The 57,671-nt window shown below is 72.7% G+C and carries 42 protein-coding genes (1 of these 42 running past the window's edge); 11 read left to right on the plus strand and 31 right to left on the minus strand.

Features of this window, described 5'->3' with window-relative positions; genetic code table 11:
* Positions 1-207: carboxyl transferase domain-containing protein (locus tag QC282_RS19465; protein WP_279550770.1), on the minus strand; the 207-nt coding region annotated here is incomplete at its 3' end.
* 386 nt (positions 208-593) lie between these two features.
* Here QC282_RS19465 and QC282_RS19470 point away from each other — a divergent pair.
* The gene (locus QC282_RS19470; protein ID WP_279550771.1) at positions 594-1,205 is read left to right on the plus strand and encodes a YceI family protein; all 612 of its coding nucleotides are present in this window, start codon (positions 594-596) and stop codon (positions 1,203-1,205) included.
* A 130-nt stretch (positions 1,206-1,335) separates the two neighbouring features.
* On the opposite strand, the gene QC282_RS19475 is transcribed toward QC282_RS19470, so the two are convergent.
* Together QC282_RS19475 and QC282_RS19480 are read right to left on the minus strand one after the other, a co-directional pair.
* Positions 1,336-2,685 carry a hypothetical protein gene (locus tag QC282_RS19475; protein WP_279550772.1) on the minus strand — a complete coding sequence of 450 codons (1,350 nt, stop codon included), beginning with the start codon at positions 2,683-2,685 and terminating at the stop codon, positions 1,336-1,338.
* A gap of 93 nt (positions 2,686-2,778) precedes the next feature.
* Positions 2,779-5,802 (minus strand): glycoside hydrolase family 3 N-terminal domain-containing protein, encoded by a 3,024-nt coding sequence (locus QC282_RS19480; protein ID WP_279550773.1) that lies wholly within the window; start codon positions 5,800-5,802, stop codon positions 2,779-2,781.
* Between the two features lie 248 nt (positions 5,803-6,050).
* Here QC282_RS19480 and QC282_RS19485 point away from each other — a divergent pair, with 248 nt between their 5' ends.
* Positions 6,051-7,940 (plus strand): lectin, encoded by a 1,890-nt coding sequence (locus tag QC282_RS19485; RefSeq protein ID WP_279550774.1) that lies wholly within the window; start codon positions 6,051-6,053, stop codon positions 7,938-7,940.
* 21 nt (positions 7,941-7,961) lie between these two features.
* Here QC282_RS19485 and cimA read toward each other — a convergent pair whose 3' ends face one another.
* The 5 genes from cimA to ureA all read right to left on the minus strand — a co-directional run bounded on the left by cimA (position 7,962) and on the right by ureA (position 13,877).
* Complete coding sequence (cimA, locus tag QC282_RS19490; RefSeq protein WP_279550775.1) at positions 7,962-9,566, minus strand: citramalate synthase; 1,605 nt, start codon at positions 9,564-9,566, stop codon at positions 7,962-7,964.
* Between the two features lie 303 nt (positions 9,567-9,869).
* On the minus strand, positions 9,870-10,469 hold the full coding sequence (locus QC282_RS19495; protein ID WP_279550776.1) for a TetR/AcrR family transcriptional regulator: 600 nt from the start codon (positions 10,467-10,469) through the stop codon (positions 9,870-9,872).
* A gap of 10 nt (positions 10,470-10,479) precedes the next feature.
* Positions 10,480-11,517 (minus strand): agmatine deiminase family protein, encoded by a 1,038-nt coding sequence (locus QC282_RS19500; protein ID WP_279550777.1) that lies wholly within the window; start codon positions 11,515-11,517, stop codon positions 10,480-10,482.
* A 9-nt stretch (positions 11,518-11,526) separates the two neighbouring features.
* Positions 11,527-13,200 (minus strand): urease subunit alpha, encoded by a 1,674-nt coding sequence (locus QC282_RS19505; protein ID WP_279550778.1) that lies wholly within the window; start codon positions 13,198-13,200, stop codon positions 11,527-11,529.
* On the minus strand, positions 13,197-13,877 hold the full coding sequence (ureA, locus tag QC282_RS19510; RefSeq protein WP_279550779.1) for an urease subunit gamma: 681 nt from the start codon (positions 13,875-13,877) through the stop codon (positions 13,197-13,199). Before ureA ends, QC282_RS19505 begins: the two co-directional genes overlap by 4 nt.
* Before the next feature lie 145 nt (positions 13,878-14,022).
* Between ureA and QC282_RS19515 the strand changes: the two genes are divergently transcribed.
* Entirely contained in the window at positions 14,023-15,459 is a 1,437-nt protein-coding gene (locus QC282_RS19515; protein ID WP_279550780.1) for a cytosine permease, read from the plus strand.
* Between the two features lie 104 nt (positions 15,460-15,563).
* On the opposite strand, the gene QC282_RS19520 is transcribed toward QC282_RS19515, so the two are convergent.
* Both QC282_RS19520 and QC282_RS19525 read right to left on the minus strand, forming a co-directional pair.
* Entirely contained in the window at positions 15,564-16,652 is a 1,089-nt protein-coding gene (locus QC282_RS19520) for a branched-chain amino acid aminotransferase (protein WP_279550781.1), read from the minus strand.
* Positions 16,653-16,900: 248 nt separating this feature from the next.
* Entirely contained in the window at positions 16,901-17,953 is a 1,053-nt protein-coding gene (locus tag QC282_RS19525; protein WP_279550782.1) for a 3-isopropylmalate dehydrogenase, read from the minus strand.
* A 143-nt stretch (positions 17,954-18,096) separates the two neighbouring features.
* Here QC282_RS19525 and QC282_RS19530 point away from each other — a divergent pair, with 143 nt between their 5' ends.
* Complete coding sequence (locus QC282_RS19530) at positions 18,097-19,671, plus strand: metallophosphoesterase family protein (RefSeq protein ID WP_279550783.1); 1,575 nt, start codon at positions 18,097-18,099, stop codon at positions 19,669-19,671.
* A 45-nt stretch (positions 19,672-19,716) separates the two neighbouring features.
* On the opposite strand, the gene QC282_RS19535 is transcribed toward QC282_RS19530, so the two are convergent.
* The 3 genes from QC282_RS19535 to QC282_RS19545 form a co-directional block, all read right to left on the minus strand.
* Entirely contained in the window at positions 19,717-19,848 is a 132-nt protein-coding gene (locus QC282_RS19535; protein WP_095534071.1) for a hypothetical protein, read from the minus strand.
* A gap of 323 nt (positions 19,849-20,171) precedes the next feature.
* Complete coding sequence (gene pruA / locus QC282_RS19540) at positions 20,172-21,803, minus strand: L-glutamate gamma-semialdehyde dehydrogenase (RefSeq protein WP_279550785.1); 1,632 nt, start codon at positions 21,801-21,803, stop codon at positions 20,172-20,174.
* 38 nt (positions 21,804-21,841) lie between these two features.
* Positions 21,842-22,768 (minus strand): proline dehydrogenase family protein, encoded by a 927-nt coding sequence (locus tag QC282_RS19545; RefSeq protein WP_279550786.1) that lies wholly within the window; start codon positions 22,766-22,768, stop codon positions 21,842-21,844.
* A gap of 183 nt (positions 22,769-22,951) precedes the next feature.
* Here QC282_RS19545 and QC282_RS19550 point away from each other — a divergent pair, with 183 nt between their 5' ends.
* From QC282_RS19550 to QC282_RS19570, 5 genes are all read left to right on the plus strand, one after another.
* Positions 22,952-24,184, plus strand: a complete 1,233-nt coding sequence (locus QC282_RS19550; RefSeq protein WP_279550788.1) for a helix-turn-helix domain-containing protein — start codon at positions 22,952-22,954, stop codon at positions 24,182-24,184.
* Positions 24,185-24,280: 96 nt separating this feature from the next.
* Positions 24,281-25,771: an ABC transporter substrate-binding protein gene (locus QC282_RS19555; protein ID WP_279550789.1), complete on the plus strand. Its 1,491-nt coding sequence runs from the start codon at positions 24,281-24,283 to the stop codon at positions 25,769-25,771.
* Positions 25,768-27,561 carry an ABC transporter permease subunit gene (locus tag QC282_RS19560; protein WP_279550790.1) on the plus strand — a complete coding sequence of 598 codons (1,794 nt, stop codon included), beginning with the start codon at positions 25,768-25,770 and terminating at the stop codon, positions 27,559-27,561. The genes QC282_RS19555 and QC282_RS19560 overlap by 4 nt, the downstream gene beginning before the upstream one ends.
* Positions 27,548-28,528: an ABC transporter ATP-binding protein gene (locus QC282_RS19565; RefSeq protein ID WP_279550791.1), complete on the plus strand. Its 981-nt coding sequence runs from the start codon at positions 27,548-27,550 to the stop codon at positions 28,526-28,528. Before QC282_RS19560 ends, QC282_RS19565 begins: the two co-directional genes overlap by 14 nt.
* A complete protein-coding gene (locus QC282_RS19570) occupies positions 28,525-29,199 on the plus strand; it encodes a dipeptide/oligopeptide/nickel ABC transporter ATP-binding protein (RefSeq protein WP_279550792.1) in 675 nt (224 codons plus the stop codon). Before QC282_RS19565 ends, QC282_RS19570 begins: the two co-directional genes overlap by 4 nt.
* A 70-nt stretch (positions 29,200-29,269) precedes the next feature.
* Here QC282_RS19570 and serA read toward each other — a convergent pair whose 3' ends face one another.
* The 6 genes from serA to QC282_RS19600 all read right to left on the minus strand — a co-directional run bounded on the left by serA (position 29,270) and on the right by QC282_RS19600 (position 39,282).
* Positions 29,270-30,871, minus strand: coding sequence for a phosphoglycerate dehydrogenase (serA, locus tag QC282_RS19575; RefSeq protein WP_279550793.1), 1,602 nt, complete (start codon positions 30,869-30,871; stop codon positions 29,270-29,272).
* Between the two features lie 266 nt (positions 30,872-31,137).
* A complete protein-coding gene (gene ilvC, locus QC282_RS19580) occupies positions 31,138-32,136 on the minus strand; it encodes a ketol-acid reductoisomerase (protein ID WP_279550794.1) in 999 nt (332 codons plus the stop codon).
* Between the two features lie 118 nt (positions 32,137-32,254).
* Positions 32,255-32,779 carry an acetolactate synthase small subunit gene (gene ilvN, locus QC282_RS19585; RefSeq protein WP_279550796.1) on the minus strand — a complete coding sequence of 175 codons (525 nt, stop codon included), beginning with the start codon at positions 32,777-32,779 and terminating at the stop codon, positions 32,255-32,257.
* Positions 32,780-32,799: 20 nt separating this feature from the next.
* Positions 32,800-34,647 carry an acetolactate synthase large subunit gene (locus tag QC282_RS19590; RefSeq protein ID WP_279550797.1) on the minus strand — a complete coding sequence of 616 codons (1,848 nt, stop codon included), beginning with the start codon at positions 34,645-34,647 and terminating at the stop codon, positions 32,800-32,802.
* Between the two features lie 243 nt (positions 34,648-34,890).
* Entirely contained in the window at positions 34,891-37,923 is a 3,033-nt protein-coding gene (locus tag QC282_RS19595; RefSeq protein ID WP_279550798.1) for a bifunctional diguanylate cyclase/phosphodiesterase, read from the minus strand.
* Positions 37,924-38,331: 408 nt separating this feature from the next.
* Positions 38,332-39,282 (minus strand): 2-hydroxyacid dehydrogenase, encoded by a 951-nt coding sequence (locus QC282_RS19600; protein WP_279550799.1) that lies wholly within the window; start codon positions 39,280-39,282, stop codon positions 38,332-38,334.
* A 76-nt stretch (positions 39,283-39,358) separates the two neighbouring features.
* Here QC282_RS19600 and QC282_RS19605 point away from each other — a divergent pair, with 76 nt between their 5' ends.
* Both QC282_RS19605 and QC282_RS19610 read left to right on the plus strand, forming a co-directional pair.
* Positions 39,359-40,357 (plus strand): aldo/keto reductase, encoded by a 999-nt coding sequence (locus QC282_RS19605; protein ID WP_279550800.1) that lies wholly within the window; start codon positions 39,359-39,361, stop codon positions 40,355-40,357.
* 73 nt (positions 40,358-40,430) lie between these two features.
* Positions 40,431-41,594 (plus strand): sorbosone dehydrogenase family protein, encoded by a 1,164-nt coding sequence (locus QC282_RS19610; RefSeq protein WP_279550801.1) that lies wholly within the window; start codon positions 40,431-40,433, stop codon positions 41,592-41,594.
* 43 nt (positions 41,595-41,637) lie between these two features.
* Here the strand turns inward: QC282_RS19610 and QC282_RS19615 are convergent, their stop codons facing one another.
* The 12 genes from QC282_RS19615 to ligA form a co-directional block, all read right to left on the minus strand.
* The gene (locus tag QC282_RS19615; protein ID WP_279550802.1) at positions 41,638-44,712 is read right to left on the minus strand and encodes a helix-turn-helix transcriptional regulator; all 3,075 of its coding nucleotides are present in this window, start codon (positions 44,710-44,712) and stop codon (positions 41,638-41,640) included.
* Between the two features lie 173 nt (positions 44,713-44,885).
* Positions 44,886-45,071 (minus strand): hypothetical protein, encoded by a 186-nt coding sequence (locus QC282_RS19620; protein ID WP_279550803.1) that lies wholly within the window; start codon positions 45,069-45,071, stop codon positions 44,886-44,888.
* 196 nt (positions 45,072-45,267) lie between these two features.
* Positions 45,268-45,849 (minus strand): hypothetical protein, encoded by a 582-nt coding sequence (locus tag QC282_RS19625; RefSeq protein WP_279550804.1) that lies wholly within the window; start codon positions 45,847-45,849, stop codon positions 45,268-45,270.
* Between the two features lie 35 nt (positions 45,850-45,884).
* A complete protein-coding gene (locus QC282_RS19630) occupies positions 45,885-46,460 on the minus strand; it encodes a GNAT family protein (RefSeq protein WP_279550805.1) in 576 nt (191 codons plus the stop codon).
* Positions 46,438-48,684, minus strand: coding sequence for an MMPL family transporter (locus QC282_RS19635; RefSeq protein ID WP_279550806.1), 2,247 nt, complete (start codon positions 48,682-48,684; stop codon positions 46,438-46,440). Before QC282_RS19635 ends, QC282_RS19630 begins: the two co-directional genes overlap by 23 nt.
* A gap of 181 nt (positions 48,685-48,865) precedes the next feature.
* Positions 48,866-49,228: a hypothetical protein gene (locus tag QC282_RS19640; RefSeq protein ID WP_279550807.1), complete on the minus strand. Its 363-nt coding sequence runs from the start codon at positions 49,226-49,228 to the stop codon at positions 48,866-48,868.
* Between the two features lie 151 nt (positions 49,229-49,379).
* Positions 49,380-50,891: an Asp-tRNA(Asn)/Glu-tRNA(Gln) amidotransferase subunit GatB gene (gene gatB / locus QC282_RS19645; RefSeq protein ID WP_279550808.1), complete on the minus strand. Its 1,512-nt coding sequence runs from the start codon at positions 50,889-50,891 to the stop codon at positions 49,380-49,382.
* 16 nt (positions 50,892-50,907) lie between these two features.
* The gene (locus QC282_RS19650; RefSeq protein ID WP_190097992.1) at positions 50,908-51,147 is read right to left on the minus strand and encodes a hypothetical protein; all 240 of its coding nucleotides are present in this window, start codon (positions 51,145-51,147) and stop codon (positions 50,908-50,910) included.
* Positions 51,144-52,637: an Asp-tRNA(Asn)/Glu-tRNA(Gln) amidotransferase subunit GatA gene (gene gatA / locus QC282_RS19655; RefSeq protein ID WP_279550809.1), complete on the minus strand. Its 1,494-nt coding sequence runs from the start codon at positions 52,635-52,637 to the stop codon at positions 51,144-51,146. Before gatA ends, QC282_RS19650 begins: the two co-directional genes overlap by 4 nt.
* Before the next feature lie 5 nt (positions 52,638-52,642).
* Positions 52,643-52,939 carry an Asp-tRNA(Asn)/Glu-tRNA(Gln) amidotransferase subunit GatC gene (gene gatC, locus QC282_RS19660; RefSeq protein WP_031117542.1) on the minus strand — a complete coding sequence of 99 codons (297 nt, stop codon included), beginning with the start codon at positions 52,937-52,939 and terminating at the stop codon, positions 52,643-52,645.
* Between the two features lie 280 nt (positions 52,940-53,219).
* Positions 53,220-55,484, minus strand: a complete 2,265-nt coding sequence (locus tag QC282_RS19665) for a bifunctional diguanylate cyclase/phosphodiesterase (protein WP_279550810.1) — start codon at positions 55,482-55,484, stop codon at positions 53,220-53,222.
* A 259-nt stretch (positions 55,485-55,743) separates the two neighbouring features.
* On the minus strand, positions 55,744-57,671 hold the 3' portion of the coding sequence (gene ligA / locus QC282_RS19670) for an NAD-dependent DNA ligase LigA (RefSeq protein WP_279550811.1). 268 nt of this gene lie beyond the right edge of the window; the window shows 1,928 of its 2,196 coding nt (coding positions 269-2,196); its start codon lies off the right edge, out of view; its stop codon occupies positions 55,744-55,746.

Here is a 57,671-nt window from a genome sequence, read left to right on the forward strand (position 1 = left end):
CCGCCGCAACTGCTCGACCTCACGGAAAGACCCCGGATCGACAAGAAGCTCAATCCGCTCCCGAGCCGTCAGCTTCCCCTTGGCATGCTGCGCCTCGGTCGCCTTCTCACTCGGCCCGGCCAGTGCCGCCGCACGGATGTCGTGCAGTTCGGCCACCCGCCCGCGCGCGTCCGTCGGCTCACCCGGCGCCTCTTCCAAAACGGTCATGTAGTGACCTTACGAAGCCCGGCAAGAAAAGCGGGCCGTCGACTCCGTACAGTCTCCGGACCGTTTTCCTGGTAGCCCTGAACAGAACCGAAGCGCCATGCAGCCGTTCCGACTGCTCAGGGGGTCTGCCGGTTGTAGGGCTCGCACAAACACGTCGGCCTGAGAGTCGTCTCACATCGTGAGCGCCGAATGGCCTTCCCGGGTGACGCGGGGGCGTCCGGCCGTCGGCCGCACCAGCGTATCGGCATGCTCCGGGGGCGCACCGGCCAAAGATGTTGAACTTTGAACGGAATAGGTCTACCGTCGGAGTCGTTGACATCGTTGAATGTTCAACAGAATCGGCCGCGACACCGCCTGTACCGCGGCCCGTCCCCCAAGGAGCAGTCATGGGCATCTTCGGCCGCAAGACCACCGACACCGAGACCGTCGCCGCCGCCCCGGCGGCCGTGAACCCGGAGCTCGCCGCCCTCACCGGCGAGTACACGATCGACCCGTCGCACACCACCATCGGCTTCACCGCCCGCCACGCGATGGTCACCAACGTCAAGGGCAAGTTTCTCGACTTCAGTGGCGCGCTGCACCTGGACGGCACCGATCCGGCCCGCTCGACGGCCTCCCTCGACGTGAAGATGGACAGCATCGACACCGGTTCCGCGGACCGCGACGGCCACCTCAGGAGCGCGGACTTCTTCAGGACGGACGAGTTCCCGACGATGACCTTCCGCTCCACCGGGGCGCAGGCGCTCGGCGGCGACGACTACCGCATCACCGGTGACCTGACGATCCTCGGCACCACCCGGCCGATCACCATCGACCTGGAGTTCAACGGCGCCGCGAGGGACCCGTTCGGCAACGAGCGCGTCGGCTTCGAGGGCAAGGCCGAGATCCTGCGCTCCGAGTGGGGCCTGACCTGGAACGCGGCCCTGGAGACCGGCGGTGTCCTCGTCTCCGACAAGATCAGGCTGAACTTCGACGTCTCGGCGATCCGGAACGCCTGACGCTCCCCCGGCGGCCCACCGTCCGCCACCCGAGCGCGCCCGCCCCCTGCTCCGCCGCAGGAGGGCGGGCGTTCGTCGTGTGCGGGCCGGCGCTCGCGCACTCGCCGCTCGCGCTCACGCCGAGGCGTTGTCAGAAGCCTCCGCCGAAGTCCCCGCCACCGCCGCCGAAGTCGCCGCCCCCGAAGCCACTGCCGAAGTCGCCGCCGAAATCGCCCGAGTCGAAGTCGGCACCGGAGACGTCGCCGCCGCCGTAGCCGCCGAAGTCGCCGTAACCGGCGCCGTAGTCGGCCCCGTAGGCCGGGCCGGCCATCATGCTGCCGAGCATCGTGCCGACGAGCAGGCCGGGCAGGATGCCGCCGCCGAAGTAGCCGCCCGCCCAGGGGCCGTACGCGGGGCCCGCCTCCCAGTAGGGGCGGCGGCCGTCGACGGTGTCGACCTCGCGGACCATCGGGTCGCGGCCGTCGGCCAGCCGGGTGCGGTCCGCCGCGCAGACCGGCACCTCGCGGGTCGCGCCGCCCGGCGGTGTCCAGGTCGCGTCGGCGACCGACGGGCCGTGCCGCGGGTCGAAGAAGCACGGCGGCCGGCGTTCCGGCAGGGGCCTGCCCTCGCGGCGGGCCGTCAGCCGGGCCAGCGAGAAGCGGCCGTCCTCCAGCGCCTGGGTGACGCCGCGCACCTCCTCCGGGTGCCGTGCGGCGGCCATCAGGGACTTGGCCTGGTCGTAGGCGTCCAGGGAGTGTTCGTAGTCGGCCCGCATCGCGTCGTCGGCGCCGGGCTCGGAGGGGTGGAAGTCCAGCCGGTCGAGTTCCTCGCCGAAGGCCGTGATGTCCTCGTCCACGACCACGCGCAGCTTCTCCAGCGCCGCCCGCTGCTCCTCCTCGTGCCGGCGGCGGTTGCGCCGGACCAGGGCGTACGCGCCGGCGCCGCCGGCCGCCAGCACCGCGCCCGTGGTGATCAGCGCGCCCGTCGGCACACCGTCGCCGCCCTCGCTCCACGAGCTCGGCGCGGAGCCGCCCACGTTGCGCAGCGCGTCGTCGACGAAGTCGTTCAGCTGGGCCTTGGTGTCGCCCGCGTCCTGCACGGCCGTGACCAGGTTGCGCACGCCGTCGCGGCTCAGGACGGCGCTGTCGGCGCGCGCGTCGAAGCGGTCGCCGAGACGGATGCCGTAGAGGCCTGTCACGCCGGTCTCGGTGCGCAGGTTCTGGAAGAGGTTCGCCGTCGGGTAGCCGTCCGGCAGGACCGCGACGAACACGGGCTTGTCCGCGTCCTGGATCTTGTCGGCCAGCGCCTCGGCGTCCGACTCGGACAGCAGGTCGGACGCGGCGGGGTCCACGTAGACGGGACTCTCCCGCAGCGACGCGGCGATCCGGGAGAGGTCGGTGGCCGCGTGCGCACCCGGCGCACCCGCCATCAGCACCGCCAGGGCGGCGACGACCGGCACGATCAGCAGGCGTACGAGGGTACGCGCCATTGCGCCCTTCATATGTTCGAAAGTACCCGAATCGGGCGGGAAACGGGCGTCGGGCCCGGTGGGGATTTCCCCCCACCGGGCCCCTGGGGCTTCGGTGCCGCCCGGTCACGCGGCCCGGTAGGCCTCCGTCAGTTTCTCCACGGCCGCTCCGTACCGGCCGGTGAGCAGCAGGTGGTCCGCCTCGGCGAAGGGTTTCGCCACCGCCGCCGACAGGTGCCCGTCGGCCTTCCGCTGGACGATCAGCCGGGCCTTGGTGACCAGCGCGCGCCCGGCGGACTCGGCGCCCGTCCTCTCCACCGCCGTGGCCGCGACGCGCAGCGCCTTCAGCGTCGCCGCCCCGCCGTGCGGGACCTCCGTGCCCGTGGTCAGGCCCCAGCCGTACGGGAACTGCGGGTCGTAGGAGGTGTCGCCGACGTTGATCGGGAGCTGCGCCTGGGACTTGGGCCAGGTGACGGGGAGCTGTCCGGTGAAGGGCCGCCTGCCGTAGAGGACGTCGGCGACGCCGTCGCCCTCGGTGCCGGGCAGCCAGGACGCGACCAGGGCGTCGATGCCGCCGAGCCGGTCCCCGATGAGCTGGGGGCGGCCGGAGACGATCAGCACCACGCACTTCATGGCGCCGCACACCGTGTCGACCGCGGCCTTGTCGGCGTCGGACAGCTCCAGGTCGTGGCCGTTGCCGACGTCGCCGACGCCCTCGGCGTACGGGGTCTCGCCCACGACGACCACACCGACGTCGTGACCGGCGGGCGGCGCGGAGGCGTCCTTGGACCAGGTCAGGTCCGGGGAGTTCTTCCGCAGGGCCTCCAGGACGGTCGTCCCGGGGGTGATGTCGCCGGACGAGCCCTGCCAGGTGATGGTCCAGCCGCCGGCCTGGTTGCCGATGTCGTCGGCGTTGGAGCCGGCGACGTACACCTTCTGGTCCCTCTTCAGCGGCAGCAGGCCGCCGGCGTTCTTCAGCAGCACCTGGGACTCGGCGACCGCCTCGCGGGCCACCGCCCGGTGTGCGGCGGAGCCGATGCGGTCGGCGCCGCTCGTGTCGGCGTACGGCTTCTCGAAGAGGCCGAGGCGGAACTTCTGCGTGAGGATGCGTGCCACGGCGTCGTCGATCCGCTTCTCGCCGACGCGGCCGGCCTTCACCTCGTCCACGAGCGTGGTGCGGAAGTCCTGGTAGGCGTACGGGACCATGATCATGTCGAGGCCGGCGTTGACCGAGGTGCGCACGTCGGAGGCGTAGTCGCCGGGGATCTGGTCGATGGCCTGCCAGTCGCTGATGACGAAGCCCTCGAAGCCCATGCGGTCCTTGAGGACGCCGTTCAGCATGTCGGCGCGGGCGTGCATCTTGACCGGGCCCCTGCCGTCGCCGACCAGGTCGAGGGAGGAGTACGACGGCATGACCGTGCCGACGCCCCGCTGCACGGCGTCGCCGTAGGGCGCGAGGTGGACGGCCTCCAGCTCCTGCCGGGTGACCTTGGTGACGCCCTGGTCAATGGTGTAGGTGCCGGTGGTGGACGAGCCGTACTCGGTGCCGCCGTCGCCCACGAAGTGCTTGGCGGTGGCGAGCACCTTGTCGGAGCGGTCCAGGTCGCGTCCGTCGGCGCGGCCCTGGAGGCCCCGGACGACGGTCCCCATCGCCTCCACGAGCGCCGGGTCCTCGCCGAACGCCTCGTAGGAGCGGCCCCAGCGTTCGTCGCGGGTCACGCACAGGCAGGGCGCGAAGTCCCACGGGACGCCGGTGGCGCGGACCTCGGCGGCGGTCACCGCGCCGGTCCGCTCGGCGAGCCCGGGGTCTCGGGTGGCGCCGATGCCGATGTTGTGCGGCATGATCGTCGCGCCGACCAGGTTGTTGTGGCCGTGCACCGCGTCCACGCCGTAGATCAGCGGGATCTGGAAGCGGGTGGCCCGCGACCGCAGCTGGTAGCCGTCGATCATCTTCGCCCAGGCCTCGGGCGTGTTGGGCGAGGGCGTGGAGCCGCCGCCGGACAGCAGTGAGCCGAGGTCGTACGCCGCGATGTCGCCGGGGGCGGTGAGCGCGCCGCGCTCGGCCTGGGTCATCTGCCCGGCCTTCTCCGCGAGGGACATGCGAGCGACGAGGTCCGCCACGCGCTTCTTCACCGGCAACCGGCTGTCCAGGTACGGCAGTCCGTGCGCGTCCACGACGACCTGCGGCGTCTCGGCCGGGGCCCTGGCGCCCGTCACCGTCAGCTTCAGCGGGATCGTCTCGGCGGACTCGGCCGAGCGGTCCTTCAGCGTGGGCACCTCGACGGTGCGGGTGGTGCCGGAGGCGGTGCCCGCCGGGAAGGTGAGCGTGCCGGTGACCGGCGAGTAGTCCCTGCCGGGATCGGCGGTGCCCGTCGCGGCGGTCTCGTAGGTGACGGTGACCGGCTCGTCGAGCGGGGCCGCGCCGGTCGTGGCCAGTCCGATCTCCACGTCGGCGGCGGCGCCCTCGGCGACCGGGTAGACGGCGGCGCCCGTGGTGACGGTGGCGCGCCGCGTCTGGTCGGCGGTGCCGTACAGCTCGACGGCGTCCATCGCGAAGTCGCTCTTGACGCCGGTCGGAAGGGTGACGGCGTAGCCCCACATCTCGGTGAGGCCGAGGACCTGGTCGATGCCGCCGACCGGTTGGTGGTCCGTGCGATAGGTGAAGTCGGAGAAGGGGATCTCGATCTGTTTCCAGCCGGTGAAGTCGTCCGTGAAGGAGGTCGTCCACAGCTCGGAGGCCTCGCCGTGGGCGCCGCCGTCCTTGAGCTCGAAGGCGATCTTCTTGCCGGTGTCGCGGCCCTCCCACCAGAAGCGGACGCCGCGGTGGGCGGACCAGTCGTGGGCGGGTTCGGCGGCGGCGAAGTCGTGGGTGAAGCCGCCGTAGCCGCTGATGTCGTAGCTGCCGGTGAGCACCTTGTCGCCCTCGGGGGCGTCGTCGCGGGCGGTCAGTTCCAGGGCGGGCGGGTCGTCGGCGTCGCCGCCCCAGGTGAACAGGCCCTCCGCGGGCTGGTTCGCGAAGGGCACCTCGCCCTCGAAGCGGTCCACCGGGACGGGGGCCGGGTCGGTGGCGCCGACGGCCGGGGCCGCCGCGGTGAGCGGAAGCAGCGTGGTGAGCAACGCGGCGGAGGCGAGCAGGGCGGTTCTTCGCATGGACCTTCCCTCGGCTCTCGGGGTCATCCCCCAGTCATCTCATGACTTAGATCAGGGCGTGAGTTAACTGGCGCGGCGTGTTGCCGTCAAGACTTCACACCGGAACCGGTACATCCCCAAGTCCCGGCCCGATCGCACGGATTGCCCCTTCAGAAGGTGAACACGCGCCCTCTTGACGCCTGTTCGAAGCCGTCATTTACTCACGGCTCGCACGCCTCCCACTCCCCCACCCAGAAGGGCGGCGCTCCATGAGGAGATCCACCAGACCACCCGCGCGGACGCTCGGACTGCTCCTCGCCGGGCTGCTCACCACGGCCGGTGTCACCGCGGCCGGCGTCACGAACGCAACGCCCGCGCGGGCCGCGGGCGAGCAGGTCACCGCCTGGCTCACCACCACGGACGACAGCGGCGGGCGGCACGTGGTGCGGGGCCTCCAGGCGCAGGCCCCGTTCGCCTTCCAGGCCGGTTCCGGCGGCGGCGGCGAGAACATCACCGTCGACGAGAACACCCGCTACCAGAGCTTCACCGGCGGCGGCGCGTCCTTCACGGACACCGCGGCCTGGCTGATGGACGGCAGCGGGGCGCTGTCGCAGGCCACGCGGGACGACACGATGCGCAAGCTGTTCTCGCCGACGGACGGCATCGGCCTGTCGTTCCTGCGCAACCCGATGGGCGGCTCGGACCTGGCGCGGTTCGGCTACACGTACGACGACATGCCGGCCGGGCAGACCGACGCGGACCTGTCGGAGTTCTCGATCGCACACGATCTGCAGGACGTCGTGCCGCTGACGAAGCAGGCACGGCAGCTGAACCCGGGCCTGACCGTGATGGCGTCGCCGTGGACCGCCCCGGCCTGGATGAAGGACAGCGGGCAGCTCAACGGCGGCTGGCTGAAGGCGGAGCACTACGGGACGTACGCGCAGTACTTCGTGAAGTACGTCCAGGCCTACCAGGCCCAGGGCATCCCGATCTCCTACGTCACCGCGCAGAACGAGCCCACCTGCTGCTCGGGCTATCCGTCGATGAGCTGGAACGCCTCGGGGCTCGCGTACTTCACGAAGAACGAGCTGCTGCCGAAGCTCCAGGCGGCCGGCCTGTCGACGAAGGTGCTGGCGCACGACTGGAACTGGGACACCTACGACGCGTACGCGGCGCAGACGGTGGACGACGCGGCAATCCGCTCGCACCCGAACTTCGGCGGGATCGCCTGGCACGGCTACGGCGGCGACGTCGCCAAGCAGACGGCCGTGCACAACCAGTACCCGCAGCTGGACGCGTTCGGCACCGAGCACTCGGGCGGCACGTGGATCGCGAACCAGCAGCGCGAGGACATGATGAACATCATCGACTACACCCGGAACTGGGCGAAGTCGGTGACCAAGTGGTCCCTCGCGGTGGACCAGAACCGGGGCCCGCACAACGGCGGCTGCGGCACCTGCGACGGGCTGATCACCGTCCACAACGGCGACAGCCGGCACGGGCAGGTCGACTTCACGATCGAGTACTACACGATGGGCCACCTGACGAAGTTCGTGAAGCCGGGCGCGCAGCGCATCGCGTCCACGGCCTCGTCGTCGGTGCCGAACGTGGCGTGGCGCAACCAGGACGGCTCCAAGGCGCTGATCGCGTACAACGACGCGTCGAGCGCGAAGACCGTCACGATCAACTGGGGCGGGCAGCACGCCACGTACTCGCTGCCGGGCAGGACGTCGGCGACCTTCACCTGGTCGGGCACGCAGTCCGGGGACGCCGCCCGCTCGGGTGCCTTCGTCGGCCTGGCGGGCAAGTGCCTGGACGTGGCCGGGGGTTCGGCCGCCAACGGGACGCCCGTGCAGCTCTACGACTGCAACGGCTCGACGGCGCAGCGCTGGACGGTGCAGGCGGACGGCTCGGTCCGGGCGCTCGGCAAGTGCCTGGACGTGACGTCCGGTTCGACGGCGGACGGCGCGAAGGTGCAGCTGTACGACTGCAACGGCTCGGGCGCCCAGCAGTGGTCGTACAACGCGTCGAGCGGTGACGTGGTGAACCTGGCCGCGAACAAGTGCCTGGACGTCACGGACAACTCGTCGGCGAACGGCGCCCGCGCGCAGATCTGGAGCTGCACGGGCGCCGCCAACCAGAAGTGGCGCCTCCAGTAGGACGACCGTGGGCCGGTCGCGTTACGCGGCCGGCTCCACGCCCGCCCGGAGCAGACCGTAGGTGTACGCGTCCTCCAGGGCCTGCCAGCTGGCGGCGATGACGTTCTCCGCGACGCCGACCGTGGACCACTCGCCCGTCCCGTCGGACGTGGAGATCAGCACCCGGGTGGTGGACTGGGTGCCGTGCTTGCCCTCCAGGATGCGGACCTTGTAGTCGACCAGCTCCAGCTTGGCGAGCTGCGGGTAGATCTTCTCCAGGGCGACGCGCAGCGCCCGGTCCAGGGCGTTGACCGGGCCGTTGCCCTCGGCGGTGGCGACGATGCGCTCGCTCTTGGCCCACAGCTTGACGGTGGCCTCGTTGGCGTGGGTGCCGTCGGGGCGGTCCTCCACGATCGCGCGCCAGGACTCGACCTGGAAGTACGTCAGCGGCTTGCCCTCGGCCTCGGCGCGCAGCAGCAGCTCGAAGCTCGCGTCGGCGGCCTCGTAGGTGTAGCCCTGGAGCTCGCGCTCCTTGACGCGCTCGACCACCCGGCCGACCAGTTCGCGGTCGTCGCCGAGGTCGATGCCGAGTTCCTTGCCCTTGAGCTCGATGGAGGCGCGGCCCGCCATGTCGGAGACCAGCATCCGCATGGTGTTGCCGACCTGTTCCGGGTCGATGTGCTGGTACAGGTCCGGGTCGACCTTGATCGCGGAGGCGTGCAGTCCGGCCTTGTGCGCGAAGGCGGAGACGCCGACGTAGGGCTGGTGGGTGGAGGGCGTGAGGTTGACGACCTCGGCGATGGCGTGCGAGATGCGGGTCATCTCGCGCAGCCGGCCTTCGGGCAGGACCTGCTTGCCGTACTTGAGCTCCAGGGCGGCGACGACCGGGAAGAGGTTGGCGTTGCCGACGCGCTCGCCGTAGCCGTTGGCCGTGCACTGGACGTGGGTGGCGCCCGCGTCGACGGCGGCGAGGGTGTTCGCGACGGCGCAGCCGGTGTCGTCCTGGGCGTGGATGCCGAGCCGGGCGCCGGTGTCGGCGAGCACGGTGGAGACGACGGCCTGGACCTGCGCGGGGAGCATGCCGCCGTTGGTGTCGCACAGGATGACGACGTCGGCGCCGGCCTCGGAGGCGGCGCGGACCACGGCCTTGGCGTACTCGGGGTTGGCGCGGTAGCCGTCGAAGAAGTGCTCGCAGTCGACGAACACGCGGCGGCCCTGCTCGCGCAGGTGGGCCACGGTGTCGCGGACCATGGCGAGGTTCTCGTCCAGGGTGGTGCGCAGGGCGAGCTCGACGTGCCGGTCGTGCGACTTGGCGACCAGGGTGATCACCTCGGCGCCCGACTCCAGGAGCGCCCTGACCTGCGGGTCCTCGCTCGCCTTGGCACCGGCGCGGCGGGTGGCGCCGAACGCGACGAGCTTGGCGTGCCGGAACTCGATCTCCTGCCGGGCGCGGGCGAAGAACTCGGTGTCACGCGGGTTCGCGCCGGGCCAGCCGCCCTCGATGAAGCCCACGCCGAATTCGTCCAGGTGCCGGGCGATGGCCAGCTTGTCCGCGACGGTGAGGTTGATGCCCTCGCGCTGCGCGCCGTCGCGCAGGGTGGTGTCGAAGACGTGGAAGGAATCGTCGAGCTCGCTGGTTGCGGTCATGATCTGAAGGCTCCTGATATGGGATCTCGGTCTACCGGAATGACCGGTTCCACCGCCCCTATGATCCCTCGCGCTCCGCTCCCGGCTTGGGGTGGGCCAGGAAACAGAAAAACCTCTCGCGGGTGCGAGAGGTCTGCGCGCGGGTCGAGGACGACGGTGTCCGCCCGTACCTGGTCGTACGTGGCGGTCACTGCGGACCGGCGCGCCTGCTGCCAATAATCATGGCGAACGAGAGCACGGGGGCAGTCTGGCACAGAACGGACCGTTGCCCACCACGCGTCTCAGGATGCGGGCGGGGCCCGTTCAGCGGTCCGTGCCGAGGTTCTCGGCCAGGAAGTCCCGGACGTGCCCGAGGATCTGCTCCCGGTCGGTCCCGCGGAGCCCGATGGCCACGTGGATGGAGAAGCCGTCGAGGAGGGCGCGCAGCCGGGCCGCGAACCGGTCGGGGTCGACGGCCCGGAACTCGCCGTGCGAGATGCCCTCGGCGAGCAGCGCGACGAGATCGCGGTGCCAGGCGCCCTCGATGGCGGCCTGCCGGTCGCGGGCGTCGTCGTCGGCGTTCTGCGAGCGGTTCCACACCTCCAGCCACAGCGTCCAGTGCGGGTCGCGGTGACCGTCGGGGACGTACAGGTCGACGTAGGCGTCGAGGCGCTCGCGAGCGGTGCCCGCTCGGGTCAGCAGCCGGCCGCGCTCCGCGCCGAGGCGGCCCTCGCTCCACTCCAGGGTCTGCAGCAGCAGCTCGTCCTTGGAGCGGAAGTAGTAGAGGAGGTGGCCGCTGCTCATGCCGACCTCGTGACCGAGCGCGGCCATGGTGAGCTTCTCCAGGCCGCGCTCGGCGATCATCTCCATGGCGGCGGCGAGAACCCGCTCGCGCGGCGGGGCGTTCTTGCGCGCACCGGCCATCCGACGGCTCCTAGATCTTGGGCTGTTGCTGGGTGATGCAGTGGATGCCTCCTCCACCGGCGAAGATCGTACGCGCGTCCACGAGGGTCACCGTCCGGCGCGGGTACAGGCGGCGGAAGATCCCGGCCGCGATCTCGTCGCGCGGGTCGTCGAAGGCGCACAGGACGACGCCGCCGTTGCAGACGTAGTGGTTGATGTAGGAGTAGTCGGCCCAGTGGCCGTCGGCCTCCAGGACGGTCGGGGCGGGCACCTCCACGACCTCCAGACGCCGGCCCCGGGCGTCGGTCTGCGCCCTGAGCAGGCCGATGGCCTCCTTCGTCACCTCGTGGTCGGGGTGCGCCGGGTCGGGCTGGTGGTGGGCGACGACGACGCCGGGACCGGCGAAGGCGGCGACGATGTCGACGTGCCCGAGGGTGCCGAAGCCGTACGGGGGATAGTCGCCGGTCAGGCCGCGCGGCAGCCAGATCGCCTTGCGGGTGCCGAGCTGGGCGTGGATCTCGGCCTCGATCTGCGCCTTCGTCCAGCCGGGGTTGCGCTCGGGGCCGAGCTGCACGGTCTCGGTGAGCAGCACGGTGCCCTCGCCGTCGACGTGGATGCCACCGCCCTCGTTGACCAGCCGCGAGGGGTACGTCCGGGCCCCCGCGAGGTCCGAGACGTACGCGGCGATCTTCGCGTCGTGCTCCCATCGGGCCCAGTCCTGCGCGCCCCAGCCGTTGAACACCCAGTCGACGGCGGCGAGTTGTCCCTCGCCGTTGGTCAGGAACGTCGGCCCGATGTCGCGCATCCAGGCGTCGTCCAGGTCGCGCTCGACGGTGTCGACGTCCGCGCCGAGCAGGGCCCGCGCCCCGGCGGACTGGCCGGGCCCGCACACCACGGTGACCGGTTCGAAGCGGCGGACGGCGCGGGCGACCGAGGCCCAGGCCTCGCGGGCGGCGGCGAGCTCCTCGGGGCCGTCGAAGGTGGGGTTGGCGCCGGGCCAGGCCATCCAGGTGCGTTCGTGCGGCGCCCACTCGGCGGGCATGCGGAAGCCGTCGGCGGCTGCGGACATGGCGGGTCCTTAGAGGAAGTAGAGGCGGTTGAGGGTGACGGAGTCGGCCGGTTCGGAGCGGACCGGTTCGCCGTCGAGGGTGACCAGGCCGGTGCGCTGGTCGACGTCGACCTGTCCGGTGCGGGAGTTGAGCCGCAGGTCGGCCGGGCCGATGCCGCGTGTGCCGCGCACGGCGACCCGGCGGCGGCGGGTCGGCATCCGGTCGCCACCCTGGTCGAGGGCGGCCCGCGCGACGAACGCGACGGAGATGTCGGCGGGCGTGGCGCCGTGCGCGCCGAACTGCGGCCCGAGGACGAGGGGTTCGCAGGTGTCGGTGGCCGCGTTGGGGTCGCCGGTCACGCCGTACGCGGGGAAGCCGGACTTGAGGACGAGCTGCGGCTTGGCGCCGAAGTACTCCGGGCGCCACAGCACGATGTCGGCGAGCTTGCCGACTTCGATGGAGCCGACCTCGTGCGCGAGGCCGTGCGCGATGGCGGGGTTGATGGTCAGCTTGGCCATGTAGCGCAGGACGCGCTCGTTGTCGTGGTCCTCGTCCGGGGCGCCGAACTCGGCCTTCATCTTCCCGGCCATCGCGAACGTGCGGCGGACGGTCTCGCCCGCGCGGCCCATGCCCTGCGCGTCGGACGAGGTGATGCCGATGGCGCCCAGGTCGTGCAGCACGTCCTCGGCGCCCATGGTCCCCGCGCGGATGCGGTCGCGGGCCATGGCGGCGTCGCCCGGCAGGTCGGTCTTCAGGTCGTGGACGGACACGATCATGCCGTAGTGCTCGGCGACGGCGTCCCGGCCGAAGGGCAGGGTGGGGTTGGTGGAGGAGCCGATGACGTTCGGCACGCCGGCCATCTTCAGCACGTTCGGGACGTGTCCGCCGCCGCAGCCCTCGATGTGGAAGGCGTGGATCGTGCGGCCCTCCAGCACCCGGAGGGTGTCCTCCACCGACAGGCACTCGTTCAACCCGTCGCTGTGCAGGGCCACTTGGACGTCGTGCTCCTCGGCGACGCGCAGCGCGGTGTCCAGGGCGCGGGTGTGGGCGCCCATGTCCTCGTGCACCTTGAAGCCGCTCGCGCCGCCCTCGGCCAGCGCCTCGACCAGCGGCGCCGGGTCGGAGGACGAACCCCGGCCCAGGAAGCCGATGTTGACCGGCCAGGCGTCGAAGGCGTTGAACGCGTGCCGCAGCGCCCAGGGCGAGTTGACGCCCACGCCCCAGACGGGCCCGAACTCCTGGCCGACGATGGTGGTGACGCCGGAGGCCAGCGACGCCTCCATGACGCGCGGCGACAGCAGGTGGACGTGCGTGTCCACGGCCCCGGCGGTGGCGATGAGACCCTCGCCGGACACGATGGACGTGCCGGTGCCGACCACGACGTCCACGCCGTCGAGGGTGTCGGGGTTGCCGGCCCGCCCGATCGAGCAGATCCGGCCCTCCCGGATGCCGATGGACACCTTGCGGATGCCCTGGGCCGCGTCGATCACGACGACGTTGCTGATGACGACGTCGCAGGTGTCGCGGACGGCGGCGGCCTTCAGGTGCAGTCCGTCACGGGCGGTCTTGCCGAATCCGGCGAGGAACTCGTCGCCGTAGTGCTGCGCGTCGGACTCGACGCGGATCACCAGACCCGAGTCGCCGAGCCGGACGCGGTCGCCGGCGCGCGGGCCGTGGGTGGCGGCGTACTCGTACGGGTTCACTGCGCGGCTCCCAGATATCCGCAGGCGGCGGCCCTGTGCAGGGCCTCTTCCTTCGCTCCCGGCGCGTCCAGCGGCCCGTCGACGAGGCCGGCGAAGCCGATGGCGACGCGCTCGCCCCCGATCGGCACCAGCCCGACCTCGACGCTCTCGCCCGGCCCGAAGCGGACGGACGATCCGGCGGGTACGGCGAGCCGCATGCCGTAGGCCTGCTCGCGGTCGAAGTCCAGCCGCGGGTTGGCCTCGAAGAAGTGGAAGTGGGAGGTGACGGAGACCGGCACGGTCGCGGTGTTGGTGACCGTCAGCCGCACGGCCGGCTCGGGCTCGGCGTGCCGCGGGCCGGGCAGCAGCGCGCCGGGGGCCCCGTCGCCGAGTCCGCCGCCGATGGGGTCGGAGACGACGGCCAGCCGGGAGCCGTCGTCGAAGACGGCCTCGACGTGCACCTCCGTGACGACGTCCGCGACGCCCGGCAGCACGTCGTCGGGGCCGAGGACGGACCGGGCCCGCTCGACGGCCTCGGCGAGCCGGGCGCCGTCGCGGGCCGCCTCGCAGACGGTGTCGGCGATCAGCGCGGTCGCCTCGGGCACGTTCAGCCGGAGGCCGCGGGCCCGGCGGGCCCGGGCCAGTTCGGCCGCCCCGAACAGCAGCAGCCGGTCACGTTCCGTGGGGGTCAGTCTCACGACGCGGCCACCTCCTTGCCTTCCACCAGATTAGAGCACCACTCTAAACCTGGAATTCCCGTGACGGAAATATTGACGGGACAGCTCGGGCGACATCACATCGAACGGCACTCTAAACACTGGCGGCCGTCGAAGGAGACCAGCCATGCCGATGGAACAGCGCGGAGTCGACACCATCCCCGAGGAGGAACGCACCAGCGGGCCGCGGGACCTCGTGACGATCCTGCTCGGCTCCAACCTGTGCCTGGGCGTGATCGTCTTCGGCTGGCTGCCGCCGTCGTTCGGCCTCGACTGGTGGGCCTCGGTCACCTCGGTCGTCGCGGGCACGGTGGCGGGCACGCTGCTCACCGCCCCGCTGGCGCTGATCTCGCTGCGCACCGCGACGAACCTGTCCACCTCCTCCGGCGCCCAGTTCGGCGTGCGCGGCCGGCTCGTCGGCTCGGTCGTGGGCCTGCTGCTCGCCCTCGGCTACACCGCCCTGACCGTGTGGATCGGCGGCGACGTGATGCTCGGCGTCCTCGCCCGGCTGACCGGACTGCCGGTGAACGGCGTGACGTACGGCGTCGTCTACGCGCTGCTCGCGGCGGCGACGGTCGCCGGCGCCGTGTACGGCTACCGGGTGCTGCTCGCGATGTCCCGCGTGCTGGCGTTCGGCATGACGGCCCTGCTGGTGCTGGGCGTGATCGCCTACGCGCCGCACTTCACGACGCGGGCGCTGCCCGAGGCGGGCGGGTATCTGCTGGGCGGGTTCTGGCCGACCTGGCTGCTGTCGGCGGTGGCCGCGGGACTGTCCGGACCGATCGCCTTCATCACGCTGCTCGGCGACTACACCCGCTACATCTCACCGGCGCGGCACTCCTCGCGCCGGGTGCTGCGCGCGACCTGGCTCGGTCTGATGCTGGGCCTGCTGGTGCCCCAACTCTTCGGCACCTTCACGGCGTTCGCCGCGCGCGCCGCCCTCGACTACGCGGGGCCGCTGGTCGACGCCGCGCCCGGCTGGTACCTGGTGCCGCTGCTGCTCGCGGCCACGGCGGGCTCGGTGGGCAACGCCGGTCTGATGCTGTACTCGATGGGCCTCGACCTGGACGCGATCGTGCCGCGCGCCTCCCGCGCCACGGCCACGTACGCGGTCGCCGTGGTCGCCACGGCCTGCGTCTTCGCCGGGCACTACGCGTCCTCGGCGCAGGACGCGATGACGTCGTTCGTGCTGCTGCTGACGGCGATCGGCACGCCGTGGGCGGTGATCACGCTGATCGGCTTCGCCCGCTGCGGCGGCGTCTACGACGCGGACGCCCTCCAGGTCTTCAACCGGCGTGCGCAGGGCGGCGTGTACTGGTTCGACCGCGGCTGGAACGTCCCGGCGACGGCGTCCTGGGCGCTGGGCGCGACCGTCGGCGTCCTCGCGGTGTCCCTGCCCGGGTACCAGGGCCCGCTGCTGTCCCTGACGGGCGGGGTGGACGTCAGCTTCCTGCTGTCGGGGGCGGTGGGCGGCCTGGCGTACGTGCTGCTGACGCCGGGGCGGGAGACGGCCGGGGCGGCGCTGGAACCCGAGGTGAGCGCCACCAGCCCGGCCGGCGATTGAGGTCGAGGCCGTTCAGGCCGAAGCGGAGGCCCGGGGCGGCAGCCCCCGGCGGGGCCGGCACCCGCGCGGGGTGCCTGCGAAGCGCCGGGGACGACGAGGCCGCCTCAGCCCAGCGTGTGCATCCAGCCGTGCTTGTCCTCCGCCGTGCCGCGCTGGATGTCGAGCAGGGCCTCGCGCAGCCGCCGCGTGACCTCGCCGGGCTCGCCGCCGCTCTGCTGCCACTCGGCGCCGGCCCGCTTGACCGTGCCGACCGGGGTGATGACGGCGGCCGTGCCGCAGGCGAAGACCTCGGTGAGGCTGCCGTTCTCGGAGTCGCGCTGCCACTGCTCGACGGAGACCCGCTCCTCCACGGCCTGGTAGCCGAGGTCGCGGGCGACGGTGAGCAGGGAGTCGCGGGTGACGCCCTCCAGGATGGACCCGGTGAGCGTCGGGGTGACGATCTTGTCGCCGTACACGAAGTACAGGTTCATCCCGCCGAGTTCCTCGACCCACTTGTGCTCGACGGCGTCGAGGTAGCAGACCTGGTCGCAGCCCTTGCGGGCGGCCTCGGCCTGGGCGAGCAGGGACGCGGCGTAGTTGCCGCCGGTCTTGGCGTCGCCCATGCCGCCGGGGACGGCCCGGACGCGGTCCTCGGAGACCCAGATGGAGACCGGCTTGACGCCGCCGGGGAAGTAGGCGCCGGCGGGCGAGGCGATGACCAGGAACAGGTACTCGCTCGCGGGCTTCACACCGAGGCCGACCTCGGTGGCGATCATGAACGGGCGCAGGTAGAGGGACTCCTCGCCGCCGTGCGCCGGCACCCACGCCTTGTCCTGCTGGACCAGGGCGTCGCAGGCGGCGATGAACGTCTCGACCGGCAGCTCGGGCATGGCGAGGCGGCGCGCGGAGCTCTGGAAGCGCTCGGCGTTCTTCTCGGGGCGGAAGGTGGCGACCGAGCCGTCGGGCCGCCGGTAGGCCTTCAGGCCCTCGAAGATCTCCTGCGCGTAGTGAAGCACCGTGGTGGCGGGGTCGAGGGAGATCGGCGCGTACGGGACGAGCTGTGCGTCGTGCCAGCCGCGGCCCTCGGTCCACTTGATCGTCACCATGTGGTCGGTGAAGTGGCGGCCGAAGCCGGGGCTGGCCAGGATCGCCTCGCGCTCGGCGTCGGCGAGCGGGCTGGCGGAGGGCTTGAGCTCGATTGTGGGCGTCGTCATGGGTTGATGTCCTTCACCGGTTGTAGTGACGGGCCGCGCTCACGCCTGTACTGCCAGTGGCCAGTGCTAGGACGTCCGAGCATTCCCTCATTCCGCGGCTCCGCGTCCGATTATCGCAAGCGGGTACCACGGAAGAAATCGGCGTGAATGCGGCCCAGGGGTCGATGTTCCCACCCGGTGGCGAACATGCGAAAGCCGCCGGGTGCGCGAGACCCGGCGGCTTCGACGGTCGGTCGAGCGGCGCGGGGTCAGCCGGCTACTCGTACGGCGAGCGCGTCGCCGATCTCCGAGGTGCTGCGGGCGGGCCGCCCGACGCGCTCGGCGAGGTCGGCGGCGACGGCGTCCTCGATGCGGGTCGCCTCGGCGTCCCGGCCGAGGTGGCGCAGCAGCAGGGCGACCGAGAGCACCGTGGCGGTGGGGTCGGCCTTGCCCTGGCCGGCGATGTCCGGGGCCGAGCCGTGGACGGGCTCGAACATGGACGGGAAGTCGCGGCTCGGGTTGATGTTCCCGCTCGCGGCGACGCCGATGCCGCCGGAGACGGCCGCGGCGAGGTCGGTGATGATGTCGCCGAAGAGGTTGTCGGTGACGATCACGTCGAACCGTTCGGGCTGGGTGACCAGGTAGATGGTCGCCGCGTCGACGTGCATGTACTCGGTGGTGACCTCGGGGTACTCCTCGGCCACCTTGTTGAAGACGTTGGTCCACAGGTGCCCCGCGAAGGTCAGCACGTTGTTCTTGTGGATCAGCGCCAGCTTCTTGCGCGGGCGGGCCTGGGCGCGGGCGAAGGCGTCGCGGACGACGCGCTCGACACCGAAGGCCGTGTTGACGGAGACCTCGGTGGCGACCTCGTGCTCGGTGCCCTTGCGGATGGTGCCGCCGTTGCCGGTGTACGGGCCCTCGGTGCCCTCGCGGACGACGACGAAGTCGATCTCCGGCTGGCCCGCGAGCGGGGTGGCGACACCCGGCAGGAGCTTGGACGGCCGCAGGTTGACGTGGTGGTCGAAGGCGAAGCGGAGCTTGAGCAGGAAGCCGCGCTCCAGGACGCCGGACGGCACGGAGGGGTCGCCGATCGCGCCGAGCAGGATGGCGTCGTGCCGCTTCAGGGCGTCGAGGTCGGCGTCGGTGAGGGTCTCACCCGTGGCGTGGTAGCGCCGGGCGCCGAAGTCGTACTCCTTGGTCTCCAGCTTCACATCCTGCGGAAGGACGGCGGAAAGGACCTTCAGGCCTTCGGTCACGACCTCCTGGCCGATGCCGTCACCGGGGATCACTGCGAGATTGAGGATGCGAGAGCTTGCCGACATGCGCAGCACCCTACTCCTCGTCCCATGGGATGACACGAGCTGTCCGCGATACGGACACCCGCTCGGGGGACACCGCCTGGGCGTCGACCGCCGTTCACCCGTGCGTCCCACGCGTGTTGGCCCGCGCTGGGAAGTTCACTGCCATGGGCCTTCCCGACTTCGGCATCCCGCCCGCGCTCGCCCGCCGCATGAGCATGGCGGAGCAGCACGAGTACCTGCGGCTGCGGCTGTCCCGGCGCCGGGCGCTGGTGACGGCGGGCGCGGTGGCGAGCGGGCTGCTGGCGGGCTGCTCCGGCGGGTCCGGTCCGCGCGGCGCGACGGCGGGCGCGTCCCCGGTCGCCTCCTCGTCCTCCGAGGTGTCCGGGGCGGTGATCGCCCCCTTCGGCCGGCATCTCGCCTTCGGCGCCGACCCGAAGACGCAGATGCGGATCTCCTGGCAGGTGCCGCTCGCGGTGCGACGGCCGTACGTCCGGGTGGGCCTGCGCCCCGACGACCTGGACCGGCGCATCCCGGCGGAGGTGCGCGACCTGCGCACACCGGAACTGGGGGGCGTGCGCCCGGCGGTCGAGCAGTACTACCTGCACGCGGCCCTGGACGGCCTGCGGCCCGGCACCACGTACTACTACGGCGTCGGCCACGAGGGCTTCGACCCGGCCGCGCCCCGGCACCGGCCGACGATCGCGTCGTTCCGCACCGCGCCCGCGACCCCGCCGGGGCGTTTCGTGTTCACGGCGTTCGGCGACCAGGGCGTGGGCGAGGAGGCGGTGGCGAACAATCGTCTACTGCTGCGCCAGGACCCCGCCTTCCATCTGCACGCGGGCGACATCTGCTACGCGAACCCGACGGGCCGGGGGAAGGAGTCCGACCTCTTCGACGCCTCACAGTGGGACCGGTTCCTGAAGCAGACCGAGCCGGTGGCGAGGTCCGTGCCGTGGATGGTGACGACCGGCAACCACGACATGGAGGCGTGGTACTCGCCGGACGGCTACGGCGGTCAGCTGGCCCGGTTCTCGCTGCCCGACAGCGGCTTCGACCCGCGTACGGCACCGGGGGTGTACGCGTTCCGGTACGGCAACGTCGGCGTCGTGGCCCTGGACGCGAACGACGTGTCGTACGAGCTCCCGGCCAACCGCGGCTGCACGGACGGCAGGCAGACGGCGTGGCTGGACCGCACGCTGAGGGAGCTGCGGGCGGCGCCGGACGTCGACTTCGTGGTCGTCTTCTTCCACCACTGCGCCTACTCGACGTCGACGCACGCCTCGGACGGCGGGGTGCGCGCCGAGTGGCTGCCGCTGTTCGCGCGGCACCGGGTGGACCTGGTGATCAACGGCCACAACCACGTGTACGAGCGGACCGACGCCATCAGGGGCGGCGAGGTCGGCAGGCCGGTGCCCGTCGGCGGATCGACCGACCCGGCGCGGGACGGGATCGTGTACGTCACGGCGGGCGGTGGCGGCAAGGACCTGTACGGCTTCCCGACGGGCGTGAAGGAGAGCTACGAGGGCAGCGTCGCCGACCGCGAGTCGGTCGACACCTTCCGCTGGACCAGGTCGCGCCGGAGAAGCCCGGAGTCGGTCGAGTGGTCCCGGGTCCGCTACCGGGGCTTCTCCTTCCTCAGGGTCGAGGCGGAGGCCGGCGCGGCACCGCGGCTGACGGTGTCGGCGCTGACGCCGGGCGGCGAGCGGATCGACCATTTCGAGGTGCGGCGCGGCGGCTGAGGCCGCGCCGCGCCCCGCGGGTGCGGCTCCCGGGGCCGGGTGGGCTCAGTGCCCGGTGGAACCGCCGTTGTCCCTGCGGTCCAGGGCGCGCTGGAGGGCGGCGGCGGCGTTCTTGCGGTCGGACTCGCTCGTGCGGGACGCGTGGCGGACTCGGCGGCGGACGGTCGTCTCGGCCATGGGAAATCGACTCCTTCGACTTCAACGGAGTGCTGGGAGGGGTTACGAGACGCCGGGTGGGGCGGGGAGCGGTGCCGCAGGGGTGGCCTGCACGGGGCGCGCTCACGACCGCCATTCGCTTGATCGAGCGAGACGTTCGGCTCCTACAAAAGTAGGTGAGGACCGCGCGGCTGTCTCCACAATTACTCGGACTTCCTACTATCTGAGACGGCCTAACCCCTCACTTCTGTCCGACCGGTTGGAGCCGGCCGTTTCGTCCCAGGGAAACGCCCCCGGTCCCTGGCGGCGTGCCAGGGACCGGGGGCGGGACCGGGGACCGCGCGTCAGCCCATGTGCGGGTACGTGTAGTCGGTCGGCGGGACCAGCGTCTCCTTGATGGCGCGGGTCAGGGTCCAGCGCATCAGGTTCTGCGGGGCGCCGGCCTTGTCGTTGGTGCCGGAGGCGCGGCCGCCGCCGAAGGGCTGCTGGCCGACGACGGCGCCGGTCGACTTGTCGTTGATGTAGAAGTTGCCCGCCGCGTAGCGGAGCTTCTCCATCGTGTACGCCGCCGCGGCGCGGTCGCCCGCGATGACCGACCCGGTGAGGGCGTAGTCGGACACCGACTCCATCTGCGTCAGCATCTCGTCGTACTTGTCGTCCTCGTAGACGTGCACGGCGAGGATCGGGCCGAAGTACTCGGTGCGGAACACCTCGTTCTCCGGGTCGTCGCACTCGATGACGGTCGGGCGGACGAACCAGCCCTCGGAGTCGTCGTAGGTGCCGCCCGCGACGATCGTGCAGGCCGGGTCCTGCTCGGCGCGGTCGATCGCGGCCTTGTTCTTGGCGAAGGACCGCTCGTCGATGACGGCGCCGATGAAGTTCGACAGGTCGGTGACGTCACCCATCCGGATGCCGTCGACCTCGGTGGCGAACTCCTCCTTGAAGCCGGAGTTCCAGATCGACGCCGGGATGTACGCCCGGGAGGTCGCCGAGCACTTCTGGCCCTGGTACTCGAAGGCACCGCGGGTCAGCGCCGTCTTCAGGATCGCCGGATCGGCGGACGGGTGGGCGACGACGAAGTCCTTGCCGCCGGTCTCGCCGACCATGCGCGGGTAGGTGCGGTACTTCTCGATGTTGTTGCCGACCGTCTTCCACAGGTACTGGAAGGTCTTGGTCGAGCCGGTGAAGTGGATGCCGGCGAGGTCGCGGTGCTCCAGGGCGACCTTGGAGACCTCGATGCCGTCACCGGTGACCAGGTTGATGACGCCCTTGGGCAGACCGGCCTCCTCCAGCAGCCGCATCAGCAGCACGGCGGCGTGGGTCTGCGTCGGGGACGGCTTCCAGACGACCACGTTGCCCATGAGCGCGGGCGCGGTCGGCAGGTTGCCCGCGATCGCCGTGAAGTTGAACGGCGTGATCGCGTAGACGAAGCCCTCCAGCGGGCGGTGGTCGAGACGGTTCCACACGCCCGGGGAGTTGGCCGGGGGCTGCTCGGCCAGGATCTGGCGGGCGTAGTGGACGTTGAAGCGCCAGAAGTCGACGAGCTCGCAGGGGGTGTCGATCTCGGCCTGCTGGGCGGTCTTGCCCTGCCCGAGCATGGTGGAGGCGGCCAGCGTCTCGCGCCAGGGGCCGGCCAGCAGCTCGGCGGCGCGCAGGATAATCGCCGCGCGGTCGTCGAAGGACATCGCACGCCAGGCCGGCGCGGCGGCCAGGGCCGCGTCGATCGCGTCCTGCGCGTCCTGCTGGGTGGCGTGCCGGAAGGTGCCGAGGACGGCCTTGTGGTTGTGCGGCTGGACGACCTCGAAGGCCTCGCCGCCGCCCATCCGCTTCTCGCCGCCGATGGTGCAGGGCAGGTCGATCGGGTTGTCGGCCAGTTCCTTGAGCTTGGCCTCCAGACGGGCACGCTCGGGAGAGCCGGGGGCGTAGCCGTGCACCGGCTCGTTGACGGGGGTGGGGACCTGGGTCACAGCGTCCATGGGTTCCGTAACTCCTTGTTGAGCGGGTGGGTGGGGGCTCAGCCCTTGCTGACCATCGAGCGGAGGAAGAACCGCAGGTTCGCGGGCTTCTCCGCCAGACGGCGCATGAAGTAGCCGTACCAGTCGGTGCCGTAGGCGGTGTAGACGCGCATGCGGTGGCCCTCGGCGGCCAGCCGCAGGTGCTCGTCGCCGCGGATGCCGTAGAGCATCTGGAACTCGTACTCGTCCAGTTTGCGCCCTGCGGTCCGGGCGAGTTCCTGGGCGACGGAGATCAGGCGCGGGTCGTGCGACCCGATCATGGGGTAGCCGTCGCCCTCCATCAGCGTCCGGAGGATGCGGACGTACGCCTTGTCGATCTCGTGCCTGTCCTGGTGGGCGACCTCGGCGGGCTCCTTGTACGCGCCCTTCACGAGCCGCACCCGGCTGCCGTTCCCGGCGAGGCGGCGGGCGTCGGCCTCGGTGCGGAAGAGGTACGCCTGGATGACGCAGCCGGTCTGCGGGAAGTCCTTCCGCAGCTCCTCGTGGATCGCGAACATCGAGTCGAGGGTGGTGTGGTCCTCGGCGTCCAGGGTGACCGTGGTGCCGATCGCCGCGGCGGCCTCGACCACCGGGCGGACGTTCTTCAGCGCCAGTTCGTGGCCGCCGTCCAGGGCCTGCCCGAACATCGACAGCTTCACCGACATCTCGGCGCGCGGGCCGAGCTCCAGCGGCTTGAGCCGGTCGATCAGCTCCAGATAGGCGTCCCGGGCGGCGCCGGCCTGCTCGGGAGTGGTGATGTCCTCGCCGACGACGTCCATCGTCAGCTCCAGGCCCTTGCCCGTGAGGTCCTCGACGATCGGCAGGATCTCGTCGACGGTCTCGCCGGGGATGAAGCGGTCGACGACCTGCTTGGTCACGGGGGCCGCCGAGACCAGGCGTCGCATCCGGTCACTGCGCGACGCGGCGAGAATCACGGGACCCAGCACGGGGCACCTCCACAAGACGACCAACACGAGGCCGTGACCCGACGATCCGGGTACGGCACGGAGAACCACCGTGAAACCTAAGGATCCCTCCGATCGTGGGCCATCGACAGCTGTCACGCATCCCTGCCGCAGATCTCAGACAGATGTATGAAGGCCGCGCCGGGATGCGGCACAATGCCTGGAGTGACGTCGGAACACAGCGGTGCCTACCAGGAGCTGGTGGACGAGATCTCGGAGCTGCTCGGCGCCCCGGCGACGCTGGAGAACCGCGACTTCGAGCTGATCGCCTTCGGCGCCTACGACAGTGAGGGCGACCTCGATCCGTCGGCGCTCGACCCGGTCCGCACCCGCTCGATCCTCACCCGCCGCTCGACGGCCGCGGTCCGCGCCTGGTTCGAGGGCTTCGGCATCACGCGCGCCACGGGCCCGGTCCGCATCCCGCCGAGCACGGAGGCGGGCGTGTACCGGGGCCGGATCTGCCTGCCGGTACGCCACCGGGGCGTCGTCCTCGGCTACGTCTGGCTGCTGGACGGCGACCCGGGCCCCGGCGAGCGGCAGCTGGCGGCGGCCATGCGGGTCGCGGCCCGGATCGGGGCGCTGCTCGCGGACGAGGCCCAGCACGGCGCCGACCTCACCCGCGAGCTGCGCGCGGTACTGACCGCCGAGCGCGACTGGCAGCGGGACATGGCGGTCGCCGAACTGCGCACCGCCCTCGGAGCCCGCGCCGACGCCCTGCACACGGTGGTGTGCGTGGCCCCCTGGCCGTCGGCCGACCCCGACGACGCCCCGTCGGTGCGTACGGTGCCGGGCGCGACGGCGCTGTGCACGGTGCCGTGGGACGCGACGGCCCTGTCCCTCGCCCTGCTGGTCCGGCTGCGCTCGGCGGACGCCCCGGCCCCGGCGACCACGGCGGCGGCGCGGCTGCTGGAGAGGGCGCGCGGGAGGGCCGCGGCGGGCGGCGGCACCGGTGGCGCCGCCGGCGCGAAGGGCACGGGCGCGCGAGACGGCGTCGCCGCCGGCGTCGGGGCCCCTCGGGTGGGGCTCACGGAGCTGGGCACGGCCTGGCGGGAGGCGTCGGCCGCGGCCCGTGCCGCCCTGGCCGAACCCCGGCTCGGACCGGTCGCCGACTGGGCGTCGATCGGCCCGTTCCGCCTGCTCACGGCGCTGCCGCCGGACGCCCCGCAGGACCCCGTCGTACGCCCGCTCCTCTCCCCCGCCCACCGTGAACTCGCCCGCACCGCCGAGGTCTACCTCGACTGCGCGGGCCAGGCCGGCCGCACGGCCGCCGAGCTGGGCATCCACAGGCAGACGCTCTACTACCGCCTGTCCCGCGTGGAGAAGCTGACGGGCCTGGACCTGGACGACGGCGAGGACCGTCTGCTGCTGCACATGGCCCTAAAGGCGCACCGGCTCTGAGCCGCACCCCGGACACGGGATTGTTGAAAACGATTGTCATCATGTTACCGTCGGCGCACCGACCGCCTTGATCACCCCCTTTGCCCGGAGGGTCCCGTGCGCCTGCCCGCCCGTCTGTTTCCCGTCGCCGCGCTCACCGCGGCGTCCGCACTGCTCACCGGGTGCTTCGCCGCCACCGGGTCCCAGGATGGCGACGGCGGGGACGGCCGCCGCATACGCGTCGCGATGATGCAGCCGCCGCGCTCCGGCCTGTCCCCGCTGTCCGACGACGCGTTCAAGCTGTCGCGCTGGTCGACCGCGGAGACGCTCGTGAAGCTGGACGCGGACGGCGACGCCGTGCCCGCGCTCGCCACCAAGTGGCAGCAGTCCGGGCGGAGCTGGACCTTCGAGATACGCGACGGCGTGACCTTCCACGACGGGAGCGAGCTGACCGCCGAGGCCGTGGTGCGCTCCCTCACCCGCGCGGCCTCCGCCGCCCCGAAGCCCCGCATCCTGGACGGCGTCGAACTGACGGCCCGCGCGCGGGGCGACAGCGTCGTCGTCACCACCGCGGAGGCGGACCCGCTGGTCCCGCAGCGGCTCAGCTCCCCGCAGCTGTCGATCCTCGCGGCGAAGGCGTACCGCGGGAAGACCGTCGACCCGGTCGGCGCGGGCACCGGCCCCTTCGAGCTGACGAAGGTCGTCGGCACCTCCTCCGCCTCCCTCGACCGCTACGACGGCTACTGGGGCCGCCGGGCCAAGTCCCCCGGCATCGACGTGACGTTCGTGCCCGACGGCACCGCGCGCGCCGCCGCCCTGCGCAGCGGCGAGGCCGACATCGTCGAGGCGGTCCCCGTGTCGCAGGCCGCGCTGCTCGACCAGGACCTGATCACCGAGGTGCCGATGCCGCGCACCAACACCCTGTACCTCAACACCGAGAAGGGTGCCTTCCGCAGTCCGGCGCTGCGGGCGGCGGCCCGGGAGGCGATCGACGCCGAGTCGATCGTGAAGGGCGTGTACGAGGGCCGCGCCGACGTCGCCGAGGGGCTGCTCGGGCCCGCGCTGCCGTGGGCGGCCGGGCTGCGCGGGCCGGTCGAGCGCGCCGAGGCCGGCGATCCGAACGGCAAGACCGTCACCATCGGCACCTTCACCGACCGCGCGGAGCTGCCCGAGGTCGCCGCCGCGCTGCAACAGCAGCTCCAGAAGGCCGGGTTCAGGGTGAAGCTGGAGGTGCGGGAGTACGCGAACATCGAATCCGCCGCGCTGGCGGGCGAGTTCGACGCGTTCGTGCTGTCCCGCGCGACCGTCCTCGACTCCGGCGACCCGGCCGCCTACCTCTACAGCGACTTCGCCTCCGACGGCTCCTTCAACATCTCCCAGCTCGCCGACCCGGGCGTCGACAAGGCGCTGCGGAAGGCCGGCGGCACCCGCACCGGTGAGGCGCGGCGCGCCGCGGTCGTCGCCGCCGAGGCCGCCGTGCTGGCCACCGACGCGGCCGTGCCGATGCTCCACGAGCGGGTCATCCAGGGCGACGCCGCCGGGGTGACCGGCGCCGCGCACGACCCGCGCGAGCGGGAACTGGTCACGGCGGACACGTACGTCAAGTGAGACCGACCGCCGCGGGGGCGACCCGCGCCCTCTCGCTCGCCGCCGTACTGGCCGCCGTCGGGCTGCTGCCCTGGCTGTCCGGCCGGGACCCGGCGCTGACCGTGCTGCGGGCCAGGTCCGCCGAGCAGGAGCCGACCCGCGAGGCCCTGGACGCCGTACGCCGTGACCTGGGCCTGGACGCCGGGCCGCTGTCGCTGCTCGGGCGGTGGGCCGGCGGGCTGGCGCGGGGCGATCTCGGGACCTCGTGGGTCTCGGGGACCGACGTGCTGCCGTCCGTCGTCGCCGGGCTCCAGGTGTCGCTGACGCTGATGGGCGCGGCGCTCGGGGTCGCGCTGCTGCTGGCCGTCGCGCTGGTGGCGCCGGTGCTGTGGCGGGGGCGCGGCACGGGCGGGGTGCTCGCCGCGATGCTGGCGGCCGTGCCGGAGTTCCTGCTGGCCACGGTGGCGCTGCTGGTGTGCGGGGTGTGGCTGGGGTGGCTGCCCACGTCCGGCTGGCAGGGACCGGCGCATCTGGTGCTGCCCGCCGTCGCGCTCGGCGTCCCGGCGGGCGGTCTGCTCGGACGGCTGGTCGCGGACGCGCTGCCCGGCGTGCTCGACGAGCGGTGGGTGGAGTTGTGGCGGGGCGCCGGGGTGAGCCGGGCGCGGATCGCGGGGGCCGCGCTGCGGCGCGTACTGCCGCCGCTGGTACCGCAGTTCGGGATGGCCGCCGTGGGCCTCACGGGCGGCGCGGTCGCCGTGGAGACGGTGTTCGCGGTGCCGGGCATCGGGCGTACGGCGCTCGGCGCGGCCAAGTCGCAGGACCTGCCGCTGCTCCAGGGCGCGGTGCTCGCGCTGCTCGCGCTGGGCCTGGTCACCGGCGCGCTGGCCGCCCTGCTGCGGCGCCGGCTGCTGGGCCCTGCGCTGCGCGACGCGGGGCTCGCCCTGCCGCCGGTGCGGCCGGTCCGCGCGCACCCGGCGGTGCCGGTCGTCCTGGGCGCCGTACTGCTCGCGGCGATCGGCTGGGGCCTGGTGCGCGACCCGTACGCGGTGGACACGTCGGCCCGGCTGGCCGCGCCGTCCTGGACGTATCCGCTCGGCACCGACGGCCTGGGCCGCGACGTGCTGGCCCGGCTCGGGCACGGTGCGGCCGCCACGGTCGGCACGGCCGCCGCCGTCTGCCTGCTGAGCCTGCTGGCCGGGCTCGCGCTGGGCTTCCTGCCCGGGGTCGCGGCGGGCGCGGCGGACATCGCCAACGCGCTGCCCCCGGTGATCGTGGGCATCCTGGTCGCGGCGGTCGCCGGGCCGGGCACCGGCGGCGCGGCGCTCGCCGTCGCGCTGATCTCCTGGCCGCCGCTCGCCGCGCACGCCGCCGCGCTGGTGCAGGAGGTGCGGGCGTCGGCGTTCCTGACCGCCCAACGGGCCATCGGCGCGGGCCCGTTGTGGATCGTCACCCGGCACGTCCTGCCGTCGGTGGCCGCGCCGGTCGCCCGGCACGCCCTGCTGCGGCTGCCCGGCATCGCGCTCGCGCTGGCGTCCCTGGGCTTCCTCGGCCTGGGCGCCCAGCCGCCCGCCCCCGAGTGGGGCCTGCTCCTGGACGAGTCCCGCGCCTACGTGGAACGCGCCCCGTGGGCGGCGCTCGCCCCGGCGGCCGCCCTGGCCCTGCTGGCCGGCCTCGCGGTGTCCGTGGCGGCGTACGCGCGGGGCCGGACGGCGGGGCGCGGCGGAACCGCGCGGCGTGCCGCCCGCGCCGGGCGGCCCGCACGGCCCGGCACCCCTACCCCGGTGAAGGAGGCCCCCGTTGCAGCCGGATGAGCCGCTGCTGTCCGTGCGCGACCTGCGCATCGCCTTCGACGGCGTGGAGGCCGTCCGCGGTCTCTCCTTCGACGTCCGCCCCGGTGAAGTGCTCGCCCTGGTCGGCGAGTCGGGCGCGGGCAAGTCGCTCACGGCGCGGGCACTGCTCGGGATGGTGCCGCGCGGGGCGGTGACGAGCGGGAGCGTGACGCTGCGGGGCTCCCGCGACCTCGCCGCCGAGCGGGGCCGGCGGATCGCGCTGGTCCCGCAGGACGCGCTGGCCGCGCTCTCGCCGGTGCACCCCGTGGGTGACCAACTCGCCGCCGCCGTACGGTCGGTGCGGCGCGTGTCGCGGGCCGAGGCGCGGGCGCGGGCGGTCGCGGCGCTGGACCGCGTCGGCATCCCGGACGCCGCCCGGGCGGCACGCGCCTACCCCCACGAGTACTCGGGCGGCATGCGCCAGCGCGCCGTCATCGCCATGGCCGCGGTCAACGAGCCCGACGTGCTGGTCGCCGACGAGCCGACCACCGCGCTGGACGAGGAGCGCCGGGACCAGGTCCTGGGCGTGCTCGCCGAGCGGCGGGAGGCGGTCGGCGCGGCGCTGGTCCTCGTCACGCACGACATGGACGCCGTGGGGGACCACGCGGACCGCGTGCTGGTCATGTACGCCGGGCGGCTCACCGAACTCGGCCCGGCCGGCGACGTACTGGCCCGCCCCCGCGCCCCCTACACGGCCGGTCTGCTCGCCTCACTCCCGCAGCACACGCCGCCCGGCCGACGGCTGCCCGCGCTGCCCGGCACCCCGCCCGCCCCCGGCGCGCTGCCGGCGGGCTGCGCCTTCGCCCCGCGCTGCCCGCTCGCGGCGGACGTGTGCCAGGAGACGGACCCCGAGCCGCGGCGGACGGACGGCCGCCTGGTCGCCTGCCACCGCCCGGACGACGTCCCCTCCCCCGCCCTCGCGCTGTTCCAGGAGACGCAGTCCGCATGAGCACCCCGCCACCACCCCTGCTCGACGTCCGGGGCCTCGTCGTCCGCTACGGCCCGGTCACCGCCGTGGACGGCGTCTCCTTCTCGCTGGACGCCGGGGAGACCCTCGCCCTCGACGGGCCGTCCGGCTGCGGCAAGTCCTCCACGGCGCTGGCCGTGCTCCAGCTGCGCCGCCCCGACGCGGGCGAAGTACGCTTCGAGGGACGGGAGTTGACGACTCTCCCGGAACGGGAACTGCGCCCGCTCCGCCCCCGCATGCAGCCGGTCTTCCAGGACCCCTACGGCTCCCTGAGCCCTCGCCACCGCATCCGCGACGCGGTGGCTGAGCCGCTGAAGGTGCAGGGCCGCTGGCACGCCACCGACGGCCCCGCGCGCGTCGCCGAACTGCTCGACCGGGTCGGCCTGGACCCCTCCTACGGCGACCGCCGCCCGCACGAGCTGTCCGGCGGCCAGTGCCAGCGCGCCGGCATCGCACGGGCCCTGGCGTCCGACCCCCGTCTGCTGGTCCTGGACGAACCGGTGTCGGCCCTCGACCCGTCGGTCCGGGCCGGGGTGCTGAACCTGCTCGCCGACCTCCAGGACGAGCTGGGCCTCGGCTACCTCTTCATCTGCCACGACCGGGCCGTCGTACGGCACTTCGCTGACCGGGTGCTGGAGATGCGGGCTCCCTGAGCGCACACGCGAAAGCGCCGGGCGAGCTGGTCTCCAGCCCGCCCGGCGCCCCGCTGCTTCAGCGGCAGCCTCAGACCAGGTTCACCGAGCGGGCCGACGTCGCGCCGATCTCCGCGGCGACCTCCGACAGCACCGCGGGACCCACCGTGTCGTCCACGGTCAGCACCGCCAGCGCCTCGCCGCCGACGGCGGCGCGGGCCACCTGCATGCCGGCGATGTTGATGCCCGACTCGCCGAGGATGCGGCCGACCGTGCCGACGACACCGGGACGGTCCTCGTAGCGCAGCACCACCATGTGGTCGGCGAGCGCGAGGTCCACGTCGTAGTCACCGACGGCGACGATCTTCTGGACGTGCTTCGGGCCGGCCAGCGTGCCGGAGACCGACACCTCCTCGCCGGTGCCGAGCGTGCCGCGCACCGTCACGACGTTGCGGTGGTCGGCCGACTCCGAGCTGGTCGTCAGCCGCACCTCGACGCCGCGCTCCTGCGCGAACAGCGGGGCGTTGACGTACGACACCGTCTCGTCGACGACGTCCTCGAAGACACCCTTGAGGGCGCTGAGCTCCAGCACCTTCACGTCGTGCTGGGTGATCTCGCCGTACACCTCGACGTCGAGGCGGACCGCGACCTCACCGGCGAGCGCGGTGAAGATGCGGCCGAGGCGCTCGGCGAGCGGCAGGCCCGGCTTGACGTCCTCGGCGATGACACCGCCCTGCACGTTCACCGCGTCCGGGACCAGCTCACCGGCGAGGGCGAGACGCACCGACTTCGCGACGGCGATACCGGCCTTCTCCTGCGCCTCGTCCGTGGAGGCACCGAGGTGCGGGGTGCACACGACCTGGTCGAACTCGAACAGCGGCGAGTCCGTGCACGGCTCCTTGGCGTACACGTCGAGGCCGGCGCCGGCGACGCGGCCCTCCTTGAGCGCCGAGTACAGCGCCTCCTCGTCGACGATGCCGCCGCGCGCGGCGTTGACGATGCGGACGCTCGGCTTGACCTTGCGCAGCGCCTCGTCGCCGATCAGGCCGACCGTCTCGGGGGTCTTGGGCAGGTGGACGGTGATGAAGTCGGAGACCTGCAGCAGCTCGTCCAGGGAGAGCACCTTGACGCCCATCTGCGCGGCCCGGGCGGGCTGCACGTAGGGGTCGTAGGCGACGACCTTCATGCCGAAGCCGGACATGCGCTGGGCGACGAGGGCACCGATGCGGCCCAGGCCGACGACACCGAGCGTCTTCTCCGCCAGCTCCACACCCGTGTACTTGCTGCGCTTCCACTCGCCGTTCTTCAGAGCGGCGTTGGCCTGCGGGATGTTGCGGGCGGTGGCGATGATCAGACCGCAGGCCAGCTCGGCGGCGGTCACGATGTTGGAGGTGGGGGCGTTGACGACCATCACGCCGGCCTTGGTGGCGGCGGAGACGTCGACGTTGTCAAGGCCGACGCCGGCTCGCGCGACGACCTTCAGCTTGCGGGCGGCGGAGATCGCCTCGGCGTCGACCTTGGTGGCCGAGCGGACCAGGATCGCGTCCACGTCGGCGATGGCCGGGAGCAGCTCGTCCCGGTCGGCGCCGTTGCAGTGGCGGATCTCGAAGTCCGGACCAAGCGCGTCCACGGTCGCGGGCGACAGCTCTTCAGCGATGAGTACCGTAGCTTTTCGACTGGGGTACGAGCTCACGTGAGTCCTCACAAGTCCAATGCGGACGGCCGTCCCGACGGCCGCATGCGGTGGAGGGTTGCTAGCCGCGTGGAAGACGCACGACGCTGTGGGCCTGACGCGTATGTTCTGCAGCAGTGTAGTGGCGCCGAGGGCGTCGTCTTACGCCGCTACGGAAGGATCACCCGTCCGTGGCCGGACGGGATGGACAACGCCGCACCTACGACGTTACCCGGGGTTCGCCGAAGGGGCCGGAGCGAGATGCTCCGGCCCCTCGGGCGGGCGGCTTACGCCTCCTCGTCGACCCAGCTCATGAGCTTGCGCAGCTCCTTGCCGGTGGTCTCCAGCAGGTGCTCGGAGTCCTGCTTCTTGTACTCGTTGTACTTCTTCAGACCGCCGTGGTACTCGTCCATCCACTGCTTCGCGAAGGTGCCGTCCTGGATCTCGGCGAGGACCTTCTTCATCTCGGCCTTGGTGGCGTCCGTGATGATCCGCGGGCCGGTGACGTAGTCGCCCCACTCGGCGGTCTCGGAGATCGACCAGCGCATCTTCTCCAGGCCGCCCTCGTACATGAGGTCCACGATCAGCTTCAGCTCGTGCAGGCACTCGAAGTAGGCGATCTCCGGCTGGTAGCCCGCCTCGGTCAGCGTCTCGAAGCCCGCCTTGACCAGCGCGGCGGTGCCACCGCAGAGGACGGCCTGCTCGCCGAACAGGTCGGTCTCGGTCTCCTCGGTGAAGGTCGTCTTGATGACGCCGGCGCGGGTGCCGCCGATGCCCTTCGCGTACGACAGGGCCAGCGCGAAGGCGTTGCCCGTGGCGTCCTGCTCGACGGCGGCGATGCAGGGCACGCCGCGGCCCTCCTCGTACTGGCGGCGGACCAGGTGGCCCGGGCCCTTGGGGGCGACCATGCAGACGTCCACGCCGGCCGGGGGCTTGATGAAGCCGTAGCGGATGTTCAGGCCGTGGCCGAAGAACAGGGCGTCGCCGTCGTTCAGGTGGGGGGCGATGTGCTCCTCGTAGACCTGGGCCTGGATGGGGTCCGGGACGAGGATCATGATGACGTCGGCCTCGGTGGCGGCCTCGGACGGGCTCACCACGCGCAGGCCCTGCTCCTCGGCCTTCGCCTTGGACTTGGAGCCCTCGTGCAGACCGACGCGCACGTCGACACCCGAGTCACGGAGCGACAGCGCGTGGGCGTGGCCCTGGCTGCCGTAACCGATGACCGCGACCTTGCGGCCCTGGATGATGGACAGGTCGGCGTCGGCGTCGTAGAACAGCTCGGCCACTTTGGGTTCTCTCCTTGTGTGCAGGTGTCGCGTCCCACCGTATGACGGTGGGGGGAGGGGAAGTTTCGGGGTCTCGGAATGCGGGCGGCCGGATGAGCCCGGCCGCCCGGTTGTGTCGCTATGCCGACCGGTCGAGAGCGCGCAGCGAGCGGTCCGTGATCGAACGGGCGCCGCGGCCGATCGCGATCGTGCCGGACTGGACCAGCTCCTTGATGCCGTACGGCTCCAGCATCTTGAGCATGGCGGACAGCTTCTCGCCGGACCCGGTGGCCTCGATGGTCACGGCCTCCGGGGAGACGTCCACGGTCTTGGCGCGGAACAGCTGGACGATCTCGACGATTTGGGAGCGCGTCTCGTTGTCGGCGCGCACCTTCACCAGGACGAGTTCGCGCTGCACGGCCTGGGACGGCTCGAGTTCGACGATCTTCAGCACGTTGACGAGCTTGTTGAGCTGCTTGGTCACCTGCTCCAGTGGCAGGTCCTCGACGTTCACCACGATGGTGATGCGGGAGATGTCGGCGTGCTCGGTGACGCCCACCGCCAGCGAGTCGATGTTGAAACCGCGCCGGGAGAACAGGGCGGCGATGCGGGCGAGGATGCCCGGGGTGTTCTCCACCAGGACGGAGAGCGTGTGCTTGGACATGTTCGTGTGCTCTTCCTCGCTCAGTCGTCTTCGTTGTCGCCGAAGTCGGGGCGGACGTCCCGGGCGGCCATGATCTCGTCGTTGGAGGTGCCGGCGGCGACCATCGGCCACACCATCGCGTCCTCGTGGACGATGAAGTCGACGACGACCGGGCGGTCGTTGATCGAGTTCGCCTCCTCGATGACCTTGTCGAGGTCGGCCGGGTCCTCGCAGCGGATGGCGTAGCAGCCCATGGCCTCCGACAGCTTCACGAAGTCCGGGACGCGGGTGCCCCGGGCCTCGGGGTTGACGTCGTCGGGACCGGAGTGCAGCACGGTGTTGGAGTACCGCTGGTTGTAGAACAGCGTCTGCCACTGGCGGACCATCCCGAGGGCGCCGTTGTTGATGATGGCGACCTTGATCGGGATGTTGTTCAGGGCGCAGGTGGCGAGCTCCTGGTTGGTCATCTGGAAGCAGCCGTCGCCGTCGATCGCCCAGACGGTGCGGTCGGGGGCGCCGGCCTTGGCGCCCATGGCGGCCGGGACGGCGTAGCCCATGGTCCCGGCGCCGCCGGAGTTGAGCCAGGTGGCGGGCTTGTCGTACTGGATGAAGTGCGCGGCCCACATCTGGTGCTGGCCGACGCCCGCGGTGAAGATCGTGCCCTCGGGGGCGAGCTGTCCGATGCGCTCGATGACCGCCTGCGGGGACAGGGAGCCGCCCTCGGGCTGGTCGTAGCCGAGCGGGTAGGTCTCGCGCCAGCGGTCGAGGTCCTTCCACCAGGCGGTGTAGTCGCCCGTGTGGCCCTCGCTGTGCTCCTTCTGGACGGCCTGGATCAGGTCGGCGATGACCTCGCGGGCGTCACCGACGATCGGCACGTCGGCGGCGCGGTTCTTGCCGATCTCCGCCGGGTCGATGTCGGCGTGGACGATCTTGGCGTGCGGGGCGAAGCTGTCCAGCTTGCCGGTGACGCGGTCGTCGAAGCGGGCGCCGAGGGCGACGATCAGGTCGGCCTTCTGCAGCGCGGTGACGGCGGTGACCGCACCGTGCATGCCGGGCATTCCCACGTGCTGCGGGTGGCTGTCGGGGAACGCGCCGAGCGCCATCAGGGTGGTGGTGACGGGCGCGCCGGTCAGCTCGGCGAGGACCTTCAGCTCGGCGGTGGCTCCGGCCTTGAGGACGCCGCCGCCGACGTAGAGGACGGGCCGCCTGGCGGCGGTGATCAGCTTGGCGGCCTCACGGATCTGCTTGGCGTGCGGCTTGGTCACCGGGCGGTAGCCGGGCAGGTCCATCACCGGCGGCCAGGAAAAGGTGGTCTTCGCCTGGAGGGCGTCCTTGGCGATGTCGACCAGGACCGGGCCGGGGCGGCCGGTGGAAGCGACGTGGAAGGCCTGCGCGATGACCCGCGGGATGTCGTCGGCGTTGGTGACCAGCCAGTTGTGCTTGGTGATCGGCATGGTGATGCCGACGATGTCCGCCTCCTGGAAGGCGTCCGTGCCGATCGCCTTGGAGGCGACCTGACCGGTGATCGCGACCAGCGGCACCGAGTCCATGTGGGCGTCGGCGATCGGGGTGACCAGGTTGGTGGCGCCGGGTCCCGAGGTCGCCATGCAGACGCCGACCTTGCCGGTGGCGAGCGCGTACCCCTCGGCGGCGTGGCCCGCGCCCTGCTCGTGGCGGACCAGGACGTGGCGGACGCGGGTGGAGTCCATCAGCGGGTCGTACGCCGGAAGGATGCAGCCACCGGGAATGCCGAATACCGTGTCGGCCCCGACCTCCTCGAGAGAGCGGATGAGGGACTGCGCGCCCGTGACGTGCTCGGGGGCGGAGTGCTGTCCTCCGGATCGGGGCCGCGGCTGCGGATGATGGGCCCCGGTGGCCTGCTCGGTCATCGGCATTCTCTTCTCGATGCTGAGGGTTTTTGCGAAGTTCGTGCGGTGTACGCGTGCTGTGCGGCAGGTGCCTGTGCAACAAAAAACCCCTCGTGCCATAAGGCAAGCGAGGGGAGCGCGCCGGGTGGGGTCGCTGGGAGTTCCGGGTCGATCCGGACGTCACCAGCTTCAGCCGACGCGCTTTCCAAGTACGAGAATTCGGGTGCGCATGGCACTGACCCTCCCCCCGGCACGCACTCACTGTCAAGTGGGTGGGACGGGAGTCTCATTATGTGAGCGCAGGGCCGTCCCGCCTCGGAGGACGGCCGTCACTCCGGTGGAGTACACGCCCGTGGCGCCCCCCGCGAACGCGGGCTCGGCCGGTCCGTGCGGCACCGGGTAGTGGCCCGCGGTGAGGGCCCGGCGCAGCCGGTACTCGTCCAGCGGCCCGGAGAAGGCCATGCCCTGCCCGTGGGTGCAGCCCATCGCGCGCAGGGCGAGGACCTGCTCGGGCAGGTCCACCCCGTCGGCCACGGACTGCAGCCCGAGGTCGGTGGCGATGCGCAGCAGCCCGCTGGTGATCTTGTGCAGCCGGGCGGACTCCACGACGCCCTCGACCAGACCGCGGTCGAGTTTCAGGAAGTCGACGGGGAGCCGTCTGAGGGCCGTGATCGTGCCGTAACCGGTGCCGAAGCCGTCCAGCGTGATCCGGACGCCGGCGCGCTTGAGGGCGTTCAGGCGGCGCTCCAGCTCGTCCAGGCCGACGCGCGGGTCGGTGTCGGCGAGCTCGACGACCAGCGAGCCGGGCGGCAGTCCGTGCCGGGTGAGCAGCGCCTCGATGGAGCCGAGCGGCATGGCGCGGTCCAGCAGCCTGCGGGCCGCGATCCGTACGGCCACGGGTACGTACAGTCCGGTCGTGGCCCGCTCGGCGGCCTGCTCGACGGCCTCCTCCAGCACCCAGCGGCCCAGCTCGGCGGTCTTGTCGCTGTCCTCGGCGACCCGCAGGAACTCGGCCGGGGTGAACAGCACGCCCTGCGACGAACGCCAGCGGGCCTGGGCGCACACGGACGTGATCCGGCCGTCCTGGAGGGACACCACCGGCTGGTGCAGCAGGGCGAACTCGCCGTCGTGCAGCGCGGCACGCAGCCGCGTGGCCAGCTCGGCCTTGCGGACGACGTCCTGCTGCATCTGCGGTTGGTACAGCTCGACGCGGCCCTTGCCGCCGGCCTTGGCCCGGTACATGGCGAGGTCGGCGTTGCGGAGCAGTTCGCCCGCTCCGATGCCCGGCTCCGCGAAGGCGACGCCGATGGAGGCGTTGACCCTGACGTCGTTGCCGTCGATGACGTACGGCTGGGACAGCGTCAGCCTGAGGCGGTCGGCGAGCTCCAGGATGTGCCGTTCCCGGGCGGTGCGGTCGCGGGCACCGTCCCCGACGATCAGGGCGGCGAACTCGTCGCCGCCGAGCCGGGAGGCGGTGTCGCCGCGGCGGACCGCCTCCTGGAGTCTGCGGGCGGCCTGGACGAGCAGTTCGTCGCCGGCCTGGTGCCCGATGGTGTCGTTGACGGCCTTGAAGCCGTCCAGGTCGATGAAGAGGACGGCCGTGCCGCGCAGGGCGGCGCCGCGGTCGCCCGCCCGCCGGCCGGAGAGCGCCTGCTGGACCCGCTTGGTGAACAGCGTGCGGTTGGGCAGGTCGGTCAGCGGGTCGTGCTCGGCGTTGTGCTGCAACTGCGCCTGGAGGCGGACCCGTTCGGTGACGTCCCGGCTGTTGAAGATGAGGCCGCCGTGGTGCCGGCTGACGGTCGACTCGACGTTGAGCCAGCCTTCCCCGCTCTCGGCTTCGCTCGAGCGGGAGGTGCCCCCACCGCCGGACCGGAAACGGCACTCGATGCGCGTAGTGGGTTCGTCGGCCGGGCCGGCGGCGAGGAATCTGCGCACCTCGTGCACCACACGGCCCAGGTCCTCCGGGTGGATCAGGCTGGACAGCTCCTGCCCGACGAGTTCCTCCGCGGGGCGTCCGTAGACACCGGCGGCGGCCGGGGAGACGTACCGGAGGATGCCGCTGGGGGCGGCGATCATGATGACGTCGCTCGAGCCCTGCACCAGGGAGCGGAAGTGGTTCTCCTTCTGCGCCAGTTCCTGGGTGAGGGTGATGTTGTCGAGCAGCATGATCCCCTGCCGCACGACGAGCGCGAGCACCACCGTGCCGCAGGTGATGAGCACGACGCGGTCGACGCTGCGGCCGTTGAGGACGTTGTAGAGGATGCCCAGGGTGCACACGGCGGCCGCGAGGTAGGGCGTGAGGGCGGCCAGGGAGCCGGTGATGGGCCGGGCGGCCGTGTAGCGCGCGAGGTCGCCGCTCTGCTCGGGCTGCGGGCGGCGTGCCCCGGTGCGGCCGGGCAGGTGCTCGTGCACCACGCGTGTGTGCCCGTCGGCGTGCTGCGGCCCGGCGTCCCGGGGCGCGGCCCACGGGGCGTACGCGAGGAGCAGGGAGCCGGCGAACCAGCCCGCGTCGAGCAACTGGCCCGAGCGGTAGCTGTCCTGGAACAGCGGCGAGGTGAACAGGGCGTCGCACAGCACCGTCAGGCCGAGCCCGCCGACCGCGGTGTTGAGCACCGCGCGGTTCACCGAGGAGCGCCGGAAGTGCAGCGCGAGCACCATGCTGACCAGCGCGATGTCCAGCAGCGGGTAGGCCAGCGACAGCGCGATGTGCGCGACGCCCGGCCCCTCCGACTTGGCCGCCTGGGCGAGCGCCAGGCTCCAGGCCAGCGTCAGCAGCGAGCCGCCGATCAGCCAGGCGTCCAGGGCGAGACAGACCCAGCCCGCCTTGGTCACCGGCCGTATGGCGAGCACCAGGAGTCCGACGATCGCGGGCGGCGCGAAGCACACGAAGAACAGGTCGGCGTAGGAGGGACTGGGCACGGGTACGCCGAGGACGACCTCGTACCAGCCCCAGACCAGGTTGCCCAGGCACGCCATCGCCGAGGAGAGGCCGAACAGCAGCCAGGCGGGGCGGAACCGGACCCGTGGGCCGCGGGCGTACACCAGGCAGGAGACGGCGGCGGCAGCGGCGGCGGCGCTCAGCCCGAAGTCGCCCATGATCAGGGCGAGTTGCCGGGACCCCCAGCCGAACGCGGCGCCTAGTGCGTAGGCCGCGCAGACCAGGGCGAGAGCGAGGCGGTGGGCCAGGCGGCCCGGGCCGTCGGCGGCGGCCGGCGGGCGGGGCAGCACGGTTCCCGGCGTCCGCTGCGGGCGCAGCGCGCCGTCGAGGGTCGGCGCGGGAGGCGGCGGCGAACTCACCGGTCCCTCCTGGTCCGCGTCGGCCCCGGGTCGCGCCGGTCCGGGTGCGCCGGGTGGGCATGCCTTCTGCGGCTGCCGTGCCTGCGCTGCTGACTGTGCCGGCTGTGACTGCTGTGAAGGCCGCCCTGCTGGGCGTGGCAGCCGCGTCTGCGCGCGGCCGTCCGCCAGGGTCGCCGCCGGCGGCCCCGCCGCATCGGATCGCTCGTCCATAGGCCGTGCATCGCCCGTCGCCCCCCTCACAGTTCTGAATGTCCGTCCCCGGCGCCGAACAGTGCGCGGCGCAACCCCTGTCGGGACGATACACCAGTATCGTCACTCAGGGACATAGGTTCTCTACGCTCCGTGACGACCAGGGAAGATGCGAGTACCCACCGCTTCCGTGGGGTCGCGGACGGTACTCGATCCGTGTTACGCGCTTGTCGCGCCCGTCGTCAGAATCACGTTCCGCAGAGGCTCCCGGTTCACGAAGCGGCTCAACTGGTCCGCCAGCAGACGCTTGGCGCGCGGCAGGAACGCGGACGTGGGACCGCCGACGTGCGGGCTGATCAGCACGCCGGGCGCCCGCCACAACGGGTGCTCGCGGGGCAGCGGTTCAGGGTCCGTGACGTCGAGGGCGGCGGTGATCCGGCCGCTCTCCAGCTCCGCGAGCAGGGCCTTCGTGTCGACGACGGCGCCGCGCGCGACGTTGACGAGGAGCGCCCCGTCCTTCATCCGCGCGAGGAAGTCGGCGCCGGCCAGCCCCCGGGTGGCGTCGGTGAGGGGCGTGGTGAGCACGACGACGTCCGACTCGGGGAGCAGGGCGGGCAGTTCGGTGAGCGGATGCACCGGGCCGCGCGCCGTAGTGCGCGCGGAGCGCGCGACGCGCGCCACCCGCGCGACCTCGAACGGCACGAGCCGGTCCTCGATCGCGGCGCCGATCGACCCGTACCCGACGATCAGGACGGTCTTGTCGGCCAGCGCGGGCCGGAACCCGCCGAGCCACTCGCCCCGGTCCTGGGCCCGCACGTGGTCGGGGATGCCGCGCAGCGACGCCAGGATCAGGGCGAGGGTGAGCTCGGAGGTGCTCGCCTCGTGCACACCGCGCGCGTTGCACAGCCGCACACCCGGCCGCAGGTGCTTCAGGCCCGGTTCGACGTGGTCGGTGCCGGCCGACAGCGTCTGCACGACCTCGACCGAGCTCATCTCCGGCAGCGGGCGCTGCCCGAGGCCCGGCGGCTTCATGTACGGCACGACGTAGAAGGCGCAGTCGGCGGGGTCGGCCGGGTACTCCTCGGCGCCGTCCCAGAAGCGGTAGGCGGGCCCCTCGGGAAGGCCCTCGATCTCTTCCGGCGGGATGGGAAGCCACACGTCAGCAGTCATGTCCGGAGGCTATGTCAGGAGCCGGGAGGCGCAGAGGTTAGGTTGGGGGCGCCAGGAGAGGGAGGGTCACGAGCAGGTGGAGCGCAGGACGATCGGCGCGGCGGCGCTCGCGGTGGGGGCCGTCGGACTCGGGTGCATGCCGATGAGCTGGGCGTACAGCGCCTCGCGGCAGCGGGGCGACGAGTCGCTCAGGGCGGTGCACCGGGCGCTGGACCTGGGCTCGACGCTGCTGGACACGGCCGACATGTACGGCCCGTTCACCAACGAGCTGCTGCTCGGCCGGGTGTTGAAGGAGCGGCGGGCCGACGCGTTCGTGTCGACGAAGGTGGGGCTCCTGGTCGGCGACCAGCACATCGTGGCCAACGGCCGCCCCGGCTATGTGAGGCGGGCGTGCGACGCGTCGCTGCGGCGGCTGCAGACGGACGTGATCGATCTCTACCAGCTGCACCGGGCCGACCCGGAGGTGCCGGTCGAGGAGACCTGGGGCGCGATGGCGGAGCTCGTACGGGCCGGAAAGGTACGGGCGTTGGGGCTGTGCGCGGTGGGCGCGCGGTCGGCTCGGCGGCCGGGGGCGCGGCTGCACGACGGCACGCTGCGGCAGCTGGAGCGGGTGCAGCAGGTGTTCCCGGTGAGCGCGGTGCAGGCCGAGTTGTCGGTGTGGTCGCGGGAGGCGCTGGAGACGCTGCTGCCGTGGTGCGAGGCGCGCGGGGTCGGCTTCCTCGCCGCGATGCCGCTCGGCAACGGCTTCCTGACCGGCACGCTGACGCCCGGCGAGGGTTTCGAGCCGGACGACCTGCGGGCCCGGCACCCGCGCTTCACGGCGGAGATGATGGCCGCGAACCAGCCGATCGTCGTGGGGCTGCGCCGCGTCGCGGCCCGGCACGGCGACGCGGTGACTCCGGCGCAGGTGGCGCTGGCTTGGGCACTGGCGCAGGGCCGGCACGTGGTGCCGGTCCCGGGGACGAAGCAGGAACGTTGGGCCACGGAGAACGCGCGGGCCGCGGCCCTGCGGCTGACCGACCGGGACCTGGCGGAGGTGGCGGGGCTGCCGCGGGCGCGGGAGTCGTGGGACTGAGGGCCCCCGGATCGGGAACCTGGGGCGCCCGGGCGGTGTATGACAAGGGAGAAGCCACCGCGTCGAAGGGACCATGATCGTGCAACGTCGAGCCGCGACGGCCGTACTGGCCGCCGCCCTCCTGCTGACGGCCGGCTGCTCCTCCGACGGCGCAGGGCCGCCCGAGGGTGACAGGACCGCGTCGCCGAGTACGACGGCCCGCTCCTCGCCCACCGGGCAGAGCACCGAGCAGGGCCCGCCCGCGAAGGGCACGGTCAAGGTGGTCCGCACGGTCGCCACGGGCCTGGACAGCCCCTGGGGCCTCGCCCCCGTCCCCGGCGGCGGCCTGCTGGTGTCCTCCCGGGACGACGCGACGATCACGCGGATCGACGAGAAGACCGGCAGGAAGACCGAGCTGGGCGAGGTGCCGGGCGTCGCCCCGGAGGGCGAGGGCGGCCTGCTCGGCATCGCCCTGTCCCCCGACTTCGCCGCCGACCACATGGTCTACGCGTACTTCACCTCCGCCTCCGACAACCGCATCGTCCGCATGCTGTACGACGCGAAGAAGCCCGCCGGTGAGCAACTGGGCGCCCCGGACACGGTGTTCAAGGGCGTCCCGAAGGGCTTCGTGCACAACGGCGGCCGGATCGCCTTCGGGCCGGACAGGATGCTGTACGCGGGCACGGGCGAGAGCGGCGACACGGGCCTGTCCCAGGACAAGGAGTCCCTGGGCGGCAAGATCCTGCGGCTGACGCCGGAGGGCGAGCCCGCCCCGGGCAACCCGTTCCCGGACTCCCCGGTGTACTCGTACGGGCACCGCAATGTGCAGGGGCTCGCCTGGGACGACGAACAGCGGCTGTTCGCGGCGGAGTTCGGGCAGAACACCTGGGACGAGCTGAACGCGATCAAGCCGGGCGGCAACTACGGCTGGCCGGAGGCTGAGGGCCGCTCGGACGACGCCGGGTACCACGACCCGCTCGCCCAGTGGGGCACGGACGAGGCCTCCCCCAGCGGCATCGCCCTGGCCGGGGGTTCGGTGTGGATGGCGGGTCTGCGGGGCGAGCGGCTGTGGCGCGTGCCGCTGAAGGGCACCGAGGCCGCGGCGGACCCGCAGGCCTTCCTGGAGGGCGACTACGGCCGGCTGCGCACGGTGGTGGCGGCGGGCGACGACCGGCTGTGGCTGGCCACCAGCAACACGGACGGCCGGGGCGACCCCAAGGGCGGCGACGACCGGATCCTGGAGCTGCGGGTGACGTAGCCCGTGCGGCGGGCGGCGAGGCGTCCCGCCGGGCCGGGGCGCCTCAGCCCACGGTTTCCGAGGCGAGGGAGTCGGCCGGGAACAGTCCCTCGCGGTGCGCCACCGCCGCCGCCTCTCCCCGTCCCGTGACGCCCAGCTTGGCCAGGATGTTCGACACGTGGACGCTGGCGGTCTTCGGGGAGATGAACAGTTCCCCGGCTATCTGGCGGTTGGTGCGGCCGAGGGCGACCAGGCGCAGGACGTCCCGTTCCCGGCTGGTGAGGCCGAGGGCCTCGGCGGGGTCGGCCGGGGCGGGCTCCGGGGCGCGGTGGCCCAGGGCGAGCCGGGCGCGCTGGGCGAGGAGGGTGACGGCGTCGGCGAGCGGGCGGGCGCCGAGGTGGTCGGCGACGGCGTGGGCGAGGCGGAGCAGTTCGGTGGCGCGGGCGCGTTCGTCGTCGCCGCCGGCGGCCAGGACGGACGCGGCGAGCCGGTACCGGACGCGGGCGAGGTCGTAGGGGCGTTCCAGGGGTTCGACGGCGGTGACCACCTCGGACCAGGTGTCCGGGGTGTCGCGGCCCTCGGCGCGCAGGAGTTCGGCGCGGACCCACTTGTCGTGGGCGAGCCAGACCGGGGCGCCCGTGGTGAGGTTTTTGACGGCACGGAAGAGCCGGTCGAGGAAGGCGGCGCGGCCCGGCTCGGCGGCGGTCTGCCCGCGCGCGTCGGCCTCGGCGGTGGCGGCGGCGAGCAGCAGGGGCCAGGCGTAGCGGTGGGTGCCGGGCGGGAAGCCGGCGTCCAGGGCGCGGCCCGCCTCGGCGCGGGCGTCGAGGACGCGTCCCTCGGCGGCGCCGACACCGATGCAGATGCGGGTCAGGGGGAGGTTGTTCTGCGGCATCGGGTCGTGGGTGCCGTAGGAGGCGCGGGCGTCGGCCAGCAGCCGGGCCGCCTCGGCGACCTCGCCGCGGTCGAGTGCGATGCCGGCGAGCTGGAGGCAGGCGCCGCCGCGCGGCTTGGCGGCCTGTCCGGTGCGCCGGGCGGCCCTGGCCGCCGCGTCCGCGGCCTCCTCCCAGCGGCCCAGGGAGTACAGCGACTCGGCGAGGTTCACCCACACCCAGCCCTCGGACTCCAGCAGCCCCCTGCGGGAGGTGAGGCGGGTGCCCTCGCGCAGGATGCCGGCGGCCTCGGCCGAGCGGCCGACGCCCTCCAGCGAGGAGGGCAGGTTGATGTGGCTGCGGCCGAGCACCACGGGGCGGTCCTGCGCCACGGCCAGCTCCCGTACCTGGTACATCTCGGCGAGCCCGGCCTCGATGTCACCGGCGTCGACCATCAGCCCGCCGAGCGTGAGCCGGGCGTTGAGCTCGATGTCGGCGGCGCCGACCATGCGCGCGTACTCGACGGCGCGCTCGGCGGCGGCGACGGCCTCCGGGCCGGGTTCGTGGAGCATGGCCCAGCCGGCGGCCATGGCGAGCACCTCGGCGTGCACCTCGGAGGGCGGCAGGCCGCGGACCAGTTCCTGGGCGGTGCCCAGCTCCTGCCGGCCGTCGCCGCGGGCCAGTGCCTGCACGAGCCGCGAGCGCTGGACCCAGAACCAGGCGGCGCGCAGCGGGTCGGGGTCGTCCTGGAGCAGGCGCAGCGCCCGCTTGGTGATCTTCAGGGCGCGTTCGCGCTCTCCGCACCGCCGCCCGGCGACGGCCGCCTCGGCCATCAGGTCGAGGTAGCCCAGGGGCACGGCGGCCGGGTCGCGGCCGCCGGAGGTGGCCGCGCGCCGTTCGGGCAGCGGGCGGGGGTAGGCCTCGGTGTAGTCGACGGGGCGCAGGTGGGCGCGGACCTCGTCGGGGGCGGCGTCCCAGAGGTCCATCGCGCGTTCCAGCAGCCGGAGTTGCTCGGAGTAGGCGTGCCGGCGGCGGGCCTCGACGGAGGCGGCGAGGACGGCGGGCAGGGCCTTGGCGGCGTCGTGCGCGTGGTACCAGTAGCTGGCCAGCCGCATCACGCGCTGGTCGGCCGGGACGAGCGTCGGGTCGGCCTCCAGGGCTTCGGCGTAGCGGCGGTTGAGGCGGGAGCGTTCGCCGGGCAGCAGGTCGTCGCTGACGGCCTCGCGGACCAGGGAGTGCCGGAAGCGGTAGCCGTCGCCGCCGGGCGCGGCGGTGAGCAGGTTGGCGTTGACCGCGGCCCGCAGCGCCTCGATGAGGTCGTCCTCGGCGAGCCGGGCGACGGCGGCGAGCAGCGGGTACTCGACGGTGGAGCCGCCCTCGGCGACGATCCGGGCGATGTTCTGCGCGCTCTCGGGCAGCGCCTCCACCCGGACGAGGAGCAGGTCGCGCAGGGAGTCGGTGAGTCCGGTGCGGCAGCCCTCGTGGGCGGCGACGGCGAGTTCCTCGACGAAGAAGGCGTTGCCGTCGGAGCGTTCGAAGATCTCGTCGATCTGGTCCGGGTCGGGGTCCCTGGCGAGGATGCCGGCGATCTGGCGGCCGACCTCGGTGCGGTTGAAGCGGGCGAGTTCGACGCGGCGGACGGTGCGCAGCCGGTCCAGTTCGGCGAGCAGGGGGCGCAGCGGGTGGCGGCGGTGGATGTCGTCGGCGCGGTAGGTGGCGAGGACGACGAGGCGGCCGGTGCGCAGGGTGCGGAAGAGGTAGGCGAGCAGGTGCCGGGTGGAGGCGTCGGCCCAGTGCAGGTCCTCCAGGACGACGACGACCGTGCGGTCGGCGGCGAGGCGCTCCAGGAGGCGGACGGTGAGTTCGAAGAGGCGGGCGGTGCCGTCCTCGTCGTGCCGGCCCGCGGCGGCCGTGCCGAGTTCGGGCAGCAGGCGGGCGAGTTCGTCCTCCTGCCCGGCCGCGGCGGCGGCCACCTGGGCGGGCAGGGCGCGGCGCAGGGCGCGCAGGGCGGTGGAGAACGGGGCGAAGGGCAGCCCGTCGGCGCCGATCTCGACGCAGCCGCCCACGGCGACGACGGCGCCGCGCCGGCCGGCGGCACCGGCGAACTCCTCGACGAGCCGGGTCTTGCCGACGCCGGCCTCGCCGCCGATGAGCAGGGCCTGCGGCTCGCCCCCGGCCGCGCGGGCGAGCGCGTCGTGCAGGATGTCCAACTCGGTTGCGCGGCCGACGAACACGGGACTGACGGACCTGGTCTCCACGGGCCCGAGCATCGCACGCGGGTCGGACAGTGCGGCACTCGTTTTCGCGGGCAGAGGAGCGCGCCGCGCGGGGAGGGCATCGCGCCGCGCCGGGAGGTCGGCCGGCGCCCGGTCGTCCTCCCGGCGGTGGGCGCCCACGCGGCGTGCCCGGACGGGGCCCGGGCCGTCGCCGCGTGCCGTGCCGGTCACGCGGCCCGGGTGTATCGAGGGCGCCGGGAGCGGTGCGTATGGTCCTCCGGGCCCGCGGCGTCCTGGGCGGCGGTCCGGCGGGCGGCGCGGCGGGCGAGGAGGGCGGTGTGGATCCGGCGCTGGTGCTCGGCGCGGCGGATCAGGTCGGCGGAGCGGTACTGCTGGAGCTCGTACTCGTACATGGCGGGTCCCTGGTGAGAGGTGGGTGCCCGGCTCGTTCCGGGCCCGCTTCCACCTTCGTCTCCCAGGTGGTCCGGCCGCATCGGGCGTGTTCCGCATCTTCGGGGGCCGCCCGGACCTCAGACGTGCCTGAGGGGCCTCAGAGGGCTCCGTAAGGTGCTTACGGCGCCCCTGAGGCCCCTCGGGTCGTGCGCGGGGTCAGCTCGTGGACGGCAGTCCGAGCAGGACGTCGGTGTACTTGAGGACGGCCAGCAGCAGGCCGAGGGCGCCGAGCGCGACGCCGCCCCAGGCGACCGACTTGATCCAGCCCGCCTGCGGCCTGCCGGGCGCGCCGAACGCGGGCCGGGCGAGCACCGCGGCGCCGACGACCAGGGCGAGCAGCGCGAACAGGCCGCCCCACAGGGCGCTGGTCTGCCAGGCGTTGCCGTACACCGCCTGGACCTGCTCGGCGACGCCCGCCGACGACGACGTCTCCAGCTGGCCGATCAGGGTCTCGCGCGCGGCGGCCACGGTGCCGATCCAGCTGCCGGTGAGCGAGACGAGGCCCAGCGCGGCGGACACGACGGCTCCGGCGCCCTGGCCGACGCCGGAGGGGCCGGCCACCGCGTCCTTCTGTTCCTCCGGGGCCTTCGCGGTCCCGGCCGCCTCCGCGTCCTCGGGCTCGGCGACCTCCGCGGTCTCCTCGTCGTGCGCGGCCTCGGCGGCCTCGTCGGCCTCAAGGACCCCGTTGGCTTCGGCGGCCTCGGCGGGCCCGGTTCCGTCCACTGTCTTCGTTCCCATGCCCCGCACCGTACGGACGCTGTCTGAGAGTCTGCTTAATGATCGTTGTGAGCGCCGCGCGCGCGTGCCGCCCGCCACTCGGGGGCCAGCACCGACCACACCTCCAGGTCGTGCCGTACGCCGTGGTGGAGGTGGGCATCGCGGCGGACGCCGTCACGGCTCATGCCGAGCCGCCGGGCGACGTTGAGGCTGGGCTCGTTGCCGGCGGCGGCGACCCATTCGACGCGGTGGATGCCGCGTCCCTCGATCGCCCAGTCGACGAGCACCCGCATCGCGCGCGTGACGAGGCCGCGTCCCGTGGCGTCGGGCTCCAGCCAGCAGCCGGCCTCGCAGGAGCCGTTCGCGGCGTCGAAGTTCAGCAGCAGCACACCGCCGACGAGCCTGCCCTCCAGCCACAGGCCGTGCAGGGAACCGGTGTCGGCGGCACGCCGGTCGGCGTACCGCTGGAGCACCTCCCGCGCGCCGTCCACGTCCTTGGCCGTGGAGCCGAACGGGACGAACTGGTTGATGAACTCCCGGCCCCGGTCCAGATGGGCCAGGAACTCCTCGGCGTGCCAGGGCTCCAGGGGCCGCAGTTCCGCGCCGTCGTCACCCAGTGGTATCGCGTACATCCCGCTGCCGTTCCTCCTCCGCCAGGACGTCCGCCACCTCGGCGTCCGTCACGGCGGCCAGCCTCTCATGGGCGGCGCGGGCCTCGGGCGGTTCGATGCTGATGCGCGGCAGGCACGCGTCGAGCCGGCGGGGCAGCCACCAGTTGGCGCCGCCGAGCAGGTGCATCAGGGCGGGCACCAGCAGGGTGCGCAGCACGAAGGCGTCGAGGGCGACGGCGGCGGCGAGCGCGATGCCGAACATGGCGATCACGCGGTCGCCGCTGAGGACGAAGGCGAGGAAGACGGAGATCATGATGACCGCCGCGGAGTTGATCACGCGGCTGGTCTCGGCGAGGCCGACGCGGACGGCACGCCGGTTGTCGCCGGTCTCCAGCCACTCCTCGTACATGCGGCTGACCAGGAAGACCTGGTAGTCCATGGACAGGCCGAAGAGGACCGACACCATGATCACGGGCAGGAACGGCTCGATGGGTCCGGCGGCGCCGAGGCCGAGCAGTTCGCTGCCCCAGCCCCACTGGAAGATCGCGACGACGACCCCGAAGGCGGCGGCGACGGCGGCGACGTTCATCGCGGCGGCCTTCAGCGGGATGCCGACGGACCGGAAGGCCAGCAGGAGCAGCAGACAGCCGAGGCCGATGACGACGCCGACGAAGAGGGGCAGCTTGTCCACGATGACGTCGGCGAAGTCGTCGTAGCCGGCCGTCATGCCGCCGACCTGGACGTCGAGGGCGGTGCCGCCCTCGGCGCGCGGCAGCACGTCGTCGCGCAGCCGGTCCACCAGATCGCTGGTCTGCCGCGACTGGGGTGAGGACTCCGGTACGACGGTGAGGTACGCGGTGTCGCCGCCGGCGTCGTAGGTCACCGGGGTCACGGAGGCGACGCCGTCGGTCTGGCGCAGGGTGGCGTCGAGGTTGTCCAGGGCGAGCCGGTCGTCGCCGCCGTGCACCTCGGTGACGAGGGTGAGGGGGCCGTTCACGCCGGGTCCGAAGCCGTCGGCGAGCAGGTCGTAGGCCTGGCGTGTGGTGGAGGTCCGCGGGTCGTTGCCCTGGTCGGAGGTGCCCAGGTGCAGGGAGAGGGTGGGCAGCGCGAGGACGGCCATGACGGCGAGGGCGATCGCGCCGAGCAGCTTGGGGTGCCGCTCGACGAACGCCGACCAGCGGGCGGCGAACCCGGTGGGCAGCTCGGGCTCGGGTCCGTGCTCGGCGAGACGGCGCCGCTCGCGGCGGCTCAGGGCGCGCATGCCGATGAACGACAGCAGGGCGGGCAGCAGCGTCACGGACGCCAGGACGGTGAGGACGACGGTGAGCGAGGCGGCGACGGCGACACCGTTGAGGAAGCTCAGCCGGAGGATGAGCATGCCCAGCAGGGCGATGCACACGGTCGCGCCCGCGAAGACGACCGCGCGCCCGGTGGTCGCGACGGCGTTGGTGGCGGCCTCGGTGACGGACAGCCCCCGTTTCAGGCCGCGCCGGTGGCGGGTGACGATGAACAGGGCGTAGTCGATGCCGACGCCGAGTCCGATCAGCATGCCCAGCATGGGCGCGAAGTCGGCGACGGTCATGGCGTGCCCGAGCAGCGCGATCCCGGCGTACGCGGTGCCGACGCCGACCAGCGCGGTCGCGATGGGCAGCAGGGACGCGGCGAGCGAGCCGAAGGCGAGGAACAGCACGATCGCGGCGACGACCACGCCGACGACCTCGGCGAGGTGCCCGCCGGACGATTCGGTGAGCCCGACCGCGCTGCCGCCGAGCTCCACCCGCAGCCCGTCGGTCCCGGCGGCCCTGGCGGTGTCCACGACGGCCTTGGCGTCGGCCGCGTCGATGTCCTCGGACTGTTCGTCGAAGGTGACCGTGGCGTACGCGGTGCGGCCGTCGGCGCTGACGCGGCCGGCGCCCTGCTCGTCGTACGGGCCGGTCACGGAGGCGACGCCGGGCAGGTCCTCGATGCGGTCGAGGGTGCGGGTCATGGTCTGTTCGACGTCGGCGGCGCGGACGGTGCCGGAGTCGGTGTGCCAGACGATCGTGTCGCTGTCGCCGCCGAGGTCCGGGAAGCCCTCCCGCAGCAGCTCGGTGGCCCGGCCGGACTCGGTGCCGGGGACCTTGTAGTCGTTGGAGTAGTCCGATCCGGCCGCGACCGCCGCCGCGGACACCCCGCCGAAGGCGAGCAGCCACAGCAGGACCGCGAACAGGCGGCGTCGGACACACCAGCGAGCGAGGGCTGCCACGGAAAGAGCTCCAGGGGGGTCTGTGCAAGGGCAAAGCAGGGCCACTCTTGCAGGCAGTAGTGCTTTTTTGTCTGTTTCGTGGGCTTATTCACAGAGACAGGGAGGCAGCTCACGGCACGGACCCGGGTCTCCGTCCGCGCAGGTGCGGCCGTCACAGACCCGTGCGCCGAAGGATCGCGGCTCAGTCGAACTGGTCGCCGAGCGCCATGACCATCAGTCCGGCGATCAGCAGCCACAGGGCGCGCCGGGTGCGTCCGCCCGCGCCGAGGACCGCGGCGACGGCGCACCCGGCGGCGCCGAGGGCGTAGGCGGCCGGGACGAGCGGCGGTACGGGGCCGGAGAGGCGCAGCAGCGCGGCGGCCAGACCCGCGGCGGCCAGCAGGGCGCCGGTCCCGGTGGCCAGCCACCGGGCCCGCCGCGCCTCACCCGCCGGGTGGTCGGGGCCGTCCTGAACGTCGGCGGGATCGTCCTGGACGTCGGCGGGGCCGTCCTGGACGTCGTCCGCCGGGTCCGCGGGCGGCTCGGAATCAGCGCGTCCACTCATGGCGCGGGAGCGTAGCGCCCCCGGCGGGGAACCCGGGGACCGGGCCACTCCTGCACGGCCGCGCGCGAGGAGCCACTCCGGCACGGCCGCGCACGCGAGGAGGGGGAGGCACCGGGCGCGGTGCCTCCCCCTCCTCGGCTGCTGCCGGACGTCAGCCCTCGACGCCCAGCTTCTGCAGGATGAGCTCCTTCACGCGGGCCGCGTCGGCCTGGCCGCGCGTGGCCTTCATGACCGCGCCGACCAGGGCACCGGCCGCGGCCACCTTGCCGCCGCGGATCTTGTCGGCGACGCCCGGGTTGCCGGCGATGGCCTCGTCCACGGCCGCGGTGAGCGCGCCCTCGTCCGAGACGACCTTCAGGCCGCGCTTGTCGACGACCTCGTCCGGGGTGCCCTCGCCCGCGAGGACGCCCTCGATGACCTGGCGCGCCAGCTTGTCGTTCAGGTCGCCCTTCGAGACCAGCTCGGTGACCCGGGCGACCTGCTCCGGCGTGATCGCCAGCTCGTCCAGGGCCTTGCCGGACTCGTTGGCGCTGCGGGCCAGCTCGCCCATCCACCACTTGCGGGCGGAGGCCGCGTCGGCACCGGCGTCGATCGTCGCGACGATCAGGTCAAGCGCGCCGGCGTTGAGGATGGCCTGCATGTCGGTGCCGGAGATGCCCCACTCCTCGCGGAGCCGGTTGCGGCGCACCAGCGGCAGCTCGGGCAGCGAGGCGCGGATCTCCTCGACCCACTCGCGGGACGGGGCGACCGGCACCAGGTCGGGCTCCGGGAAGTACCGGTAGTCCTCGGCCTCCTCCTTCACGCGGCCCGAGGTCGTGGACCCGGTGTCCTCGTGGAAGTGGCGGGTCTCCTGGACGATCGTGCCGCCGGAGGAGAGCACCGCCGCGTGGCGCTGGATCTCGAAGCGGGCCGCGCGCTCCACGGACCGCAGCGAGTTCACGTTCTTCGTCTCGGAACGCGTGCCGAACTTCTCGGTGCCGTTCGGGCGCAGCGACAGGTTCACGTCGCAGCGCATCTGGCCCATCTCCATACGGGCCTCGGAGACGCCGAGCGCGCGGATGACCTCGCGCAGCTCACGCACGTACGCCCGAGCGACCTCGGGAGCACGCTCACCGGCGCCCACGATCGGCTTGGTGACGATCTCGATGAGCGGGATGCCGGCGCGGTTGTAGTCCAGCAGGGAGTGGGACGCGCCGTGGATTCGGCCGGTGGCGCCGCCGACGTGCGTCGACTTGCCGGTGTCCTCCTCCATGTGGGCGCGCTCGATGTCCACGCGGAAGGTCTCGCCGTCCTCCAGCTGCACGTCGAGGTAGCCGTTGAAGGCGATCGGCTCGTCGTACTGGGAGGTCTGGAAGTTCTTGGGCATGTCCGGATAGAAGTAGTTCTTCCGGGCGAAGCGGCACCATTCGGCGATCTCGCAGTTCAGCGCGAGGCCGATCCTGATGGCGGACTCGACGCCGGTCGCGTTGACGACCGGGAGCGCGCCGGGCAGGCCGAGGCAGACCGGGCAGGTCTGGGTGTTCGGGTCGGCGCCGAGCGAGGTCGAACAGCCGCAGAACATCTTGGTCCTGGTGCCGAGTTCGACATGGACCTCAAGGCCCATGACGGGGTCGTACGACGCGAGCGCGTCCTCGTACGACACCAGGTCGGTCGTGGTGGTCACGGTGAAAACTTCCCTCTCAGCCCAGCAGGACGTCGTCGTCGCCCAGCCGCTTCAGCTCGCGGTAGAGGATGGCGAGGCCGGTGACGATCGCGGCGGCGGACACGGTGGCGTCGATGAGGACCAGCGTGTCCTTCTCGGCGCGGGCCGTCTTCAGCCGCTTGGCGACGCCGAGCGCGCCGAAGGCGGTGGCGGCCATGGACAGGTACGTACCGGACTTGGACTTCTTGAAGCCCTTGGCCTTGGTCAGTGCACTCACAGCGACGGTGCCTCCTCTAGCAGCGGGTGGCCCCACTTTTCCACGAAGGCGGCCTCGACGGCGGCGCCCACCCGGTAGAGCCTGTCGTCCTTCATGACCGGGGCGATGATCTGCAGGCCGACCGGGAGGTTGTCCTCCGGGGCGAGACCGCAGGGCAGCGACATGGCCGCGTTGCCCGCCAGGTTGGTCGGGATGGTGCACAGGTCGGCCAGGTACATCGCCATCGGGTCGTCGGCGCGCTCGCCGATCGGGAAGGCGGTGGTCGGCGTCGTCGGGGAGACGATCACGTCGACCTGCTCGAAGGCCTTGTCGAAGTCCTGCTTGATCAGCGTGCGGACCTTCTGGGCGCTGCCGTAGTAGGCGTCGTAGTAGCCGGAGCTCAGCGCGTACGTGCCCAGCATGATGCGGCGCTTGACCTCGGGGCCGAAGCCGGCCTCGCGGGTCAGCGAGGTGACCTCCTCGGCGGAGTGCGTGCCGTCGTCGCCGCTCCTGAGGCCGTAGCGCAGGCCGTCGAAGCGGGCGAGGTTGGAGGAGCACTCGGACGGGGCGATCAGGTAGTACGCCGACAGCGCCAGGTCGAAGGACGGGCAGTCCAGCTCGACGATCTCGGCGCCGAGTTCCTTCAGCAGCGCGACGGACTCCTCGAAGCGCTGCATGACGCCGGCCTGGTAGCCCTCGCCGCGGAACTGCTTGACGACGCCGACGCGCATGCCCTCGACCGAGCCGTTGCGGGCGGCCTCGACGACCGGCGGGACGGGCGCGTCGATGGACGTGGAGTCCAGCGGGTCGTGCCCGGCGATGACCTCGTGCAGCAGCGCCGCGTCCAGGACCGTACGGGCGCACGGCCCGCCCTGGTCGAGGGAGGAGGAGAAGGCGACCATGCCGAACCGGGAGACCGCGCCGTACGTCGGCTTCACGCCGACCGTGCCGGTGACGGCGGCCGGCTGGCGGATGGAGCCGCCGGTGTCGGTGCCGATGGCGAGCGGCGCCATGTGCGCGGCCAGCGCGGCGGACGAGCCGCCACCGGAACCGCCCGGGATGCGGGTGAGGTCCCACGGGTTGCCGGTCGGGCCGTAGGCGCTGTTCTCGGTGGAGGACCCCATGGCGAACTCGTCCATGTTGGTCTTGCCGAGGATGACGACGTCGGCGGCCTTCAGCCGCTTGGTGAGCGTCGCGTCGTACGGCGGGATCCAGCCCTCGAGGATCTTCGAGCCGACGGTCGTCGGGACGCCCTCGGTGGTGAAGATGTCCTTGAGCGCGAGGGGGACGCCGGCCAGCGGACCGAGCTTCTCCCCCTTGGCCCGCTTCTCGTCGACGGCACGGGCCTGCGCCAGCGCGCCCTCGCGGTCGACGTGCAGGAAGGCGTGCACCTTCTCGTCGACGGCCTCGATCCGGGCGAGGTGCGCCTCGGTGACCTCGACGGCCGTGAGCTCGCCGGAGGCGATCCTCGCGGCGGTCTCGGCGGCCGTGAGCCTGATGATGTCCGTCATGGTGGTTAGTCCTCCCCCAGGATCTGCGGCACCTTGAAACGCTGCTGCTCCTGGGCCGGGGCGCCGGAGAGCGCCTGCTCGGGGGTGAGCGAGGGACGGACCTCGTCCGGGCGCATGACGTTCGTCAGCGGGAGCGGGTGCGAGGTCGGCGGTACGTCTTGGTCGGCGACCTCACTGACGCGGGCCACCGCGCCGATGATGTCGTCCAGCTGGCCCGCGAAGTGGTCGAGCTCTTCGGGCTTCAGCTCCAGACGCGCCAGCCGGGCGAGGTGGGCGACCTCCTCGCGCGTGATGCCAGGCATGCAGCGATCCTCTGGGGTGAGTGTGTGTGGTTTGGCCCAATCCTATGGGGCCGGGACCGGTGCTCGTGAAACGGTTTCGCCCGGGCACGGCCAGGGAGGCGGTACGGCGGACGGGCCCCGACGCGCGACGGTACGGCATCGCCGCCAGGGGCACGGGGCGCTGCCCGGTATGCGGCCGCGCCGCGGGTCACGAGAACTCACGACGAACCGGCACGCACCCGGCACCCGGCGGATCATCCTGCGCAGCGTCCTGCGGCCAGCCAGCCCACGCGCCCCGCGGCTAGCCCACGCGCCCCGGGTCGTCCGCCGCGGCGGCGGGCAGCGCGGCGGCCGGCCGCTGCCAGCCCCGGGAACCGCGGGCGCGCAGCCAGGCCGTGGTCTCCTCCGGCGGCATCGCCGCCGCGACCAGCCAGCCCTGCACGGCGTCGCAGCCCAGGTCGCGCAGGCGCTCCCAGGTCTCGTCGTCCTCGACGCCCTCGGCGACGACGAGCAGGCCGAGGGAGTGCGCGAGGTCGACCGTGCAGCGCACGATCTCCGCGTCCTCGGTGTCGACGGCGAGCCGGGCCACGAAGGAACGGTCGATCTTCAGCTCGCTGACGGGCAGCCGCCGCAGGTGCACCAGCGAGGAGTAGCCGGTGCCGAAGTCGTCCAGCGACATCTTCACGCCGTGCCCGGTCAGGCCGTTGAGGGTGTCGGCGGCGCGCTGCGGGTCCTCCAGCAGGACGTGCTCGGTGATCTCCAGCTGGAGCGCGCCCGCCGGGACGCCGTGCCGGGCCAGCCGGGCGGCGACCGAGCCGGCGAAGCCGGGCGTGTGGACGTCGCGCGGGGAGACGTTGACCGCGACCGGGACGAACAGGCCCTGCGAGCGCCACCGGGCGACCTGCGCGAGCGCCGTCTCCAGCACGTACTCGGTGAGGTGGGGCATCAGCCCGGAGGACTCGGCGATCGCGATGAACTCGTCCGGCGGCACCTTGCCGCGCTCCGGGTGCACCCACCGCACCAGCGCCTCAAGACCCGCCACCTGGCCGTCGAAGCGGACCTTGGGCTGGTAGTGCAGCTCGACCTCGTGCGCGTCGAGCGCGCGGCGCAGGTCGCCGAGCAGTCCCAGCCGGTCGGGGGTGTTGGAGTCGCGCTTGGACTCGTAGACCTCGACGCCCGTGCGGTCCCGTTTCGCCTGGTACATCGCCACGTCCGCGCGGCGCAGCAGCCCTTCGGCGTCGAGCGCGTGGTCCGGGAAAACGGCGACCCCGGCGCTTGCCTCCAGCACGAGCGTGAGGCCGTCGAGGTCGAGGGGTGAGCTGAGGGCCGCCACGAGATTGCGGGCGACGCGGGTCGCGGACGTCGTGGAGTCGGCGACGGGCAGTAAGACGGCGAACTCGTCGCCGCCGAGCCTCGCGGCCTCCGCCCCGCGCGGCAGGGCGAGCCGCAGCCGGTCGGCGATCTGGAGGAGCAGCCGGTCGCCGGCGAGGTGGCCCAGGGTGTCGTTGACCGAACGGAAGCGGTCGAGGTCGATCAGCATGAGGGCGGCGCGGGCGCCGATGCGCTCGGCGTCGTCCAGCGCGGTCCAGGTGCGTTCCAGCAGCCACTGCCGGTTGGGCAGTCCGGTCAGCGGGTCGCGCAGTTGTTCCTCGGCCCGGGCGCGGGCGATCCACAGCGTGGAGTCGAGGGCGATCAGCGGGATGGCGAACAGCGGCAGCAGCACCGGCCGCGCGGCGGCGACGACGCACACGAGGGGGGCGATGCCGAGCAGCGCGACCGCGACCAGCCCCTGTCTGACCAGGGCCGTGCGCGCCACGGTGGGCAGTCCGCGGTGCGGGGCGTGCAGGTACCACAACAGCAGGCGGGTGACCGCGAGGTAGGCGACGGCGATCAGGATCACCTCGGGCACCGCGTAGAGCGTCCAGGTGTCCGGGGTCCAGGGGTGCTCGACGGACGGTACGGACCCGAAGGCGGCCGGCACGAGGGCGCCGGCGCCGATGCCGAGGATGTCCACCGAGCCGTGCAGCACGCCCTGCCGCCAGCGGCCCCGGCGGGCGATGCCGACCAGGACGACGACGGTGAGGCTGACCATGCCGGCCGGCACCCAGCCGTACAGCAGCAGGACGGCGAGGGTCAGGGCGGCGCCGGAGCCGGTGCCGCCCCACCAGCGGGAGCGGCCGAGCATGACGAGGTGGCCGACGATGATGCCGGTCAGCAGGGCCAGGGACCAGCCGACCCGGCCGGACGGGAAGAGGGCGTGGCCGCCGGCGAACGCGCGGTAGAAGCCGGCGCCGAGGACGAGCCCGGCCGTCGCGACGACCACCGCGGGCAGCGCCGGCCAGGACGACTGCCGGTCCTGGTCGGCGCCGGGCAGGGCCGAGGCGTGCCCGGCGGCCGGATAGGCGGTGCCGCGGCCGCCGGCCGCGGGGTGGTGGTGTCCGGCGACGTGTCCCCCGGCGGCGCCGTGCCCGGAAGGCCGTGCGGACCGGTGTCTCACCCGCCACGCGCTCGTCACGCGGCGCAGGCGCAGCCGTGAATCCGGGGCGGCGCTCTCGGTCGGTTCCATTCCCGTCCCTCTCACAGCCGGCGGTGCCCACGCCACGCGGCTCGACGCCCGACAACCATCAACGGTTCCGCGTTGGAAATCCCTGCCCCCGGCTCTGCGGCAGCACGGGGATGCCCCGACCGCAGCTGGGCACGGCAGGCGCACGTCTCAACAGTAGGCCGCTGAAGGCTTCCACGGGCAGCGGTCGTCGCCGGTTGCCCGAATGCGCCCCTGCCACCCTTATGCATCTGATATGCGCCGATCGGGTGGCCTTCAACCGCTACTCCTCGGCCGAAAGCGCGACGTCGGCGGCGGCCTGCGGCCCTTGCTCCAGCAGGACGTTCAAGCCGTCCTCGTTCAGAACCGGAACCTTGAGCTGCATCGCCTTGTCGTATTTCGATCCGGGGCTGTCACCCACAACGACGAACGACGTCTTCTTCGACACCGATCCGGTCACCTTGGCACCCCTGGCCTGCAGGGCGTCCTTGGCGCCGTCCCGCGTGAAGTGTTCGAGGGTGCCGGTGACGACGACGGTGAGCCCTTCGAGGGGGCGCGGGCCCTCGTCCTCCCCGGAGTGCTCCTCCTCCATGCGGACACCGGCGGCCTTCCACTTGCGGATGATCTCCTGGTGCCAGTCCTCGGCGAACCACTCCTTGAGGGCCTTTGCCACGATTTCGCCCACTCCGTCGACTGCGGTGAGCTCTGCTTCGCTGGCCTGTTCGATGCGGTCGATGGACCGGAACTCGCGGGCCAGCGCCTCCGCGGCGACCGGTCCGACGTGCCGGATGGACAGGCCGGTGAGAATCCGGGCGAGCGGGCGCTGCTTTGCGGCCGCGATGTTCTCCAGCATGGCGAGCGCGTTCTTCCGCGGCCCGCCCTCCTTGTTGGCGAAGACCCGGGCGACCTTCTCCTCACCGGTCTCCGGGTCGCGCTTGGGAAGACCGCTGTCCTGGTCCCGGACGTACGCCTTGATGGGCAGCAACTGCTCGACGGTGAGGTCGAACAGGTCGCCCTCGTCCTTCAGCGGCGGGTCCTCGGGCTCCAGCGGGGCGGTGAGGGCAGCGGCGGCGACGTAGCCGAAGGCCTCGATGTCCAGCGCCTTGCGGCTCGCGAGGTAGAACAGTCGCTCCCGCAACTGGGCCGGGCAGGTGCGGGCGTTGGGGCAGCGCAGGTCGACGTCGCCCTCCTTCATCGCCTTCAGCGGCGTACCGCACTCGGGGCACTCGGACGGCATCACGAACTCGCGCTCGCTGCCGTCGCGCAGGTCGGCCACCGGGCCGAGGATCTCCGGGATGACGTCACCGGCCTTGCGCAGCACCACCGTGTCGCCGATGAGCACGCCCTTGGCCTTGACGACGTCCTGGTTGTGCAGCGTGGCGAACTCGACCTCGGAGCCGGCCACCGTCACCGGCTCGACCTGGGCGTACGGCGTGACCCGGCCCGTGCGGCCCACGCCCACGCGGATGTTGAGCAGCTTGGTGTTGACCTCCTCCGGCGCGTACTTGTACGCGATCGCCCAGCGCGGCGCGCGGGAGGTGGAGCCGAGCCGGCCCTGGAGCGGGATCTGGTCGAGCTTGACGACGACGCCGTCGATCTCGTGCTCCACCGAGTGCCGGTTCTCGCCGTAGTACGCGATGAACTCCCGTACGCCGTCGAGGCCGTCGACCACCTTGTTGTGCCGGGAGGTGGGCAGGCCCCAGGTCTTCAGCAGGTCGTAGGCCTGGGAGAGGCGGGTCATGCCGTCGAGGCCCTCCAGGGCCCCGATGCCGTGCACGACCATGTGCAGCGGGCGGGTGGCGGTGACGCGCGGGTCCTTCTGGCGCAGCGAACCGGCCGCCGCGTTGCGCGGGTTGGCGAAGGGCTTGTCGCCGGCCTCGACGAGGCGGCGGTTGAGCTTCTCGAACTTCTCCATCGGGAAGTAGACCTCGCCGCGGATCTCCACGAGGCCGGGGACGCGGTCGCCCGTGAGGCGGTCCGGGATCTCCGCGATGGTCCGGACGTTGGGCGTGATGTCCTCGCCGGTGCGGCCGTCGCCGCGGGTGGCCGCGCGGGTGAGCCGGCCGTGCTCGTAGGTGAGGTTGACGGCGAGTCCGTCGACCTTGAGCTCGCACAGGAAGTGGTACTCCTGCTCGCCCAGTTCGCGGGCGATGCGGTCGGCCCAGGCGGCGAGCTCCTCGTCGTTGAACGTGTTGTCCAGCGACAGCATCC

The sequence above is a fragment of the Streptomyces sp. DH24 genome (assembly GCF_029813775.1).
Lineage (GTDB): Bacteria > Actinomycetota > Actinomycetes > Streptomycetales > Streptomycetaceae > Streptomyces.

What these genes read in the sequence shown, in the direction of transcription:
- QC282_RS19610 (WP_279550801.1), top strand. Translation starts at nt 40,431, where the DNA reads ATGATCGTGCAACGTCGAGCCGCGACGGCCGTACTGGCCGCCGCCCTC.
- QC282_RS19520 (WP_279550781.1), bottom strand. Translation starts at nt 16,652, where the DNA reads ATGACGACGCCCACAATCGAGCTCAAGCCCTCCGCCAGCCCGCTCGCC.
- gatC (WP_031117542.1), bottom strand. Translation starts at nt 52,939, where the DNA reads ATGCCTGGCATCACGCGCGAGGAGGTCGCCCACCTCGCCCGGCTGGCG.
- ilvN (WP_279550796.1), bottom strand. Translation starts at nt 32,779, where the DNA reads ATGTCCAAGCACACGCTCTCCGTCCTGGTGGAGAACACCCCGGGCATC.
- QC282_RS19640 (WP_279550807.1), bottom strand. Translation starts at nt 49,228, where the DNA reads ATGAGTGGACGCGCTGATTCCGAGCCGCCCGCGGACCCGGCGGACGAC.
- QC282_RS19615 (WP_279550802.1), bottom strand. Translation starts at nt 44,712, where the DNA reads ATGCTCGGGCCCGTGGAGACCAGGTCCGTCAGTCCCGTGTTCGTCGGC.
- QC282_RS19470 (WP_279550771.1), top strand. Translation starts at nt 594, where the DNA reads ATGGGCATCTTCGGCCGCAAGACCACCGACACCGAGACCGTCGCCGCC.
- QC282_RS19535 (WP_095534071.1), bottom strand. Translation starts at nt 19,848, where the DNA reads ATGGCCGAGACGACCGTCCGCCGCCGAGTCCGCCACGCGTCCCGCACG.
- QC282_RS19625 (WP_279550804.1), bottom strand. Translation starts at nt 45,849, where the DNA reads ATGGGAACGAAGACAGTGGACGGAACCGGGCCCGCCGAGGCCGCCGAA.
- QC282_RS19495 (WP_279550776.1), bottom strand. Translation starts at nt 10,469, where the DNA reads ATGGCCGGTGCGCGCAAGAACGCCCCGCCGCGCGAGCGGGTTCTCGCC.
- QC282_RS19600 (WP_279550799.1), bottom strand. Translation starts at nt 39,282, where the DNA reads ATGACTGCTGACGTGTGGCTTCCCATCCCGCCGGAAGAGATCGAGGGC.
- gatA (WP_279550809.1), bottom strand. Translation starts at nt 52,637, where the DNA reads ATGACGGACATCATCAGGCTCACGGCCGCCGAGACCGCCGCGAGGATC.
- QC282_RS19475 (WP_279550772.1), bottom strand. Translation starts at nt 2,685, where the DNA reads ATGAAGGGCGCAATGGCGCGTACCCTCGTACGCCTGCTGATCGTGCCG.
- QC282_RS19620 (WP_279550803.1), bottom strand. Translation starts at nt 45,071, where the DNA reads ATGTACGAGTACGAGCTCCAGCAGTACCGCTCCGCCGACCTGATCCGC.
- QC282_RS19480 (WP_279550773.1), bottom strand. Translation starts at nt 5,802, where the DNA reads ATGCGAAGAACCGCCCTGCTCGCCTCCGCCGCGTTGCTCACCACGCTG.
- QC282_RS19530 (WP_279550783.1), top strand. Translation starts at nt 18,097, where the DNA reads ATGGGCCTTCCCGACTTCGGCATCCCGCCCGCGCTCGCCCGCCGCATG.
- QC282_RS19515 (WP_279550780.1), top strand. Translation starts at nt 14,023, where the DNA reads ATGCCGATGGAACAGCGCGGAGTCGACACCATCCCCGAGGAGGAACGC.
- QC282_RS19570 (WP_279550792.1), top strand. Translation starts at nt 28,525, where the DNA reads ATGAGCACCCCGCCACCACCCCTGCTCGACGTCCGGGGCCTCGTCGTC.
- cimA (WP_279550775.1), bottom strand. Translation starts at nt 9,566, where the DNA reads ATGACCGCAACCAGCGAGCTCGACGATTCCTTCCACGTCTTCGACACC.
- QC282_RS19590 (WP_279550797.1), bottom strand. Translation starts at nt 34,647, where the DNA reads ATGACCGAGCAGGCCACCGGGGCCCATCATCCGCAGCCGCGGCCCCGA.
- QC282_RS19630 (WP_279550805.1), bottom strand. Translation starts at nt 46,460, where the DNA reads ATGTACGCGATACCACTGGGTGACGACGGCGCGGAACTGCGGCCCCTG.
- QC282_RS19525 (WP_279550782.1), bottom strand. Translation starts at nt 17,953, where the DNA reads ATGTCGGCAAGCTCTCGCATCCTCAATCTCGCAGTGATCCCCGGTGAC.
- QC282_RS19485 (WP_279550774.1), top strand. Translation starts at nt 6,051, where the DNA reads ATGAGGAGATCCACCAGACCACCCGCGCGGACGCTCGGACTGCTCCTC.
- QC282_RS19665 (WP_279550810.1), bottom strand. Translation starts at nt 55,484, where the DNA reads ATGGAACCGACCGAGAGCGCCGCCCCGGATTCACGGCTGCGCCTGCGC.
- QC282_RS19500 (WP_279550777.1), bottom strand. Translation starts at nt 11,517, where the DNA reads ATGTCCGCAGCCGCCGACGGCTTCCGCATGCCCGCCGAGTGGGCGCCG.
- pruA (WP_279550785.1), bottom strand. Translation starts at nt 21,803, where the DNA reads ATGGACGCTGTGACCCAGGTCCCCACCCCCGTCAACGAGCCGGTGCAC.